The following is a 57,671-nucleotide window of genomic DNA, read 5'->3' as shown; positions in this document are numbered from 1 at the left end:
CTCGTACGGCCGGCCGGAGTGGGGGTGGTGGTCAAAGCGGCTCCTCGTGGAGTGGCTCCGGGGCGTGCGGTGGCGGAAGGGGCGCGGGTGCGGCGCGGCGCTCCTCGAGCCCGCCCGTGCGGCGCGCGGGGCGAGCGGCGGGGCTGACCGCCCGTCGGTGGGCGGAGGGACACGAACCCCTACCGCAACCAACCCCGGACCCCTCACCGGGTTACGGTCTGCCGCGCGATCCCCGGCCACCTGGGCCCGCGGGGTCGGTGCCGTCCGGCCTCAAAACGGCAGATCTCCGGATGATTGGCCAGGTCAGACGGCTTGTAGCCGAACCGTTGCCGTTCCGTCGGACGTCTCCCACAGCGAGCGCATAGTGTGTGGTGCCGTTCCCGAAGGCCGTGGGAACTCCGGCGGCTCCGCGTCGGGTCCGGGTGAGATCACGGCCGAAGCGCCACGTTCGTTCATTCCAGGGGGAGTCAGATCATGCGATCCATACGGCCGTCGTCCACCAGTCGCCGAGGGAGGAGGACGCGCCGCACACCCTCCCCCGTTCTGGCCGCCGTCGCGCTCGCCTCGGCACTCGCCCTCACCGCCACCGCCTGTGCGTCGGGGGACACCGGCGCGAGCGCCGACAGCGCCGCCACGGCCGGCTCCGACGACGGCAAGCTCAAGATCCCGGACGACATCGGGGACCGGCTCAAGGAGCACGGGATCGATATCGACAGGTGGCGGAACGGCGCCTGGAAGGACTGGGACAAGGACGACTGGCTGCGCGAGGCGCAGGACTACGTCAACCCGGTCATCGAGGGCCTGTGGGACCCGGACCGCATGCGGGACGCCGAGGAGCCCGACCAGGGTGTCGAGGAGAGCGACATCTCCGGTGACCAGGGGGTGACCGACCCCACGCCCCAGCCGGTGCAGGCGGCGGCCGTCCCGCCGTCGTACCACGCCAACGCCCCCACGGCGGGCAAGGTGTTCTTCGACTCCCCCGAGGGCACGATGGTCTGCTCGGCGACCGTGGTGCAGGACCCGGCCCACCCCGGCAAGTCCAACATGGTGTGGACGGCGGGCCACTGCGTGCACGCGGGCAAGAAGGGCGGCTGGTACCGCAACATCGCGTTCGTGCCCTCGTACAACGACTCGGGCAAGTCGGCGGCGGAACTCGAGAGTGCCACCAAGGAGGAGATCGCTCCGCACGGCGTCTGGTGGGGGGACTGGGCGCAGACCTCGGACCAGTGGATCGAGCAGGGCGGGTCCACGGGCGGTGACGGCGCCCCGTACGACTTCGCCGTCATCCACGTGACTCCGGAGAAGGGCGGCGACGGCAGGTCGCTGGAGGAGACGGTCGGTTCGGCGTTGCCGGTGGACTTCGACGCTCCCGCGGTGGCGGAGGTGGAGGAGGTGACGGCGATCGGTTATCCGGCCGCTCCGCCGTACGACGGTCAGACGCTGTACCGCTGCCAGGACCGCCCGGGCAGGCTGTCGCTCGACGCCTCGGACCCGACGATGTACCGGATCGGATGCAGCATGACCGCCGGTTCCTCGGGCGGCGGCTGGGTCGCGGCGGGTGCGGACGGCAAGCCCGCGCTGGTGTCCAACACCTCCATCGGCCCGGTGACGTCGGGCTGGCTGGCCGGCCCGCGACTGGGCGACGAGGCCAAGGGCGTGTACGACGCGGTCGGCGAGAAGTTCGCCGGACAGTGACCGGCGTACCCGGTCCCGTATGCCGCCGCGCGTCCGGGACCGGGCCGGCGGTGGCCGCACGCGCCACCGGCCGGGCAGCACCGTCCTGCGCGGCACGACATTCTTATCGCCACAACGGGGGTCACCGCACCATGCGTTCCACTCGTACGTCCGCTCCGCTCGGGCGCGGACGACGCCGCGTCCTCACCGCCACCGGGCTCGTCGCCGCCCTGGCGCTCACCGTGACCGCCTGCGGCGGTTCCGAGAAGGACAGGGCGAGCGACAAGCCCGACGCCACCGCCTCGCGGACCGCGGACGGCGACGGCGGCAGGGTCCGGATCCCGTCCGACATGGCGGACAGGCTCAAGGAGCACGGGATCGACGTCGGCGAGTGGAAGGACGGCGGCTGGGAGGACTGGGACGAGGACAAGTGGCTCAGTGAGGCCAAGGACTTCGTCAACCCGGTGATCGAGGGCCTGTGGAAGCCGGAGCGGATGCGCTCCGCCGAGGAGGCCGACAAGACCCTCTCCACCCAGGACGCTTCGGCGGCCCAGGGCGTCAGCGACCCGGAGCCGCCCCCGGTCCGGGCCCAGGCGGAGAAGACGCCGTACCACGAGAACGCGGCGCCGGTCGGGAAGGTCTTCTTCGACTCCCCCGAGGGCCCGAGCGTCTGCTCCGGCACCGTGATCAAGGACGTGAACCACCCGGGCAGGTCCAACCTGGTCTGGACGGCCGGGCACTGCGTGCACGCCGGCGGCAGCGGCGGCTGGTACCGCAACCTGGTCTTCGTCCCGGCCTACAACGACCTCGGCAAGTCCGAGGCCGACCTGGCCGACGCCGGCGCCTCCGAGATCGCCCCCTACGGCAACTGGTGGGCGGACTGGGCCTCGGCCTCGGGCGGCTGGATCCGGGGCGGCTCGGCGACGGGCGGCGACGGGGCGGCGTACGACTACGCCGTGCTGCACGTGAAGCCGGAGCAGGGCGGCAAGTCCCTGGAGGAGACGGTCGGCGCCGCGCTGGACGTGGACTTCTCCGCCCCGTCGGCGGCCGGGGCGGGTGAGATGGGCGCCTGGGGCTATCCGGCCGCACCGCCCTACAACGGCCTGCAGATGTTCAAGTGCCTGGATGCCCCGGGCCGGTTCTCGCTCAGCCCGAGCCTGCCGACGATGTACCGCATCGGCTGCACCATGACCGGCGGTTCGTCCGGTGGCGGCTGGTTCCGGGTGCGCGACGGCCGGACGGTGCTGGTCTCCAACACCTCGATCGGCCCGACCGACAACACCTGGCTCGCGGGCCCGCAGCTGGGCGAGGACGCCGAGGCGCTGTACCAGAACATGAGCAGGACCTACGGCGGCCGGTGATCCGCGCATGACGAAGGCCCGCCCCCTGCCGAGCAGGGGGCGGGCCTTCACGCCGCCGGGCGGATCAGCCGGCCGGGGCCGGAGCGTACGGCGTGAGTTCCGCCGCGAGCTCCTCGTGCACCCGGACCTTGAGCAGGGTGCCCTCCGGGGTGTGTTCCTCGGAGATCACCTCGCCCTCGTCGTGGGCGCGGGCGACCAGCTTGCCGCGGGTGTATGGCACGAGTGCCTCGATCTCCACCGACGGGCGGGGCAGCTCGTTGTCGATCAGCGCGAGCAGCTGTGCGATGCCCTGGCCGGTGCGGGCCGAGACCGCGATGGCGCGCTTCTCCACCCGCAGCAGCCGCTGGAGCGTCAGCGGGTCGGCCGCGTCGGCCTTGTTGATCACGACGATCTCGGGTACGCCGGTGGCGCCGACGTCCCTGATCACCTCGCGCACGGCGGCCAGCTGCTCCTCCGGGACCGGGTGCGAACCGTCCACCACGTGAAGGATCAGGTCGGCTTCCCCGACCTCCTCCATGGTGGAGCGGAACGCCTCGACCAGGTGGTGCGGCAGATGCCGGACGAATCCGACGGTGTCGGCCAGCGTGTACAGCCGTCCGCTCGGGGTCTCGGCCCGGCGCACGGTCGGGTCGAGGGTCGCGAACAGGGCGTTCTCGACCAGCACGCCCGCACCCGTGAGGCGGTTGAGCAGCGAGGACTTGCCCGCGTTGGTGTAACCCGCGATGGCCACGGACGGCACCTTGTGGCGCTTGCGCTCCTGGCGCTTGATCTCGCGGCCGGTCTTCATCTCCGCGATCTCGCGGCGCATCTTCGCCATCTTCTCGCGGATCCGGCGCCGGTCGGTCTCGATCTTCGTCTCACCGGGACCACGGGTGGCGAGGCCGCCGCCCTTGCCGCCGCCCATCTGCCGGGACAGCGACTGACCCCAGCCGCGCAGCCGCGGCAGCATGTACTGCATCTGCGCGAGGGCGACCTGCGCCTTGCCCTCCCTGGACTTGGCGTGCTGGGCGAAGATGTCCAGGATCAGCGCCGTACGGTCGATGACCTTGACCTTGACGACGTCCTCGAGGTGGATCAGCTGGCCCGGGCTGAGCTCACCGTCGCAGATGACGGTGTCCGCGCCCGTCTCGAGCACGATGTCGCGCAGCTCCTCGGCCTTGCCGGAGCCGATGTAGGTGGCCGCGTCGGGCTTGTCCCGGCGCTGGATCACGCCGTCGAGGACGAGGGCGCCGGCGGTCTCCGCGAGGGCGGCGAGCTCCGCCAGGGAGTTGTCCGCGTCCTGCACGGTTCCCGAGGTCCACACCCCGACGAGCACGACGCGTTCCAGGCGCAGCTGCCGGTACTCGACCTCGGTGACGTCCTCGAGTTCGGTGGAGAGGCCCGCGACACGGCGCAGGGCCGCCCGCTCGGAGCGGTCGAGCTGGTCGCCGTCCCGATGCGAGTCGACCTCGAGGCTCCAGGCGACGTCCTCTTCCATCAGGGCATCGGCCCGAAGACCCTCGGGGTAGGTGTACGCGAGGCGCTTGCTGTCCTGGGAAGGGGAAGAAGAGGAGGTCATTGGGTCCTTACGTTGTTGGAAGACCTTGTGCGGTGACGGACCGGGTCCGGGGGACCTTTCCGTCATCCGGTACAACGTCCGGGCGCACCGGGAGATTCCCGTGTCCCTCGTCGCGCGGTCCCGACGATGGTCGCACGGTGCGGCCCGTCCGGTCACCGTGTTATTCCCGGCTTCCGCCCGGTCGATGCACGGTCCCGCCCGGCAGGTACTCGGCCCGGTGTTCGCGCGTGCCCGGGCGCCAAGCGGCCGTCCCGGCGTACTCGCGCGTGGCCGGGCCAGGGGCGGCCGTCGCCGCCCGGGCCGTGGGTTTCCGGTCCGGGCGGCCCGGCATGGGCGGGGTCCTGTCGCCGTGGAGCCAGGGGTGCAGGAAGCCGGTCAGGTCGCGCCCGGCGATGCGGGAGGCCGGCCGGACGGAGCCGGAGGAGGGCGAGGTCGTACGACGTCACGTCGTACCCCGGGTCGCCCAGGCGGGGGAAGAGGCGGTCCCCGATGCCCAGCGGGACGGCCGGAGCACCCGCGGCGACGAGGCAGCCGGAGACGGCGCAGGCGAGCAGCGCCGTGGCGGTCCGCCGGTGGTCTGCCCGAACGCCCCCGCACGGGAGAGCCGGCCGGGGCCGGGCCGGGTGCGCGGCGTTCGGTGCTCGGGGAGGCGGCGGTGGGAGGTGAGCGGCATGCCTCACGGCTATCAGCGCGCGTACGCCGCGGCGACGGCGCGTTCCCGGCCCACCCAATCGGGTAATCACATCGGCACGCCTGGGTGGCGGGTGCCGACGCCCGGCACCCGCCGCCCAGGGCCCGACGACACCGGTGCGACCGGGTCAGACGCCCGGGACCTGCGGCTGGGCCCGGCTCACGTCGTACACACCGGCCACGTCGCGCATCGCGCGCATGAGGGTGGGCAGGTGGGCGGCGTCCGGCAGCTGCACGGTGTACGTGTGCCGCACCTGCTGCCGGTCCGGCGGCTCGACGGTCGCGGAGACGATCTCGGCGCCTTCGAGGGCCATGGCCTCGGTGAGATCCGCGAGCAGATGAGGTCGTACGAACGATTCCGCGACCAGCGTGACCCGGCACTCCGCGCCCTCGCCCCAGCGCACGCCGACCTCCGCGCGCCCCGCGCTCTTCATGCGCGCCACCGCGGCGCACCCGGCCCGGTGCACGGTGACCGCTCCCCCGCGCACGGCGAAGCCGGTCACCTCATCGGGCGGTACGGGAGTGCAGCAGCCGGCGAGCCGTACGGTCGCGCCGGCCCGGTCGGCCAGGACCTGGGCGGCGGTGGGGCGGCCGGACACCGCCTCCGGCGCGTCGGGTGCCTGTGGAGCGGCGGGCTCTTCGGCGAGGGGCCGGGAGGCCGTCGCCCCCGCTTCGTCCCCGGGCGCCCGGTCCTGCGCGGGGTGGGCGGTCAGCCAGCGCTGGATGGCGATCCGGGCCGTGGGGGTGCGGGCGTGCTCCAGCCACTCCCTGGAGGGTTCGGAGGCGGGGTCCTGGCCCATGAGGAGCTGGACGGTGTCGCCGTCCTTCAGGACGGTGCTCAGCGTCGCCAGACGGCCGTTGACCCTGGCCCCGATGCATGCGTGGGCGTCCTCGCCGTACTGCGCGTAGGCCGCGTCCACGCAGGTCGCCCCCTCGGGCAGGCCGAGTGCGCCGCCGTCGGGGCGGAAGACGGTGATCTCACGGTTCTGGGCGAGGTCCTCGCGCAGCGTGGACCAGAAGGTGTCGGAGTCGGGTGCGGCCCGCTGCCAGTCCAGCAGCCGGGAGAGCCAGCCGGGCCGGGTGGGGTCGACGCGCTCGCCGTCGCTCGCGGACTGCTCCTCCGGCGGGGCGGCGTAGGGGTTGCCGAGGGCGACGACTCCGGCCTCGGCGGCCCTGTGCATCTGGTGGGTGCGGATGAGGACTTCGACGACCTGTCCGTCCTCACGGGCCACGGCGGTGTGCAGCGACTGGTACAGGTTGAACTTCGGTACGGCGATGAAGTCCTTGAACTCCGAGACCACGGGCGTCAGACAGGTGTGCAGTTCGCCCAGGACGCCGTAGCAGTCGGCGTCCTCGTTCACCAGCACCAGCAGGCGGCCGAAGTCGACGCCGCGCAGTTGCCCGCGCTTGCGGGAGACCCGGTGAACGGAGACGAAGTGGCGCGGGCGGATGAGGACTTCGGCACTGATGTCGGCCTCGCGGAGCACCCTGCGCACCTCATCGGCGACCTCGGCGAGCGGGTCGTCCGCGCGGGCCGCGTTGCGGACGATCAGCTCCTGTGTCCGCTCGTACTCCTCGGGGTGCAGGATCGCGAAGACCAGGTCTTCCAGCTCCGTCTTGAGCGCCTGGACACCCAGTCGCTCGGCGAGCGGGATCAGGACGTCGCGGGTCACCCTGGCGATGCGTTCCTGCTTCTCCGGGCGCATGACGCCGAGGGTGCGCATGTTGTGCAGCCGGTCGGCCAGTTTGATCGACATCACCCGGACGTCGTTGCCGGTGGCCACGAGCATCTTGCGGAAGGTCTCGGGCTCGGCGGCGGCCCCGTAGTCGACCTTCTCCAGCTTGGTGACACCGTCGACGAGGTAGCGGACCTCCTCACCGAACTGCTCGCCCACCTGATCGAGCGTCACATCCGTGTCCTCAACCGTGTCGTGCAGGAGGGAGGCCGTCAACGTGGTGGTCTCGGCACCGAGTTCGGCGAGGATCAGGGTCACGGCCAGCGGATGGGTGATGTACGGCTCACCGCTCTTGCGCATCTGCCCGCGGTGGGAGGACTCGGCCAGCACGTAGGCCGCGCGCAGGGGTTCGAGCTCGGCGTCGGGATGGTGGGCGCGGTGGGCGTCCACCACGTGTCCGATGGCATCGGGGAGCCGGCCGCGGGCGGCGGGACCGAGCAACGCGGCACGGCCCAGTCGGCGCAGATCGAGCCGGGGGCGGGCCTTCCTGCGCGCCCCCACGGGGGTGACGTGACCCGATGTCACAGGGCCTGGGGTCGCAGGGTTCACGGCCTCCGCGTTCATGGGCACCTCCGGCTGCGTGGACCGGCGGACGGCGTGCCCCAGGGCGGACTCGGGCTCGGGAGACGGCGTTCGCCTCCCGTCCGGGCCGGTGCTTGATGCTACCGAGCCCGGCCCCACCGGGATCACCGCTCCGGCCGAGCGTGAAACGGATCACCCCTTCGAGCGATGATCGGTCGAGGGTCGCTTTCCCGCCACCAAGCCCGCCCTCCGCCGTGATGTGCAGGCCGAACACGGTCCCGGATCCCGCGGATCGCACCACCGGACGGGCCGGATTCGCAGGACACCCGGTCGTCACTCCGGTCCGCGCAGGGCGTTCTCCAGCCACTCGGCCTCGATCACGCCCTCGGCGACGATCACCGCGGGTCCGGTCATCTCGATCTCCCCGTCGGGCCGCTCGGTGATCAGCAGGGTGCCGCCGGGCACGTCCACGGTGTACGTCGCCGGGATGCCGGTGCCGCTCGGGTCGACGCCGTCCCGGCGGGCGGCGGCCACGGCGACCGCGCACGCGCCCGTGCCGCAGGAGCGGGTCTCACCGGCGCCGCGCTCGTGCACCCGCAGCGCCACGTGCCGTGGGCCGCGGTCGACGACGAACTCCACGTTCACGCCGTCCGGATAGGCGGCGGCCGGACCGACCGGGGGCGGGGCGTACAGATCGCCGGCGTGGGCGAGGTCGTCCACGAAGGCCACGGCGTGCGGGTTGCCCATGTTCACGTTCCGCGCGGGCCAGCTGCGCTCGCCGACGCTCACGGTGACGTCGCCCTCGGGGAGCAGCGCCTTGCCCATGCCCACGGTGATGTCACCCGTGGCGGAGGCGCCGCCGGACGCGGCCTTGGCGATGTGCACGGTCTTCACACCCCCGCGCGTGGCGACCGCGATGTCCCCCTCGGCCACATGCCCGGCGTGCTGGAGGTAGCGCGCGAACACGCGCACTCCATTGCCGCACATCTCCGCGATCGAGCCGTCGCCGTTGCGGTAGTCCATGAACCACTCGGCCTCGGCCGCCATGTCCAGGGCCTCGGGGTGTGCCGCGGAGCGCACCACGTGCAGCAGTCCGTCGCCGCCGATGCCCGCACGGCGGTCGCACAGGGCGGCGACGGCGGCCGGGGGGAGGTCGACGGCGTTCTCGGGGTCCGGGACGATCACGAAGTCGTTCTCCGTGCCGTGACCCTTGAGGAAGGCGATCCGCGTGCTCATTCCTCGATCGTACGGGGTGGCGGTGACGGCCTGTCGCCGACGGTGGACCGTCCTCACGCGCGGGGACGTCAGCGGAGCCGGGCGACCCGCCAGACCGCCAGGGCCACCACGGCGGCGACCAGCACGGCGTAGGCGCCCACCACACGCCAGTCGGGTCCGCGTCCGGATCCCCGGGCCGGCAGCCCGGGCCAGGTGTAGCCCACCCTGCGGGCGGCCGTCATGCCCCATCCGGCCGCGCAGGAGCAGATCAGCAGCCCCAGCATGGCGATCACCGCGCCGCTGTCGCCGAAGTCGAAGGCGAGCGGGAAGGCGAACATCAGGGAGCCGACCGCGGCCAGGCCGACGATGGGCGCGAGCTGCCAGATGCGCAGCCGGCGCTGCGGGCGCAGCTCGACCTCGACCTCGTCGCCGCCCGCGAACATCTCGTCCGGCCCGGGGCCGTCGTCGGTCACTCCGCCCTGCGTCTCATCCGGCCCGTCGGGGCTGAGACGGTCGGTCTCCTGCTCCGGTGCACCCCGCCCGGTGGTGAGGTGTTCGGTGCCGTGTGCGGTGTCACGAGGGCCGGCCTCCATCGCCACGCGCCCTCCCAACTAGGACTCCACTTGGTCGATCGAAGCTCGATGATGGCACGGCGCCACAGGACCGGATGACGGCCTGGGCGTCCCGATGCCAGGACGTGATCAGGCTGTAACCGGTCGTTCGACCAATGACAACGCGAGCTGCGGAAGTTCCGTCAGGTCCGCCGCGGCCCCACTCAACCAGTGCACCCGGGGATCGCGCCTGAACCACGAATCCTGACGGCGCGCGAAGCGCTTGGTGGCACGCACGGTCTCGGACCGCGCCTCCTCGAGGGTGCACGCACCGGCGAGAGCCGCGAGCACCTGCTGGTAGCCGAGCGCGCGCGAGGCCGTACGCCCCTCGCGCAACCCCTGCGCCTCCAGTGCGCGCACTTCGTCCACGAGACCGGCCTCCCACATCCGGTCGACCCGGCGGGCGATGCGCTCGTCCAGTTCGGGACGGGCCACGTCGACGCCGATCTGCAGGGTGTCGTAGACGGAGTCGTGGCCGGGGAGGCTGGCGGTGAAGGGCCGTCCGGTGATCTCGATGACCTCGAGCGCGCGGACGATGCGGCGGCCGTTGCTCGGCAGGATCGCCCGCGCGGCACCGGGGTCCGCCACGGCGAGGCGTGCGTGCAGCGCTCCCGGGCCGCGCAGGGTGAGTTCCGCCTCGAGCCGGGCCCTGACCTCGGGATCGGTGCCCGGGAAGTCCAGATGGTCCACGGCCCCGCGGACGTAGAGGCCGGAACCGCCGACCAGGACGGGCCAGCGCCCCTCGGCGAGCAGCGCGTCGATCCGCTCCCGGGCCAGCCGCTGGTACTCGGCGACGGACGCGGTGACGGTGACGTCCCAGACGTCCAGCAGGTGGTGCGGGACGCCTCCGCGCTCTTCGGGCGTCAGCTTGGCGGTGCCGATGTCCATCCCCCGGTAGAGCTGCATGGAGTCGGCGTTGACGACTTCACCGCCCAGCCGCTGGGCCAGAAAAACGCCCAGATCGGACTTTCCGGCCGCAGTGGGTCCGACGACGGCGATGACACGGGGGGCGTGGGGTGCGCTGCTCACCGATCCAGTCTCGCAAACCTCACACCCCCTCCTCGAACGGGTTATGTGACGCGACGGACGGCGAGTCGTTGCCCGTTGCGAGATCCCTGCCACCGCACCACAGGGACGGCGGGCCGGGTCACACGAACGGACACACCGCGCTACGCGGGATTTCGCCCGCACGAGTACTACATGGAGTTGATATGGGCGTTTTTGCACGGCTTTTCCGGAGGTCGCGGACCACGGAGGAGACCCGGACCGCCGGGGCCCGGGCCGACGGAACGGCAGGCGGGTCCGGTACCGGGGACGCGGCCGGACCGACGGAGCCGAAGGGGTCCGACGAGACGCCCCGGACCGCCGAGACGGCGGTGCGGGAGGCCGATGAGGTCACCGGCGGCGAGAGCATCGACATCCCCAAGCAGCAGCAGTCCTCCGGGGCGGCCGACAGCGAGGCCGGTGAGGGCGCCCGGACGTAGACGGCCGTGAGCGAAGGAAGGGGCGTGATGGGTCTCCTGGGCCATCCGAAGGCCGGACTCGGCCCGGCCAAGGGCTGGGTCCCCGGTCTCGCGCAGCGGCACGAGGACAGGATCCGGCACGGCCTGGACAGGGCCGCGCGGACCGTCGGCCAACGGACCGGGGGCACGTACGGCGACCGGATCCGGCCGGGTACGGACAGGGCCAAGGGTGGCGTGGACCGCTTCGCGCACGAGAACGACCCCGGTCCGGACGCGGGCGGCGCCGCCCCCACGCCGCCGGCCGGGCCACCGCCCGCTTCCTGAGCGGTGCACCGGCGGACGGCCGCGGAGCGCGGCGAGGGCTCCACGGCCGTCCGTCGTTCCGTCGGCCGCCCCGGCGGCGGGCGGCCGGCGGGAGGACCCGTGCCGGGCCGCCGGCACCTACGACCAGGTGGCCACGAGGTAGCCGACCCCGTACGGGGCGTCCTCGTAGAGGAGCGCGCCCTCCAGCGAGGGGTTCCCGGCGGCCGCGCCGGCGAGCACCTGCCAGGGGGCCCGGCCGGACGCCTTCAGCTCGCGTGCCAGTCCGGTGTCCAGCGCACGCAGGGCCCCCGTGTCGGCCGCGCCGAGGGCACGCGCGATCCCGGCGTCGAACGGTGCCGCGCGCTCGTCGAGGTAACCGGGCGCCTTGAGCGTGCGGCAGGCGCTGGCGTCGCCCATCACCAGCAGCGCCACCCGCTCCGCCCGTGCGGCGATGCGCTCTCCCTCTTCGACGCACCGCTCGGCCGCGAGGGCTGCCCCCACTCCCCGCCCTTCGAGGGGGGCGTCCGCCCAGCCGGTGCGCTCCAGCAGCCATGCGCCCACGGCCAGTCCGTAGGGGAGTTCCCGCCCGGCCGTCGCCCCCCTGTCCCGCCCCAGCCGTACGTCCAGGTCCACGCCGAAGCCGCGGAAGGACCCCGCCGTGCCCTCCGGGTAGGTCTCAAGGCCGGCGCCGTCCACCGGGCCGACGACCACGAGCAGGCCGGGCCGGGCGGCGGCGAGCACGCCCAGCGCGTCCCTGCAGGCGGCACGCGCGGTCTCCAGCTCGGGGGCGGCACCCACGGCGACCTCGGGGACGAGCAACGGGGGGCAGGGGCAGGCTGCGGCGGCGACAAGCATGATCGGCAGCGTAGCCCCGGCGGGGCGTCCGCCCCACCGGTGGACCCGTCGCCGGCCCTTCGGTGCGCCGGGCGGGATCCGCCGGTGTCAGTCGCAGCCGCAGCCGCTCGTCGCGACCGGGAGCGGCTCGGGAACGCCGATCCTCGGCAGCCCCAGCATCACGCCCGCGGGCTGCGGCGCCGCCTTCTCGGCGTTCCGCTTCTCCCAGGCGTCCCCCGCGCGGGTGCGGCGCACATCGAGCGCGGGCTCCTCGGCGAGCAGGTGGTGCGGGGCCGCGTAGGTGATTTCGACGGTGACCACGTCGCCGGGACGCACCTCCTGCTCCGGCTTGGTGAAGTGCACCAGACGGTTGTCGGGGGCCCGGCCGGAGAGACGGTGGGTGGTGTCGTCCTTGCGGCCCTCGCCCTCGGCGACCATCAGCTCCAGGGTGCGGCCGACCTGCTTCTTGTTCTCCTCCCAGGAGATCTCCTCCTGGAGGGCGACGAGCCGCTCGTAGCGCTCCTGAACGACCTTCTTGGGGATCTGGCCGTCCATCTCGGCGGCCGGTGTGCCCGGGCGCTTGGAGTACTGGAAGGTGAACGCCTGCGCGAAACGGGCCTCGCGCACCACGTGCAGCGTCTGCTCGAAGTCCTCCTCCGTCTCGCCGGGGAAGCCCACGATGATGTCCGTGCTGATCGCGGCGTGCGGGATGGCGGCGCGGACCTTCTCGATGATGCCGAGGTAGCGCTCCTGCCGGTAGGAGCGGCGCATCGCCTTCAGGACCGGGTCCGAACCGGACTGGAGCGGCATGTGCAGCTGCGGCATCACATTCGGCGTCTCGGCCATGGCGGCGATGACGTCGTCGGTGAAGTCGCGCGGGTGCGGGGAGGTGAAGCGGACGCGCTCCAGGCCGTCGATCCCGCCGCAGGCCCGCAGCAGCTTGCTGAACGCCTCACGGTCGCCGATGTCGGACCCGTAGGCGTTCACGTTCTGGCCGAGCAGCGTGATCTCGGAGACCCCCTCGGCGACCAGGGCCTCGATCTCGCCGAGGATGTCGCCGGGACGCCGGTCCTTCTCCTTGCCGCGCAGCGCGGGCACGATGCAGAACGTGCACGTGTTGTTGCAGCCGACGGAGATGGACACCCAGGCGGCGTAGGCGCTCTCACGGCGGGTCGGCAGCGTGGAGGGGAACGCCTCCAGCGACTCGGCGATCTCGATCTGGGCCTCCTCCTGGACGCGGGCACGCTCCAGGAGGACGGGCAGCTTGCCGATGTTGTGCGTGCCGAAGACGACGTCCACCCAGGGGGCCCGCTTCACGATGGTGTCGCGGTCCTTCTGCGCCAGGCAGCCGCCGACCGCGATCTGCATCCCGGGCCGGGCGGCCTTCTTCGGGGCGAGGTGGCCGAGGTTGCCGTACAGCTTGTTGTCGGCGTTCTCGCGCACGGCGCAGGTGTTGAAGACCACGACGTCGGCGTCGCCGTCGGAGCCCTCGGCCGCGCGGACGTACCCCGCGTCCTCCAGCAGCCCGGCCAATCGTTCGGAGTCGTGGACGTTCATCTGGCACCCGTAGGTGCGTACTTCGTAGGTGCGCGTGCCGCCCGCTGACTGGCTCCGGTCGATGCTGCTCATGTCCACAAGGGTAGGTGGTGGCGCGGACAGCCCTGTCCCACGGCGGCCGCACCGTGGACCAGGCCGGCGGGCGAGGGACTCGTGCCGCGACTCCATCGGCCGCCTCGGACACCCCCGCCGGCCCTCGCCCGGCCGCGATCTGTGAGCCCCGCCCTGGTCAGCGGGGCCCGCGGGCTGGCAGGATCGCGAGCATGTCCAACGCGCCGTCCCGGGTCGGCAGGCGGCGGGCCCTGCGGGGCGCGGCCGCCGCTTTCGTGGCGCTCGGACTGCTGCTGTGGTGGCTGACGCCCTGGAGCGAGGAGCCGCCCGGCGGGACGATCACACTGAGCACGGGTACCCGCGCGGGGGTCTACCAGAAGTACGGCGAGCTCCTGCGCAGCGCGCTCGGCAGGGACATGCCCGGCCTCGAGGTGCGGCTGACCACGAGTGACGGCTCGCAGGAGAACGTGCGGCGCGTGGCGACGGGCCAGGCCGACTTCGCGATCGCCGCGGCCGACGCCGTGGAGACGTACCGGCTCGACGACCGGCCGGGCGCCGACCGGCTGCGCGGGGTGGCGCGCCTGTACGACGACTACGTGCAGCTCGTGGTCGCGCCCGGCTCCGACATCCGCACCGTCGCGGACCTGCGGGGCAAGCGGGTCGCCATAGGCCCGCCCAAGTCCGGGGTCCGGCTCATCGCCAACCGGGTGCTCACGGCGGCCGGCATCGACCCGGAGGAGGACATCACGCCCTCCGCGGACGGCATCGACACCGGGCCGGAGCGGCTGGGACACGGTCTGGACGCGTTCTTCTGGTCGGGCGGACTGCCCACCGACGGTCTGAAGACGCTCTCCGAGGAATCGGCGCTGCGGTTCGTGCCGATCGACACCGGCCTCGTCACCGAACTGCACAAGCAGGGCGGCGCCACCCGCTACTACCGCGCCACCAACATGCCGGAGTCGGCCTACCCCGGCAGCCAGCTCGGCTCGGCCGTCCCGACGATGGCGGTGTCCAACCTCCTGATCACCCGGGCGGACGCGGATCCCCGGCTCACCGAGTGGCTGACCCGCATCGTGCTCAAGAGCCGGGACGGCATCGGGGCGCACGTCCACTCCGCCCAGCTCGTCGACGTGCGCACCGCGATCTACACCGACCCGCTCCGGCTGCACGAGGGCGCCCGCCGTCACTACCGGTCCGTCAAGCCCTGAGCCGTCACCTCACCCGCAGGAGCGTTCCTCGGCACCGTCACGGTCACCCTCAGTCCGTGCGGCTCGTGATGTTCGTACGCGATCGAGCCGCCGCCCGCCGCGAGCAGGGCCCGCGAGATGGACAGGCCGAGCCCCGAGCCCTTGATGTTCTGGTGCCGGCCGCTGCGCCAGAACCGGTCGCCGACGCGGGTCAGCTCCTCCTCGGTCAGGCCCGGACCGTTGTCGGTGACGACCACCGTGCAGGTGTCGCCGTTGGAGGCGACCGCGACCTCGACGCCCTCCCGCCCGGGCGTGAACTTCACCGCGTTGTCGATCACCGCGTCGAGGGCGCTGGACAGCGCGACCGGGTCGGCCCACGCGGTGGTCGGCGGGCAGTTCCCGGTCAGGCGGACGCCTTTGGCCTCGGCGGTGGGCGACCAGGCCGCGACCCGCTCGGCGGCCAGGGCACCGATGTCCGCGACCTGCAGGTCGGCCTCGCTGTGCTCGGCGAGCGCGAGGCCGAGCAGGTCGTCCAGGACCTGGGCCAGACGCCTGCCCTCGGCCTGGACGGAGGCGATCTCCTCGTTGCCCTCGGGCAGTTCCAGGGCGAGCAGCTCGATGCGCAGCAGCAGTGCCGAGAGCGGGTTGCGCAGCTGGTGCGAGGCGTCGGCGACGAAGGCGCGCTGCTGCTCCAGCACGCTCTGGACGTTGTCCGCCATCTCGTTGAACGACCGGGCGAGCCGTCTGAGCTCCGGCGGCCCGCCGGCGGCCGCGACCCGGGACTTCAGCCGGCCCGTGGCGATGTCGTGGGTGGTGGCGTCCAGGATCCGCACGGGTTTGAGCACCCAGCCGGTCAGCCGCAGTGCCGCGCCGACGGCGAGCAGCATCGCGGCGGCCTCGCCCGCGCCGATGACCAGCCAGCCCTGGAGGATGCGCGAGCGCATGGGCCCGGTGGGCGAGTCGGTGACGACGACGGCGACGACGTCACCGTCCCGGATGACCGGCGAGGCCACCACGAGGCTGTGCCGCTGCCAGGGCCAGACCTGCTCCGGGTCGTGGCTGCGGCGGCTGAGCAACGCCTCCTCGAACGCGTCGCGCACCTCCCCCGATCGGGGGAGGAACCAGTCCGCCGGTGCGTGTGCCATGGGCGAGTCGTTGCGGTAGAAGACGCCCGCGCGAATGCCGTAGACCCGGTGGTAGCTGCGGAGCTCGCTGCTGAGCGTCTCGCGGCGTTCGTTGATGTCCCCGTCGGCCGGGTCGACGGGCTCGGTGACGAACTGGGCAAGGGCCGCGAAGCGCGCCGTGTCGTCGATCCGGTCGACGACGACCTTCTGCTGCTGCGCGCCGGCCAGGCTCACCGCCAGCGGCACGCCCAGGGCGAGCAGCACGGCCGCCATCAGGACGATGAGCAGCGGAAGCAGACGTGTGTGCACCCGGCCCCGCTAGGCCGGGGGCGCGACGAGCCGGTAGCCGACTCCCCGAACGGTCTCGATGAGGGCGGGCATGCGCAGCTTGGCGCGCAAGGAGGCGACGTGCACCTCGAGGGTGCGTCCGGTCCCCTCCCAGCTGGTGCGCCACACCTCGCTGATGATCTGCTCGCGGCGGAAGACGACACCCGGGCGCTGGGCGAGCAGCGCGAGCAGGTCGAACTCCTTGCGGGTCAGCTGGACAACCGAGCCGTGCACGCTCACCTGGCGGGTCGGCAGCTCGATGCGGACCGGCCCGAGGCGCAGCCCGCTCTCCGTACCGCCGGTGGTGTCCTCGTGGACGGTGCGGCGGCTGACGGCGTGGATCCGGGCGAGGAGCTCCCCGGTGTCGTACGGCTTGACCACGTAGTCGTCGGCGCCGAGGTTGAGGCCGTGGATGCGCGAACGCACGTCGGACCGCGCGGTGACCATGATCACCGGCGTGCTGGTGCGCTTGCGGATCTTGCCGCAGACCTCGTAGCCGTCCTGGTCGGGCAGCCCCAGGTCGAGCAGGACGACACCGAAGCCGTTGCCCTCGGGAACCAGCGCCTGGAGTGCCTCCTCGCCGCTGCGCGCGTGGGTGACGTCGAACCCGTGGCGTGCCAGCACCGCCGACAGGGCGGCGGCGACGTGGTTGTCGTCCTCGACGAGGAGCAGTCTCACCGGGGCCCCTTCTCGTTCATCGGCCGTACGCTCTCCCTGTGTAGAAAAACGCGTGCACGCGCGCGTGCACCTTGCAGTGACGCCGATGGACGAGGACGGCGTCAAGAGGGTTCCGGTTGCGCTTTGGTACCGTTACCCGGCCGAAATACGCCCTGCTCACAAGTGCTACGACACGTGTCCGATTGCTATCGGATCGTGATCCTCAGATTCCCCTCAGATGTAATGACGCAGGTCCGGAGGATCACTACTGTCCTCCGAAACCGAGGAGGACGGAGCCTGAGAGCGATGACCGAAGTATCGGTGGCCAAGGAAGACGTGGCCGCAACCGGCGACCTGGTCGTCTTGAAGAGTGTCAACAAGCACTTCGGCGCGTTGCACGTACTCCAGGACATCGACCTGACGATCACCCGCGGCGAAGTCGTCGTGGTCATCGGGCCCTCCGGGTCCGGGAAGTCCACCCTGTGCCGCACCATCAACCGTCTGGAGACGATCGACTCCGGTTCGATCTCGATCGACGGCAAGCCCTTGCCCCACGAGGGCAAGGAGCTCGCCCGGCTGCGGGCCGACGTCGGAATGGTCTTCCAGTCCTTCAACCTCTTCGCGCACAAGACCGTGCTCGAGAACGTGATGCTGGGCCAGGTCAAGGTCCGCAAGAAGGACAAGAAGCAGGCCGAGGAGCGGGCCCGTACCCTGCTCGACCGGGTCGGCGTGGGCGCGCAGGCCGAGAAGTACCCCGCCCAGCTCTCCGGTGGCCAGCAGCAGCGTGTCGCCATCGCGCGGGCCCTGGCGATGGACCCCAAGGTCATGCTCTTCGACGAGCCGACATCGGCTCTCGACCCGGAGATGATCAACGAGGTTCTCGAGGTCATGCAGCAGCTCGCCCGCGACGGCATGACCATGATCGTCGTCACCCACGAGATGGGCTTCGCCCGTTCGGCCGCAAACCGAGTGGTGTTCATGGCGGACGGCCGCATCGTCGAAGAGGCTTCGCCGGATCAGTTCTTCAGCAACCCGCGCAGTGACCGCGCCAAGGACTTCCTGTCGAAGATCCTCCACCACTGACGGCGCGGTCCGCGCCCTGACGACGTGCGTCACCGGACACCGCCCCGGCCGCATCACTTCACCAGTCAAAGGATGTGCACCATGAAGCTCCGCAAGGTCACCGCCGCCTCGGCCGCCGTGTTCGCTCTCGCCCTGACCGCGACCGCCTGTGGCGGCGGCGACGGCGACGGCGGCTCCAACGACTCGGGGTCGGGGGGCGACAAGGACAAGATCACCATCGGCATCAAGTTCGACCAGCCGGGCCTGGGCCAGAAGACCCCGCAGGGCTACGCGGGCTTCGACGTGGACGTCGCCACGTACGTCGCCGAGAAGCTCGGCTACAGCGGGGACCAGATCGAGTGGAAGGAGTCGAAGAGCGCCGACCGCGAAACCATGCTGCAGCGCGGTGACGTCGACTTCATCGCCGCCACCTACTCGATCACCCCGGAGCGCCAGGAGAAGGTCGACTTCGCCGGCCCCTACCTGCTCGCCCACCAGGACGTGCTGATCCGTGCCGACGACACCAAGATCAAGTCGCCGGAGGACCTGAACAACGCCAAGCTCTGCTCGGTCACCGGCTCGACCTCGGCGCAGAACGTCAAGGACAAGCTGGCGCCCAAGGCCCAGTTGCAGCCGTACCCGACGTACTCCGCCTGCCTGCCCGGTCTGCAGAACGGCGCCGTCGACGCGCTGACCACCGACGACTCCATCCTCGCCGGTTACGCCGCCCAGTCCCAGTTCAAGGGCAAGTTCAAGCTCGGCGGCTTCAAGCTGACCAACGAGAACTACGGCATCGGCGTCAAGAAGGGCAGCGACCTCAAGGACAAGATCAACAAGGCCCTCGAGGAGATGGTGGCCGACAAGTCCTGGGACAAGGCCGTCAAGGACAACTTCGGCCCGGCCAACTACAAGAACGAGCCCGCGCCGAAGATCGGCGACATCAAGAGCTGAGGCAACGCCTGACAGGGTGCGCCGTCCCGGATGCGGGGCGGCGCACCGGGGTGGGCATCCCTACACGCGGAAGCGCGGGAGATCGTGTTCGACTTTCTTGAAGATTACGACCTGTTGGGGGCTTTCTGGACGACGGTGCAGCTCGCTGTGCTCTCCGCCGTCGGCTCCCTGATCTGGGGCACCCTGCTGGCCGCCATGCGGGTCGGCCCGGTGCCGTTGATGCGCGGCTTCGGGACCGCGTACGTGAACATCGTGCGGAACATCCCGCTGACCGTCATCATCCTTTTCACGTCGCTGGGTCTGAGCCAGACGCTGGGCGTCAATCTCGGCGCGGACGACTTCGAGACGATCAACTTCCGGCTCGCCGTCCTCGGTCTGATCCTCTACACCGCGGCCTTCGTGTGCGAGGCGCTGCGCTCCGGCATCAACACGGTGCCGGTCGGCCAGGCGGAGGCCGCCCGCGCGCTCGGCCTCAGCTTCAACCAGGTGCTGAGCCTGGTGGTACTGCCCCAGGCGTTCCGCTCGTCCGTCGGTCCGCTGGCGAACGTGCTCATCGCGCTCATCAAGAACACCACGGTGGCCGCCGCCATCGGGGTCGCGGAGACGGCCCTGCTGATGAAGGAGATGATCGAGAACGAGGCGCAGCTGCTGCTGATCTCCGCGGTCATCGCATTCGGTTTCGTGGTTCTGACGCTGCCGACCGGCCTGATCCTCGGCTGGGTGGGCAAGAAGGTGGCGGTGAAGCGATGAGCTCCGTTCTCTACGACGCCCAGGGCCCTCGCGCCAAGCGGCGGAACATCATCTTCACGGTGGTCTTCCTGGCCGCCCTCGCCGCCCTGTTGTGGTGGGTGTTCAGCACTCTCGACGACAAGGGCCAGCTGGAATGGTCCCTGTGGGAACCGTTCTTCACCGGCACCGAAGCCTGGTCCACGTACATCTGGCCGGGTCTGCAGAACACCTTGAAGGCGGCCGTGCTCGCGGTCCTCATCGCGATGCCGCTCGGCGCGGCCCTCGGCATCGCCCGGCTGTCCGACCACGCCTGGATCCGCGTCCCGGCCGGAACCGTGGTCGAGTTCTTCCGGGCCATCCCCGTCCTGGTCCTGATGATCTTCGGCCTCGCCCTGTTCGCCGAGTACACCGACGTCAGCTCCGACGACCGGCCTCTGTACGCGGTCGTCACGGGTCTGGTGCTCTACAACGCCTCCGTCCTCGCGGAGATCGTGCGCGCCGGCATCCTGTCCCTGCCCAAGGGCCAGTCCGAGGCGGCCATGGCGATCGGGCTGCGCAAGGGCCAGCTGATGCGGGCGATCCTGCTGCCGCAGGCGGTCACCGCGATGCTTCCGGCCATCGTCAGCCAGCTCGTCGTGATCGTGAAGGACACCGCCCTCGGCGGCGCCGTCCTCACCTTCCCCGAGCTGCTCGCCTCGGCCAACACGATGAGCGGCTACTACGGTGCCAACGTCATCGCCAGCTTCACGGTGGTGGCCGTCATCTTCATCGCGCTCAACTTCGCTCTGACGACCTTCGCCGGCTGGCTGGAGGCGCGGCTCAGGCGCAGCAAGAAGAGCACGGGCGCGGTCGTCGGCGCGCAGGAAGTGGACGACCTCAACGCGGCCGAGGTCGGGAGCACGTACAAGACCGGCGCGGAGAAGTGACGCGCGCCTGACGCACGAGACGACCGTGGCCCGCCGCATCCCGGCGGGCCACGGTCGTCTCGCGTGGCCGGCCGGCGCCGGTGACGCGGAAGCGCGGTGCGCACAGAGCTCGTGTGACGAGCCGTCACACGTGTGACGGGCCCGGGGCCATGTCATGATCGGCACAGACCTTGCGGTCACTTGACGCAAGCACCGGCAATAGGTTGCATACGTTCTGTGATCGTGCACCCTGCTCCATCTTCCTGTTCCTCCTCGTCCCTCCGGACGTCACTTCGAGCAGGGGGCGCCGCGCCGTGGACCCGGTGATCATCGTCGGAGCCGGCCCCGTCGGGCTGACGCTCGCACTGGCGTTGGCGCGTCAGGACGTGCCGTGCGTGGTCCTCGACGAGGGGCCGGGCAAGGACGAACCCCGTCCGGCCCGTACCGTCGTACTGCGCGAGGACACCACCGCGCTCATGGAGCGGCTGACCGGAGTACCCCTGGCACACGCCGGTTTCCGTTGGGCCGGATGGCGGTCGATGCGGCGCAGGCAGGTGATGTACGAGATCGCTTTCGACGACTCGGAGCCCGCCCCCCTGCACATCGCCCAGCACGTCCTGACCGACGCCCTGCGGGGGGCCCTCGCCGGCGAACGGCTCGCCGAGGTTGCCGTGGACAGCCGTCTGGACGCCCTGGAACAGGAACCCTCGGGCGTCACCGCCCACACCCGCGGTCCCAAGGGCACCTGGTGGCGGGGCAGTTACCTGGTGGGCTGCGACGGGCCGCGGTCGACCGTGCGCAAGCTCCAGGACATCCGCTTCCCCGGCCGCACGGCGGTGGAACGTCACGCCGTGGCCGCGCTGCGCACCGAGCTTCCCTGGTACGACGAGGCCCTGCTGCACCGGATGCCGCCGTGGCGTACGTCCGGGCCCTCGGCCGGGGAGATCACGGCACGGCCGCTCCCGGACGACGTGTGGCGCCTGGACTGGCTGCTGCCGCCGGGCAAGGACCTGGTCACCCCCGAGCTGCTGCTGACCCGTGTCCGGGAGACGCTGGCCGGCTGGACCGGCGGCCCCACCCCCCCGTACGAACTGCTGGACACCGGGGTCCACACCGTCCACCACCGGCTGGCCCGGCGCTGGCGGGCCGACCGGGTGTTCCTCGCCGGGGACGCCGCCCACCTGCTCGGCGCACTGGGCACGCACGGCCTGGACGAGGGGCTCCGCGACGCCGACAACCTGGCCTGGAAGCTCGCGCTGGCCTGGCATCACGGCCCGCACGAGGCACTGCTGGACAGCTACCAGACCGAGCGCCGCGCGATCGTCGCCTCCCGGCTGCGCGCCGCCGACCAGGCACTGCCGTTGGTGCGGGGCGGCGGCGGGCTGCGTTCCTACGTCCCCGGGTCGGCCCGGGGACACGATGCGCTGCTGGTGGACGGTCACCTGGGGCGGGGCGCGCTGGGCGCGCCGGGAACCCATGCCGACTCGCCGCTCGCGCCCGGCCGCCTCGAGGGCGAGGCGCCCCTCGCGACGTCCTCCGGCGCGCCGGTGACGGATGTGCGCGTCACGGCGGAGGACGGCACGTTCGTACGGCTGCGCAGCCGGCTGGGCCGGGGTGCGCTGCTGGTGGTGCTGATCGCACCGGGTACGGGGGTGTGGGAGCGCAGGCACTGGGTTTCCGCGGGGATCATGCCCCGGCTGGCGGCGGCGGTCTCGGCGCTGCCTCACCCGGCCGAGTTGCTGGTCGCCGAGAGCTACCCCGGGGCGGCGGCCCACACCGTGCTGCTGGTCCGTCCCGACGGTCACCTGGTCACGGCGCTGAGTGGGGTCCGCCCAGCGGATCTGTACGCGGCCGCGGAAGCGGTGGTCGGTGGTCCCGCGACGGCGGAAGCGGGCGCCGGGGACGAAACCGGGTCGGATGCCAGGGCGGACGCGGGGGCGGGGTCGCGCTGAGGAACGGAGGCGGGTTCGTGTCCGGGCCGGGAACGGCGGGCGCGGGCGGGTCCGCCGCCCGGTCCGGACGGGTCGCCGTCACCCTGCGGTCCGCATGGTGACGATGAGTTGAACCGGTGTGCGGCCTTGTGGTCTACTCCGGAACGTGACCGACACCTGTGTGCACCTGTGGCGGAGGGTCCACGTGGACCTCGTCCGCTACGCGGGCTGCGTGTGTCGCCCGTCCTGCTGATCCGGTTCGCCCTGCCTCTCGCGCGCCGCTCACAGCGGCCTCGTACGCCGCTGCCGCGCGCCTGAGCGAATCCCTTCCTCAGGACGGTGCACGTGTCTGTCTCCCCCACTGTCTCCTCTTCCGTCTCCTTCCCGATCCCGCCCGCCGTCTCCGTACCCACTCAGGCGGAGCTGCTGGACTTCGTGCGGAGTGCCGCTGCCGACGCCGGGCTGATCCGCTCGCTCCCCCTCGACCCGGAAGGCCGCACGTGGGTGCGGCTCGACGGGCCCGGTGGCAGCGAGGCCTGGCTGATCGGCTGGCCGCCGGGCACCGGTACCGGCTGGCACGACCACGCCGACTCCGTCGGCGCCTTCATGACCGCGTCGGGCGAGTTGAAGGAGAACTCGCTCGCCGCGCGGCTGCCCACCGAAGGCTGGAAGACCCTGGAACTCACCGATGGCGTGGACCGGGAACGCCGGCTGCCCGCAGGGCAGGGCCGCGCTTTCGGACGCCATCATGTCCATGAGGTGCTCAACGAGTCCCCGGACCGGCACGCGGTCTCCGTGCACGCCTATTATCCGCCGTTGCCGCGGATCCGCCGCTACAGCCGCAGCGGCGGGATTCTCCGGCTGGAACAGGTCGAACGCCCGGAGGACTGGCAGTGAGCGGGTCGCACGAACGGGCCGCCGGGCCCGTGGGGACCGGACCCGTAGGGACCGGACCCGTAGGGATCGACGAGTTGCTGGAGCGAGTGCGCGCGGGGTACGAGCGCGTCCGGCCCGGGGACGCGCACGAGGCCGCCCGCGCCGGCGAGGCACTGCTGGTGGACATCCGCTATGCGACCCTGCGGGAGCGGGACGGGCTCATCCCCGGCGCCCTGGTCGTCGAGCGCAACGAGCTGGAGTGGCGCCTTGACCCGCGGGGCGGCCACCGCCTTCCCGAGGCGACGGACCATGACCTGCGCGTCGTCGTGATCTGCAACGAAGGCTACGCCTCCAGCCTGGCGGCGGAGTCCCTCCATCGGCTGGGGCTGCACCGGGCCACCGATCTGGTGGGCGGTTTCCAGGCATGGCGGGCGGCGGGGCTGCCGGTGGTGCCCGCGCCCGCGTAGGCAAAGACAGGCCCGGGACGTCTCAGGATGCCCCGTCATCCCCCGTCGCCGAGGAACTCCGTGTCCTCGCCTTCCTCCTCCAGCGCCTGCCGGACCACGCGGAGGGCGAGGCCCTCGGGATAGCCCTTGCGGGCGAGCATGCCGGCGAGGCGGCGGATCCGCTTGTCGCGGTCGAGCCCGCGGGTGGCGCGCAGCTTGCGCGCGACCAGCTCGCGCGCGGTCGTCTCCTCCTGCTCGGAGTCGAGCCGGGAGACGGCCTCGTCGATCAGTGTGGGGTCGACCCCCTTGGTGCGCAGTTCCCGGGCGAGCGCACGCCGGGCGAGTCCCCGGCCGTGGTGCCGGGACTCCACCCAGGCGTCCGCGAAGGCGCTGTCGTTGATCAGTCCGACCTCCTCGAACCGGGACAGCACCTCCTCGGCGGCCTCGTCCGGGATCTCCCGCTTGCGAAGGGCGTCGGCGAGCTGTCTACGGGTGCGCGGGGTTCCGGTGAGCAGGCGCAGACAGATCGCCCGCGCCCGCTCGACCGGGTCCCCCGGGGGCTCTTCCTGCCCGGCCCTCGACGAGGTGGAGGCGCCCCCGTTCGCTGCGGCCGCCTCGCCGAAGTCCCGGCGTCTGCGCCCGCGCCCACCGCGCGACCCGCCGTCACGCGAGCCGCCCGCCCGTGCGCCCCCGTCACGCTGCTGCCGGCCACTGCCGGAGTCCGCGTCCCGGGGACCGTTCACGCCGGTGCTGTCGTACGCCGCGTCACCGTCCACGGCTGAGCCCTCACCGTCTGCGGTGTCCCTCCCCCGGGGGACACCGGACGCGGCGTACTCGTACTCGGCCCAGTCGGTTCGTCGGGTCACGGGTCAGCTCTTGGCCGCCGCGGCCTTGGACTTGGTGGCCTTGGCCGCCGGGGCGGGTACCGCGGCCGCCTCGGCCGGGGCGGTGGTGCCCGCCGCGTCCTCAGCCGGCTCGGCGGCCGGCTCCACGGGCCGCACGCCGACGCCCAGCTTCTCCTTGATCTTCCGCTCGATCTCGTTGGCGAGGTCGGGGTTGTCCTTCAGGAAGTTGCGCGCGTTCTCCTTGCCCTGGCCGAGCTGGTCGCCCTCGTACGTGTACCAGGCACCGGCCTTGCGGACGAAGCCGTGCTCCACGCCCATGTCGATCAGGCCGCCCTCGCGGCTGATGCCGTGGCCGTAGAGGATGTCGAACTCGGCCTGCTTGAAGGGGGGCGCGACCTTGTTCTTGACGACCTTGCAGCGGGTGCGGTTGCCGACCGCGTCCGTGCCGTCCTTCAGGGTCTCGATGCGCCGGATGTCGATGCGCACGGAGGCGTAGAACTTCAGGGCCCGGCCACCGGTCGTGGTCTCCGGGGAGCCGAACATGACGCCGATCTTCTCGCGGAGCTGGTTGATGAAGATGGCGGTGGTCTTGGACTGGTTGAGCGCGCTGGTGATCTTCCGCAGTGCCTGGCTCATCAGACGGGCCTGCAGACCGACGTGGCTGTCGCCCATCTCACCCTCGATCTCCGCGCGCGGCACGAGCGCGGCGACGGAGTCGATGACGATGAGGTCCAGGGCGCCGGAGCGGACCAGCATGTCCACGATCTCCAGGGCCTGCTCGCCGTTGTCCGGCTGGGACAGGATGAGGTTGTCGATGTCGACGCCGAGCTTCTTGGCGTACTCGGGGTCGAGGGCGTGCTCCGCGTCCACGAACGCGACCTGGCCGCCGGCCTTCTGCGCGTTGGCCACGGCGTGCAGGGTCAGGGTCGTCTTGCCGGAGGACTCCGGTCCGTAGATCTCCACCACGCGGCCGCGCGGCAGGCCGCCGACGCCGAGGGCCACGTCGAGCGCGGTCGAGCCGGTCGGAATCACCTCGATGGGCTCGTTCGTCCGGTCGCCCATGCGCATGACCGCGCCCTTGCCGAATTGCCGTTCAATCTGTGCGAGCGCGGCGTCGAGCGCCTTCTCGCGGTCGGTTCCTGCCATGGGTTCCACCCGATTTGCTTGTGTCGATCGCTTCACGTCAAAGACGCTAACGCCTGCCACTGACAACGCGTCCCGACGCACGTCCGGCTTGTGGATAACAGGGGTGCACTTCCGCCCGAACCGGGACGGAAAACCCACTGCCGAGCCTCACCCGCCCTCCCATGAGAATGGATGTTCGATTTACGTGTCAAGCCGTCACGGCCGCCGCCCGGGCGGGGCCGACTCGACTTGCCCACCGGGAAAGTCAGAGGTAACTTTCCCAACAGGAAAGCGAACCGGCCGTCGGGGGAGACGAGGACGTGAGCACACCGGTGGACGCCGAACAGGCCTGGCGGGATCTGCAACGGATACGAGTGCCGCAGGAGCGGGTGTACGACGAGATCGAGCGGGGCGCGTCCGGCGGTCCCGGGGCGGCTTACGCCACGGCCGCCGTCATGTGGGTCTTCGTCGCCTGCACGGGCCTGGACCTGCCCCGGTGGGGCGTCTGGCTGGCCCTCGTCGCCTACGTCGCGCTGCTGGGCGCGCTGGCCGTGGCCCACGGCCGCAGGACCCGGCTGCAACTGCACCGCTCCCGCTACACGTGGCGGACGTTCGCCGCCTTCGCCGCGGGGGCGCTGGTGACCGGCGGGACGAGCGTGCTCTCCGGGCACCTGCTCGACTCCCTGGAACCGGTGTATGCCGGTCCCCTCAGGGCCACGGCCACGACGACCGCGTTCCTGCTGTTCATCGGGCCGGCCAACCGCTGGGCGACGGGCTCGTTGCGCGGGCACGGCGCACGTACCGCCCCGGGAGGTGCGGTCCGTTGAGCACACCCGCGGGTTTCGACGAGCTGATCCATCCCGCCACCCGGCTGTCGGTGGTCTCGCTGCTCGCCACCACCGAATGGGCGGAGTTCGCGTTCATCCGCGACAGCCTCTCGCTCAGCGACTCCGCGCTCTCCAAACAGCTGCACACCCTGGAAGAAGCCGGATATCTGGAACTCCGCAAGGAGGGCGGCGGCCGAAGGCGGCGCACGAGGGTACGGCTGACGGAACGCGGTCGCGCCGCCTTCGACGGGCATGCGGCCGCGCTCCGCGCGATCGTCGAGGGCGCCCGGTCCGGGGCGGCGACCGGCCCGGCGGCGGACGAAGGGTCCGCGGCGCCGGCGGCCGGGGCGCACCAGCGGCACGTGGAGGCGGGACGATGACGCCGGCCGCGGCCGCCGCACCGCCCGCCGTCCGGGTACGCGATCTGACCATGCGGTACGGCGATGCCGATGTCCTCCACGGCATCGACCTGGACATCCACCGCGGCGAGGTCTTCGCCCTGCTGGGCCCCAACGGCGCGGGGAAGACCACCACCGTCGAGATCCTGGAGGGCTTCCGGAAGCGTTCCGCCGGGGAGGTCCGCGTCCTCGGCGCGGATCCGGAGCGGGGCGACGACGCCTGGCGCGGCCGGATCGGACTGGTCCTGCAGTCCTGGCGCGACCACCGCCGCTGGCGGGTCGCCGAGCTTCTGACGCACTTCTCGACGTACTACCCCGATCCGCGCGACCCGGCCGAACTGCTGGCCCTGACCGGACTGACCGGCCAGGCGGACCGGCGGGTGGACCGGCTGTCCGGCGGACAGCGACGGCGGCTGGACGTGGCGCTCGGCATCGTCGGCCGGCCCGAACTGCTCTTCCTGGACGAGCCGACCACCGGGTTCGACCCCCAGGCGCGGCGCGAGTTCCACGTCCTGGTCGAACGCCTGGCCCGCGACGAGGGCGTCACCGTCCTGCTGACCACCCACGACCTGGCTGAGGCCGAGCGGCTCGCCGACCGGATCGCCATGCTGGTCGGCGGCCGGATCCGGGCCTGCGGCACCCCGTCGGAACTGGCCCGGCGGGCCGCCGCACAGGCCGAGGTCCGCTGGACGGCCGACGACGGCACGCCCCGCCGCGAACGCACCTCGGACCCCTCACGACTGGTCTGGGAGCTGCACCAGGAAGCGGCCGGCCCGATCGCCGGCCTGGAGGTCCGCCGCCCGACGCTGGAGGACACCTACCTCCACATGGTGCGCCGGGAGGGCGCCGGCGCCGACGGAACCGTGACCGGGGAGGAACGAGCCGCATGAGGGACGCACCCATGGAGAACACGACGGGCGCGGCGGGCGGGGCGGGGGAACCACGCCGCGCCGCCGTTCCCCCCTGGCGGGCGGGACTCCGCCGCGGTGGCATCGAACTGCGGCACCTCCTGCGCGATCCCAAGGAGATGTCCGGCCATCTGACCAATGTGGTCGTCGCCCTGCTGGTCGCCGTCTACGTCGACGACGACGTACCCGGGACCGGCACCCCGATGGCCCATCTGGTGCTCGCGGGGCTGGCCGCCTATCTGCTGTTCCAGATCGGTCTGGTCAACGTCCCGCAGATACTCGTGACCGAGCGGGAGGAGGGCGTCCTGCTGCGGCTGCGCGCCACCCCCGGCGGGATACCCGCGTACCTCGTGGCCAAGTGCCTTCTCGTGGTCGTCCTGGCGGCCGCCACCCTGGCCCTGCTTCTCACGGCCACGGCGCTGCTGGCGGACGGGCCGCTGCCGCACGGGCCCGGCGGCTGGCTGACGCTGCTGTGGGTCACCACGCTCGGCCTGCTCGCCGTCGTGCCGCTGGGCGCGGCCCTGGGCGCCGTGCTGCCCAACCCGCGCGAAGCACTGGCGCTGATCGTCCTGCCCACCATGGGGCTGCTGATGATCTCCGGGACGGTGTTCCCGATCACCTCGCTGCCCGCGCCGGTTCAGCAGGTGGCCGCTGTCTTCCCGCTCAAGTGGACGGCACAGGGGCTGCGTTCGGCGCTGCTGCCGGACGCCGCGCGGAGCGCCGAACCGGCCGGTTCCTGGGAGCTGCCCATGGTCGCCCTGGTCCTGGCCGCCTGGGCGGTCCTCGGGTTCCTCCTGGCGGTCCCCCTCCTGCGTCGCGCCGCCCGACGCGAGTCCGGCTCCCGCCTGGCCGCGCGGCACCACAAGGCGGCACGGAGCGGGGCGGGCCCCGCATAGGCGGGCACGGCCCTGGAGCGAGGACGCCGGGCCCTAGGAGGCCCCGGCGTCCTCGCTCCGAGGGCTCGCCCCTCCGGTCCTGGGACGCACCACCACGCCCGGGCGGCGGGCCCACAGACGACGGGCACGGGTGAACGCGCCCGGTGTGCCGCCGGTGCCGCGGTGGCCGAGCACACGGGGGTCGTCCGTGACGTCGTACCGCTTCACGTACGCGCCGAGGAACGCCTGCAGGGTGGCGATCGCGGGGATGGCGATCAGCGCGCCGACGGCGCCGAGCAGGGCGGTGCCCGCGACGACCGAGCCGAAGGCGACCGCCGGGTGGATGTCGACGGTCCTGGAGGTCAGCTTGGGCTGCAGCACGTAGTTCTCGAACTGCTGGTAGAACACCACGAAGGCCAGCACCCACAGCGCGTACCAGGGGTCGACGGTGAAGGCGATCAGCATGGGCAGCGCGCCCGCGAGGTAGGTGCCGATGGTGGGGATGAACTGCGACACCAGGCCCACCCACACGGCGAGGACGGGCGCGTAGGGCACCTCGAGGATCTCCAGCAGGACGAAGTGCGCCAGGCCGGAGGTCAGTGCCATCAGCCCGCGCGAGTACAGGTAACCGCCCGTCTTGTCGACGGCGATCTCCCACGCGCGCAGCACCTCGGCCTGCCGCGCGGGCGGCAGCAGGGAGCAGACGGTGCGCCGCAGCCGCGGGCCGTCCGCGGCGAAGTAGAACGAGAACAGGCCGACGGTCAGCAGCTGGAAGAGGCCGCCGAGCACCTGCGCGGACACGCCGAGCACACCGGTGGCGCTGTTCTGGACGTAACTGCGCAGCCAGTCGGAGCGCAGCAGGCCCTCCTGGATGTCCACCCGCCGCAGCTCGGTCCTGAAGTGCACGTTGACCCAGTTGATCACTGAGTCGAGGTACTGCGGGAGGTCCTCGACGATGGTGATGATCTGTCCCGCCAGCATGGACCCGAGCAAGGTGACGAAACCCGCCGCCGCGACCAGCACGCCGAGGAAGACGAGGAAGGTGCCCAGGCCCCGGCGCACCCCGCGCGCGGCCATCCAGCTCACCGCGGGCTCGACGGCCAGCGCCAGGAAGAACGCGATGAGGATGTTGATCAGCAGGCCGGTGAGCTGGTGGAAGGCCCAGCTGCCCAGCTGGAACACGGCGATCAGCGCGAGCGCGAGCACCATGGCGCGCGGCAGCCAGCGCGGCATGCGGGCGCCCGGCCCGGCCGTGGACCGCGCCGGAGGCCCGACGGGCGGCGGCGCTCCGGGCGCGGTGGGTTGCGGGGCTGCCTGCCCGGTCTTGTCAGTGGGTGCCACGGGCCAAGTCTCGCCCACGTCCGCGGCGGCCGTACGCCTTCTCGCGATCTCTGTGACGATCAGCGCTTTTCCCTGGGCACGCCCATCACCGTGCAGACCGCTTGCCAGACGTCCTTGGCGTCCCAGCCGGACGCCAGCGCCTCGTGCACCGTGCGCCCGCCGAGCTCGGACATGACATGGTCGCGCGCGAAGGTGTCGGCACGGCCCGCGCCGAAGTGCTCCGTCATTCGCTCCCAGAAAACCGTCAACCGCATGCCCCCAGTATCCCGCCTGCGGGGGCGGCCCCGAGCCGGTGCGGGTGCGGGCCCCGCTTTCCGCCTGCGGTCGGGCCCATGTCCGGTCCCGGAGCCGTCCCCGTACCCCCGGCGTCCGGACGCGTCCCCGCGCGGTGTCGCCGGAACACGGCGCCCGCCTCATCCGCCCAGGGCGCGCACTCCCGCGGTCACGACGACGGCCGATGCGACGACGAGCAGGAAGGGGGCGCGCAGCATCAGGGCCACGGCGGCGGCCGCCAGTCCTGCCGCCCGGGCGTCCAGGACCGGTGTCCGGCCGTCGGAGAAGGCCTGCTGGGCCGTCAGGGCGGCGAGCAGGGCGACCGGCAGCAGCGCGGCGAGACGCCTGACCACGGGCCGCTCGAGGACTCCCGCGGGCACCAGCAGCCCCGCCAGTTTGACGGCGTAGCAGCCGACGGCGGTCACACCGATCGCGATCCAGACGGTCAACGGTCCTCCTCCGGCGCGTCACCGCGCGATGCGTTCCCGCGGCCCTGTCCCCACAGGACGGCCGGCGCCGCGAGCGCGGCCACCAGAACCGGCACGCCGGCCGGCAGGACGGGCAGCAGACCGAGACCGAGGAGGACGGCGAGCCCCGCGACGGTCCGCTCGGTGCCGGTGCGCAGCATCGGTGCGAGCAGTGCCAGGAAGACCGCGGGACCGGCCGCGTCCAGACCCCAGGCGCCGGTGTCCCCGATGGCCTCGGCGCCCAGCGCGCCGAGCAGCGTCGTCACGTTCCACAGGAGGTACAGGCTGAGCCCGGTCACCACGAACCCGATGCGTGCGCCGCGCCGGGTGGGCTGGGCGAGCGAGACGGCGGCCGTCTCGTCGATGACCCATTGGGCGGCGAACGGCCGCACCGCGCGGGGAAGCGCCAGCAACTGCGACAGGCGCAGCCCGTAGAACGCGTTGCGCATCCCCAGGAAGAACGCCCCCGCGGCGGCCGTGAAGGGGCCTCCCCCGGCCGCCAGCGCCCCCACCAGCGCGAACTGGGACGCGCCGGTGAACACCAGCAGGCTCAGCGCACAGGTCTGGAGCAGGGTGAGCCCGCTGCCGGCCGACGTCACGCCGAAGGCGAACCCGGAGAGTCCGACGGCGACCCCGACACCGAGGGCGTCCCGTACGACGGCGCCGTCCGGCTTTCCCGCCGCCTCGTCCCGTGTGTCCGCGCATGCTGCTGTCCGTTCTGCTGCCACTCCCCGGACGATACGGGCGGGCCGCCCCGCGCGTCTTGTACGTTCTTGCGCTCACGCTGGTAGGCGCCCGGGGGCACGCCGACGATCCGGCTGAAGTGCCGGTTCAGATGCGGCTGGTCGGTGAACCCGACGGCGACGGCGGCCTGTGACGGCGCCGTCCCCGCGTCCAGCAGCCGCCGAGCCCGGCGCACCCGCGCGTCGGTGAGCCAGGTGTGCGGCGGCATCCCGTAGGTGTCCCGGAAGGCGCGCAGCAGGGCGAAGGGGCTGGTGCCGAGTTCGCCGGCCAGCCGCTCGAGGGTCGGCGGCCCGGCCATCCGCTCCTCCAGCAGGGCACGCGCGCGTGCGGCGGTCCGGGCGCCCGCCGTGCGCACCTCGCGCCGTGGCGGCGTCCCGCCGTTCAGCCGCAGCAGCCGGGTCACCGCGACCCGCAGCAGGGTGTCGGCGGCGAGCGCGTTGCCCTCCTCGGTGGCCCGCAGCACCCGGTGCACCAGGCGGACGGTGTACGGGTCGTCGAGCACCGGCGTGACGAACCCCGGTGTGCCGCGCAGCGTGGTGGTCTCGGCGGCGATCGCGGCCACCACCTCCGCGGACGGGTACACCGCCCCGTACCGCCATCCCTCCGGCACGCCCGCCCGGCCGGTGTGCGGTGTGTCCGGGTTCACCAGGGCGAGCGCCCCGGCGCCCGCGTACTGGTCGCCGCCACCGTGGTGGAAGACCTCCACGCCCTCGGCGACGGCGGCGATCACGAAGTTCTCGTGGGTGTGCCGGACGAACGTCTTGCGTATGTACCGGGCACGCAGCAGATCGACACCGGGCAGTTCGTCGTACCGCCAGTGCCGCGCACGCTCCCCACGTGATGGCGCCATGCGGCCATTGTCCAGCGGCCTCCCCCGCCCCCGTCCGGAACACCCCGCGCCCGCCCGGCTCAGCCGCATTGTCAGTGGCCGGGTGCACGATGGACGCATGGTCGGCACTCCGCATCGAGCCCTCGACGGCTTCTCCCCCGCGACCCGCGGCTGGTTCACGGGGGCGTTCTCCGCGCCCACCGCCGCCCAGGCCGGCGCGTGGGGGGCCATCGGGGAGGGCTCGGACGTGCTGGTGGTCGCCCCCACCGGCTCCGGGAAGACCCTGGCCGCCTTCCTCGCGGCCCTGGACCAGCTGGCCTCCACGCCCCCGCCCGCCGATCCGAAGAAGCGCTGCCGCGTCCTGTACGTCTCGCCGCTGAAGGCCCTGGCGGTCGACGTCGAGCGCAACCTCCGCAGCCCGCTGACCGGGATCCGTCAGGAAGCCGTGCGTCTGGGCCTGCCCGAACCCGAGGTGAAGGTCGGCATCCGCTCCGGCGACACCCCGCCCGCCGAGCGCCGCGCCCTGGCCACCCGGCCGCCGGACATCCTGATCACCACTCCGGAGTCGCTCTTCCTGATGCTGACGTCCGCCACGCGCGAGGCGCTGACGGGCGTGGAGACGGTGATCCTGGACGAGGTGCACGCGGTCGCGGGCACCAAGCGCGGGGCGCACCTCGCGCTGTCCCTTGAGCGGCTGGACGAGCTGCTGCCCGGGCCGGCCCGTCGGATCGGCCTCTCGGCGACCGTGCGGCCGGTGGACGAGATCGCCCGGTTCCTGTCCCCGCGCCGCAAGGTGGAGACCGTCCAGCCGGAGTCGGGCAAGGAGTTCGACCTGTCCGTGGTGGTGCCGGTGGAGGACCTGGGCGAGCTGGGCGGTTCGCCGGTCGCCGACGGTTCCGAGGGCGCCGAACGCCCCTCGATCTGGCCGCACGTCGAGGAGCGGATCGCCGATCTGGTGCAGTCGCACCGCTCGACCATCGTGTTCGCGAACTCCCGCCGCCTCGCGGAGCGCCTGTGCAACCGGCTCAACGAGATCGCCTACGAGCGGGCCACCGGGGAGCCGTTCGACGAGCACCACTCCCCCGCCGAGCTCATGGGCGGTTCCGGAGCCGCGCAGGGTGCTCCCGCGGTCATCGCCCGCGCCCACCACGGTTCGGTCTCCAAGGAGCAGCGCGCCCTGGTCGAGGAGGACCTCAAGGCGGGGCGGCTCCCCGCGGTGGTCGCCACCTCCAGCCTGGAACTGGGCATCGACATGGGCGCCGTCGATCTGGTGATCCAGGTCGAGTCGCCGCCGTCCGTCGCCTCCGGGCTCCAGCGCGTGGGCCGCGCGGGCCACCAGGTGGGCGCGGTCTCCACGGGGGTCGTGTTCCCGAAGTACCGGGGCGACCTCGTCCAGGCGGCCGTGGTCACCGAGCGGATGCGCACCGGCGCCATCGAGTCGCTGCGGGTTCCCGCCAACCCCCTCGACGTCCTGGCCCAGCAGCTCGTCGCCATGACGGCGATGGACACCTGGCAGTTCGACGACCTGCTCGCCGTGGTCCGCCGCGCGGCGCCCTTCGCCGCACTGCCGGATTCCGCCTTCACGGCCGTCCTGGACATGCTCGCGGGCCGCTACCCGTCCGACGCCTTCGCGGAACTGCGCCCGCGCGTGGTGTGGGACCGGGTCACGGGCGAGATCACCGGCCGCCCGGGTGCCCAGCGCCTGGCCGTCACCTCCGGGGGCACCATCCCCGACCGCGGCCTCTTCGGGGTCTTCCTGGCCGGTGCCGACCCCAAGAAGGGCGGCGGACGGGTCGGCGAGCTCGACGAGGAGATGGTCTACGAGTCCCGCGTGGGCGACGTCTTCACGCTCGGCACCAGTTCCTGGCGCATCGAGGACATCACGCGCGACCGGGTCCTGGTCTCCCCCGCGCCGGGCGTGCCGGGCCGGCTGCCGTTCTGGAAGGGCGACCAGCTGGGCCGCCCGCTGGAGCTGGGCCGCGCGGTGGGTGCCTTCCTGCGCGAGGTCGGCTCGCTGTCCGGGGACGACGCCCGGCTGCGGCTCCTCGCGGCGGGACTGGACGCCTGGGCCGCCGACAACGTCCTGTCCTACCTCGACGAACAGCGCGAGGCCTGCGGTCACGTCCCCGACGACCGCACCATCGTCGTGGAGCGCTTCCGCGACGAGCTGGGCGACTGGCGGGTCGTCGTGCACTCACCGTTCGGCGCGCAGGTGCACGCGCCGTGGGCGCTCGCGCTCGGCGCCCGCCTCTCCGAGCGGTACGGCATGGACGCCCAGGTGATGCACGCCGACGACGGCATCGTGCTGCGTCTGCCGGACGCCGACCTGATGAGCCTGGACCTGCTCGACCAGGAACCGGCGGGGGCCGGCCGCGAGTACGACGCGGAGCGGGCCCCCGTGGGCGCGGCGGACGTCGTCTTCGACAGGGGCGAGGTCGACCAGGTGGTCACCGACCAGGTCGGCGGCTCGGCCCTGTTCGCCTCCCGGTTCCGCGAGTGCGCCGCCCGCGCGCTGCTGCTCCCGCGCCGCACCCCCGGCCGGCGCACCCCGCTGTGGCAGCAGCGTCAGCGCGCGTCCCAGCTGCTGCAGGTGGCGGGCGAGTTCGGCTCGTTCCCGATCGTCCTGGAGGCGGTCCGCGAATGCCTCCAGGACGTCTTCGACGTCCCCGGGCTCGTCGAGCTGATGGGCGACCTGGAGGCCCGCAAGGTGCGGCTCGTCGAGGTCACCACCCCCGAGCCGTCCCCCTTCGCCCGTTCCCTCCTCTTCGGCTACGTCGCCCAGTTCCTCTACGAGGGCGACTCACCGCTCGCCGAGCGCCGCGCCGCCGCCCTCTCGCTGGACTCGCGGCTGCTGGCCGAGCTGCTCGGCCAGGCGGAGCTGCGCGAACTGCTCGACGCCGAGGTGCTGACCGAACTGGAGCGCGAGCTGCAGTGGCGCACCGAGGACCGGCGGGTCAAGGACGCGGAGGGCGTGGCCGACCTGCTGCGCGTGCTCGGTCCGCTGACCGAGACCGAGCTGGCCGAGCGGGGCGCCGAACCGGACTGGGCACGGGACCTGGCCTCCGCGCGGCGCGCCATCCGCGTGCGGGTCGCCGGCGCCGACCACTGGGCGGCGATCGAGGACGCCGGACGGCTGCGCGACGCACTGGGCACGGCACTGCCGGTCGGCGTGCCGGAGGCGTTCACCGAGCCGGTCAAGGACCCCCTGGGCGACCTGCTCGCGCGGTACGCGCGCACCCACGGCCCGTTCACCTCGGCCACGGCGGCGGCCCGTTTCGGACTGGGTACCGCGGTCACCGAGGGCGCCCTCCAGCGGCTCTCCGCGGCGGGCCGGGTCGTCCAGGGCGAGTTCCATCCGGCCGGGATCGGACAGGAGTGGTGCGACGCGGCCGTGCTGCGCCGACTGCGCCGGCGCTCCCTGGCCGCCCTGCGGCACGAACTGGAGCCGGTGCCGCCCGCCGCGCTGGCCCAGTTCCTCCCCCAGTGGCAGCACATCGGCAAGGGGCACGCCCTGCGCGGCATCGACGGCCTGGTGCGCGCCGTCGAGCAGCTGCAGGGCGCCTCCGTGCCCGCCTCCGCCCTGGAGAAGCTGGTCCTGCCGTCCCGGGTGGCGAACTACGCCCCGGCCATGCTGGACGAGCTCACGGCGGCCGGGGAGGTGGTGTGGGCCGGCGCCGGTCCGCTTCCCGGGAAGGACGGCTGGGTCTCCCTCTACCTCGCGGACGCGGCCCCGCTGCTGCTGCCGCCGCCGCACCCGCTGGAGCCGACAGCGCTCCACCGGTCCGTCCTGGACGCCCTCTCGGGCGGTTACGGCCTCTTCTTCCGCCAGATCGCCGACCAGGTCCGCGCCACCACCCATCCGGAGGCGACCGACCCGCAGCTGGCCGACGCCCTGTGGGACCTCGCCTGGTCCGGGCGGCTGACCAACGACACGCTCACCCCGATGCGCTCCCTGCTGGGCTCGGGTCGCACCGCGGGCTCCACGGCCCACCGTGCGAAGCGCTCCGCCCCGCGCGGGCGCTACGGCTCGCTCACGGCAGCCGCCCGCGGCGCCTCCCGCACCGGACCGCCCACCGTCGCCGGCCGCTGGTCACTGCTTCCGGACCGGGAGCCCGATCCCACCGTCCGCGCCCACGCGCTGGGCCGCGCCCTGCTGGACCGGCACGGTGTGGTGACCCGGGGCGCCGTCTCCGCGGAGGGCGTCGAGGGCGGCTTCTCGGCCACGTACCGCGTCCTGTCCGCCTTCGAGGAGACGGGACAGGCCCGTCGCGGCTATGTGGTGGAGGGTTTGGGCGCCGCCCAGTTCGCGATGGACGGGGCGGTGGACCGCCTCCGCGCGGCGGCCAGCGCCCGCGAGCGGGGCGACGGCCTGCCGGCCCCGGGCACGCCCGTCCCCGACGCCGGTGTGCCCGATCCCTTCGGCGACCCGTCCGGCCCCTTCGCCGCCCGTGGTTTCGCCTCCCCCGCCGACGGCTCCCCCGAGAGCGCACAGGGGCACGGCGCCTTCCCAGGCGCGGACGGCACGCGGTACGCCCGCCCGGCGCCGGGCGACTACGTCTCCCCGCGCGACACGGCCCCGCAGGCACCCGCGCCCCGGCGAAACGGCGGACGTCCGCCCTACGCCCCCTTCACCGGCCGTCGTACCGGTGCGGACCGCGCCTCGCGGGCCGTCGTCCTCGCCGCCGCCGACCCGGCGAACGCCTACGGTGCCGCGCTGGGCTGGCCCGAGCCGCCGGCCGGCGCCGGGCACAAACCCGGCCGCAAGGCAGGCTCCCTGGTGGTCCTGGTCGACGGCGAGCTGACGCTCTACGTGGAGCGCGGCGGCAAGACGCTGCTGGCCTGGCCCGCCGGATCCGACGGCGAACCCGCCGACGACCCCCGGCTCCCGGCCGCCGCGAAAGCCCTCGCCGCGGCCGCCCGCGCGGGTTCGCTCGGCACGGTCACGGTGGAGCGCGTCAACGGCGCCCCGGCGCTGACGTCCCCCCTGGGCGCCCTCCTGGAGACAGCGGGCTTCGTCGCCACGCCCCGAGGCCTGCGCCTGCGCGCCTGACCCGGCACCGGCGCCCCGGCATCCCGTCGGGCCGGCCGCGCACCGGAACCGGCCGACGTGCAACCCTTGACGCATGCCCGAAGGAGACACGGTCTGGCAGGCCGCGCGACGGCTGCACGACGCCCTCGCGGGCGAGGTGCTGACCCGCAGCGACCTGCGGGTGCCCAGATTCGCCACCGCGGATCTCACCGGCCGCGCCGTGCTCGACGTCACCCCGCGCGGCAAGCATCTGCTGACCCGCGTCGAGGGCGGCCTGACGCTCCACTCGCATCTGCGGATGGACGGCTCCTGGCGGGTGTACGCGGACGGGCAGCGCTGGAACGGCGGCCCCGCCCACCAGATCCGCGCGATCCTCGGCACCGCCGACCGCACCGCCGTCGGCTATCGGCTCCCCGTCCTGGAACTGATGCGCACCGCCGACGAGGACCGCGCGGTCGGCCATCTCGGCCCCGACCTGCTCGGCCCCGACTGGGACCCCGACCTGGCGCTGGCCAACCTCGTGAAGGACCCGGCCCGCCCCCTCGGCGAGGCCCTGCTGGACCAGCGCAACCTCGCCGGGATCGGCAATGTCTTCAAGAGCGAGCTCTGCTTCCTGCTCGGCGTGACCCCCTGGCTCCCCGTGGGCGAACTCCCCGCCGACCGCGCCGCGCAACTGCCCGGGCTCGCCAGGGGGCTGCTCGAGTTCAACCGTGAACGCCCCGTCCGCAGCACGACGGGCCGCCGCGGCCAGGACCTGTTCGTCTACGGTCGCGCACGGCGCCCCTGCCTGCGCTGCCGCACCCCCGTCCGGCTCGCCGACCAGGGCGACGGCTCCCGTGAGCGCCCCACCTACTGGTGCCCCACCTGCCAACCGGGTCCGGCCCCCACCCGAGCCCACCGCGACTCCCCCCGCACCGCACGCTGACCCCGCACCGCCCCGGGCGCACGCCGGCACCGCCGACGCCCGTCACGTCCGGTCGCGCGGTCCCCCCGTACTCTCGTCCCCCGGCCCCCGCGCTGCCGCGGTGGCCTCCGGAGCGGAGACGGCGCCCGACCGCCAGGCCCGCCGCCACCGTCCCGCCGCCAGTGCCCCTTCCGCCCGGTCCTCGGGCATGCAGTGCACCGGCAACAGGCCGAGCCCCCACCCGCCGGCCGCGACCGCCCCCTCCAGTGCACCGGCCTCGGGCACCAGCAGCAGTCGCGCCACCGCCCACCACCACAGCGCGCCGAACCCCAGAACCGCCCCCCGGCGCACCGCCCGCCCCGTCGTCACGCCCCGCGCCTTCGGGCCGACGCCATGAGGCCGCCGTGCCCCACCGGCAGGGCGCACCGACGGCACACGGGCGCATCCGGCCCGCCGTGCCGCCGCGCCAGGGACTCCCGGCCCCCCGGGGACACGTCACCCGTTCTCGGCCTGGAACATCCAGTGCTGCTTCTCCAGGTCGGCCGTGATCGTGATGAGGATGTCCTGACTGACCGGGTCCGGGTCCGCGGTCGCGGTGACCCGCTCCCGCATGCGGGCGATCACCGCCCCCAGCGCGTCCACGAGCGCGGCCACGGCGGCCGTGTCGTCGACCCAGCCCTCGGGCGTCACCCCGATCCCGCTGCCGACGGCCACCGTGGCGGCCCGGCCGTCGGGCGAGACACCCAGCGCCGCGGCACGCTCCGCGACCGTGTCGGAGTGAGTGCGCGCCAGGGTGACGACCTCGTCGAGCTGGAGATGCACGGACCGAAAGCGCGGCCCGACCACGTTCCAGTGGATCTGCTTCGCGACCAGCGCGAGGTCCACCAGATCGACCAGGGCGCCCTGCAGCGCCTCGGACACGGTCATCAGGTTCGCGTCGGACAACGGGCTCTTCACGACGTACATCCGCACCTCCGTGGCTGACCCCCGCCTCGTTCCTCAACGATGACCGCCACGCGCCGCACCGGCAAACGCACATGGAACGCCCCACGCATGCGAAAACCCCGGCGGCACCCTCCCTCGTCCTGCGGAAGGGCCCCCACCGGGGCATCTCACACACCACCGCGCACCTGCGCGGAGCGCCGCGCTCAGGCGGCGACGACGTCCACCGCCTCGGCGGGCGCCTTGATGGTCACCCGTTCCGGTGGCACACCGGTCACCGAAACGGCACCCAGCATCGGACGAACCGGCGTGGGCACGGGCTGGCTGGGGGTCGCTGCAGCAGACTGGGCCAGCTCCGCGAGGGCGAGCTCGTCGCTCACTTCCCGCATGAGCTCGGACATCCGTACGTCCAGCGCGTCGCAGATGGCGGAGAGCAGCTCGGAGGAAGCCTCCTTCTGCCCCCGCTCCACCTCGGAGAGATAGCCGAGTGAGACTCGGGCGGACGAGGAGACTTCGCGCAGAGTACGGCCCTGGCGTTGGCGCTGCCGACGCAGCACGTCACCCAGCAGGCGACGGAGCAGAATCATCGGTGGCTCCCTCCTCGGACCGCGTAGCCGCATCCTTCTCGCCCCACCGTACCGCCTCGCGCTGCGGCCGTGCGGGGAGCGATGTCGTGTTCACTCAGGGCTGCAAACATCAAAACCCCCCGTTCCGTTCCGTATCCTGTGCCCGCTCATTCCCGGTCTGTCCGCCCGCCAGCTCTGCCAGGAGCAGTGCGAGTACGCTCCGTACACTCTCCATACGAATTTCCGCGCGGTCGCCGTTCAACCGCAGACGCTCCACTTTTCCGCCACCGGCAGAACCGGGACCCGCTCCGAGGGGACCGTCCACGGCCACGAAGACCGTGCCGACGGCCTGCCCGTCCTGCGGATCCGGACCGGCGACCCCCGTGGTCGCGATCCCCCAGTCGGCACCCAGCGCCTCGCGGACCCCGGCCGCCATCCCGGCCGCCACCTGCGCATCCACCGCTCCGCGCTGCGCCAGCAGAGTGGCGTCCACGCCGAGCAGACCGTGCTTCAGGTCGGTCGCGTACGCCGTCACCGAACCCCGGAAGACCTTGGAGGCCCCGGGGACCGAGGTGATCTCCGCCGCCACCAGACCACCGGTCAGCGACTCGGCGACGGCGAGGGTCGCACCGTTCACAGTGAGTAGTCGCACCACCTCAGTGGCCGTAGAACTCACGCTTCCGTCTCCTCCGACGCCGCCTCGCGCTCGGCGATTCCCATCCTGCGCAGCACAATGGCCTGTTTCACATAGTCGAGTCCGCTCAGCACGGTCAGAGCGACCGCCGCGGCCATCACCCACCACCGCAGCGTGGCCAGCCACCCCGTCAGCGCCAGCACGTACATGCCGACGGCCACGCCCTGCGTGAGGGTCTTCAGCTTGCCCCCGCGGCTGGCCGGGATCACGCCGTAGCGAATGACCAGGAAACGCAGGAGCGTGATGCCGAGTTCCCGGCCGAGGATGACGCCGGTGACCCACCACGGCAGATCGCCCAGCGCGGAGAGGCAGACCAGGGCCGCTCCCATGATCGCCTTGTCGGCGATGGGGTCGGCGATCTTCCCGAAGTCGGTGACGAGGTCGTACGTGCGCGCCAGATGACCGTCGAACAGGTCGGTGATCATGGCGATCGCGAAAGCCGCCCAGGCCAGCGAACGCCACGCCGGGTCGTGTCCGCCGTCGGTGAGCATCAGCGCGACGAACGCCGGCACGAGGAGCAGCCGCATCATGGTCAGCAGATTGGCGATGTTCCAGACGCTGGCCTGGTCGACGGCCGCGGCCGCGATCTTCCCGCCACGCGCCGGCTGTTTCGCACCGTCCTCGGTGCCGACGCCGTCGGCGCCGCCCCGCGACACGTCGGCCCGGACGGCCTCGTCCCCGGCCCGCCGGACGCCGCCCGGGCCACGGCCGGGCAGCCCGCGCCTGGCCGTACCGCCGGACGGTCCCGGGGCTTCGCCCCGGGCCTCACGCGCGGCCACACGGCCCAGCCCCGGAACAACGCCCCCGGGAGCGGCGCCGACCGCCCTCCGCGCGCCGGAGGGGCCTCCTGCCGCCGATGCCGGGACACCCGTCATCTGCCCGCCTCCTCACTACACGCGAGCGAACCCTCGAACAGCGGCTCGGCCACCAGATCGACACCCTCCGTGCCGACCACCTTCGCCTCGACCATACGGCCGACGCGCAACCCCTCGCCGCTCGTGAGCAACACCTGGCCGTCCGTCTCGGGGGCCTGGTGCGCCGCCCGGCCATGCACGCCCTCTCCCTCGTCCACGGCCTCGACCAGCACCCGCACGGTCTCGCCGACGCGCTCCTCGGCGCGCTGCGAGACGAGTTCCTCGGCCAGCCGGGACACGCGTGCCAGCCGCTCGGCGACGACGTCCTCGTCCAGCTTGCGGTCGTACGTCGCCGCCTCGGTGCCCTCCTCGTCGGAGTAGCCGAAGACACCGACGGCGTCCAGCCGGGCGTGGTTCAGGAACCGCTCCAGCTCGGCGAGGTCGGCCTCGGACTCGCCGGGGAAGCCGACGATGAAGTTGGAGCGCACACCGGCCTGGGGCGCCTTGCTGCGGATGGTGTCGAGCAGTTCCAGGAAGCGGTCGGTGTCGCCGAAGCGGCGCATCGCGCGCAGCACGTCGGGCGCGGAGTGCTGGAACGACAGGTCGAAGTAGGGGGCGACCTTCGGGGTGGAGGTCAGCACGTCGATCAGTCCGGGGCGCATCTCGGCCGGCTGCAGGTAACTGACGCGCACCCGCTCCAGGCCGTCGACCTCGGCCAGCTCGGGCAGCAGGGACTCCAGCAGGCGGATGTCGCCGAGGTCCTTGCCGTAGGAGGTGTTGTTCTCGGAGACCAGCATGATCTCCTTGACGCCCTGTTCGGCCAGCCACCGCGTCTCGTTCAGCACGTCGCCGGGCCGGCGCGAGATGAAGGAGCCGCGGAAGGACGGGATGGCGCAGAAGGAGCAGCGCCGGTCACAGCCGGAGGCGAGCTTCACCGAGGCGACCGGGGAGCCGTCCAGTCGGCGGCGCAGGGGCGCGCGGGGACCGGAGGCCGGCGCGAGGCCCTCGGGCAGATCCACCGGCCCGTGCCCGGGAAGCGCGACAGAGGCGGCGGAGTCCTGCCGCTCGGCCGGGCTGATCGGCAGCAGCTTGCGCCGGTCGCGCGGGGTGTGGGAGGCGTGGATGCCGCCGTTCAGGATGGTCTGGAGGCGGTCGGAGATGTCGGTGTAGTCGTCGAAGCCGAGCACGCCGTCGGCCTCGGGAAGGGCTTCGGCGAGCTCCTTGCCGTACCGCTCGGCCATGCAGCCCACCGCCACGACGGCCCGCGTTCTCCCGTGTCCCTTGAGGTCGTTGGCCTCCAGGAGGGCGTCGACCGAGTCCTTCTTGGCGGCCTCGACGAAGCCACAGGTGTTGACGACGGCGACGTCGGCTTCCTCGGCGTCCTCCACGAGCTGCCAGCCGTCCGCCTCCAAACGGCCTGCGAGCTCCTCCGAGTCCACCTCGTTACGGGCGCAGCCAAGGGTGACGAGAGCGACGGTACGGCGTTCAGACATGGGCTCAAGACTACTTCGTCCCGGCGACACCCCACGTCGACGGGGTTGGCCGATCACGGCCGGCCCCGTCGTCGGAGTGCCCCGGGCGGCGGCTCATCCGGCCTGCGGGTCGCCCTTGGTGTAGGTCAGACGCTCGACCGCGCCCGGCTGCCAGTCGTCCTCGATCTTCTTGCCGTTGACGAACAGGTCGATCGCGCCGGCGTCGCCGAGCACCAGATTGACCTTGGAGCTGTCCTGGAAGGTCTTGGACTCGCCCTGCTTGAGCAGCCCGTCGAAGAGCAGCCGGCCGTTGTGGTCCTTGGCGGAGATCCAGCTGCGTCCGTCCGCGGCGGTGACCCGGACGGTCACCTTGTCCTGCGGCGCGGCCGCGATGGCGCTGTCTGACGCCTCCGGCTCGGTGCCGGCGGGCTTCTTGGTCGTGGCGGTGGGCGAGGGGGTCGTGGTGGGCCCGGTGCCGTCGGCGACGTTCGCCTTGCCGCCCTCGTCGCCGCCCTTGACCATCGTGAACCCGACGAACCCGATCACGACGACGATCGCGGCGACCATGGCCGCGGTCCAGTTGGGGCCGCGTCGCTCCGGGCGGATGCGTTCCGCCTCGAACATGGGGGCGGCCGGGGTCGGGGCCGGACGGCCACCGCCGTGCTCGTCCTCGTACTGGGCGATCAGCGGGGCCGGATCGAGGTGCACGGCCTTGGCCAGGGTCCGGATGTGCCCGCGCGCGTAGACATCGCCACCGCAGGGGGCGAAGTCGTCCGCCTCGATGGCGTGCACGATGGCGATGCGGACCCGGGTGGCGGTACTGACGTCGTCGACGGTGAGCCCGGCGGCGATGCGCGCCTGCCGCAGCGCTCGGCCGATGGAGGGGCGGGCTTCCTCGGAAACGTCTTCGAAGGGACGCTCGTCTTCAGGGGAGTTGCCGATGGACACGGGGGCGCCTTTCGAGCGTGTAGCCGCCTGTGCTGGAGGTTCAGTCTAGGAGGGGTACGAGAGGGTGGGGCAACCGGGCGGTCGGACTTTGTACGCCATCGGAATGGCCCGACATCCCGATGGTCCGCCTACTGCTTGTCGTTTCCCTCAACTTGACGTGCGCCGGGGGGAAACGGTTGCTCAATGATCCCTTACGGGTGGGTCACGATCGGCCACCAGGGTGACCGGAGGCGACGACCGCGTCCCGTGCGCCTACCCTTCAGACTCCCCCCGGATCAGCGCGAGCACGCCATCCAGCTCATCGGGCTTCACAAGAACGTCACGAGCCTTCGAACCCTCGCTCGGTCCCACGATGTTGCGGGACTCCATCAGGTCCATCAGCCGGCCGGCCTTGGCGAAGCCGACGCGCAGCTTGCGCTGGAGCATGGACGTCGACCCGAACTGGGTGGAGACGACCAGCTCGGCCGCCTGGCACAGCAGGTCGAGGTCGTCGCCGATGTCCTCGTCGATCTCCTTCTTCTGCTTGGCCCCGACGACGACGTCGTCCCGGAAGACGGGCGCCATCTGGTCCTTGCAGTGCTGGACGACGTCCGCGACCTCCTCCTCGGTCACGAACGCGCCCTGCATACGGGTCGGTTTGTTCGCTCCCATCGGCAGGAACAGCCCGTCGCCCTTGCCGATCAGCTTCTCGGCGCCGGCCTGGTCGAGGATGACGCGGGAGTCCGCGAGCGAGGAGGTGGCGAACGCCAGCCGGGACGGCACGTTCGCCTTGATCAGACCGGTCACGACGTCGACCGACGGCCGCTGCGTGGCGAGCACCAGGTGGATACCGGCGGCCCGCGCGAGCTGCGTGATGCGCACGATGGCGTCCTCGACGTCGCGCGGGGCGACCATCATCAGGTCGGCCAGCTCGTCGACGATCACCAGCAGATACGGGTACGGCTGGAGTTCCCGCTCGCTGCCCTCGGGCGGCTTGGCCTTGCCCTCGCGCACCGCGCGGTTGAAGTCGTCGATGTGCCGGTAGCCGTAGGCGGCCAGGTCGTCGTAGCGCAGGTCCATCTCGCGCACGACCCACTGGAGCGCCTCGGCGGCCCGCTTGGGGTTGGTGATGATCGGCGTGATCAGGTGCGGGATGCCCTCGTACGCCGTCAGCTCCACGCGCTTGGGGTCGACCAGGATCATCCGGACGTCCTCCGGGGTCGCCCGCATCATGACCGACGTGATCAGGCAGTTGATGCAGGACGACTTGCCGGAGCCGGTGGCGCCGGCGACCAGCATGTGCGGCATCTTCGCCAGCGAGTCCATGACGTAGCCGCCCTCGACGTCCTTGCCGAAGGCGACCAGCATCGGGTCGTCGTCCTCGGCGGACTCCGCGAGCCGCAGCACGTCACCGAGGTTGACCATCTCCCGGTCGGTGTTCGGGATCTCGATGCCGACCGCGGACTTGCCGGGGATCGGGCTGATGATCCGCACGTCCGGGCTGGCGACGGCGTACGCGATGTTCTTGGTCAGCGCGGTCACCCGCTCGACCTTCACGGCCGGGCCGAGTTCTACGACATAGCGGGTGACGGTCGGGCCGCGGGTGAAGCCGGTGACGGCGGCGTCCACCTTGAACTCCGTGAAGACCTTCCGCAGCGCCTCGACGACGATGTCGTTGGCGGCGCTGCGCGCCTTGCCCGGGCCGCCGCGCCGCAGCAGGTCGAGGGAGGGCAGGGAGTAGGTGATGTCGCCGGAGAGCCGGAGCTGCTCCGCCCGGGCGGGCAGGTCGCGGGGCTCGCGCGGCGGCGCCTTCGTCATGTCCAGGACGCCCGCCGGCGGCCTCTGCGCCGTGGGCTCGTCCGCCTTCGGCTTCTCCTGCCGTGGCCTGGCGGCCGGGATCGGCGTCGGTGAGGCCGGCTCGCGGTCGCCGACGCTCACCCCCTGGGTCAGGTCGGCGACGACCGGCGAGGGCGGCATCCCGTGCAGCACGGCACCGTCGAGTGCGGCGGCCGCCGCGGCGGCCACGTCGACGGCGTCCATGGACCGGTCCCGGTCGGGCTTCGGCACCCCGGACCTGCGCGGCCGGCCCCGGCGCCCGGAGGGGGCCGCCTGCCCGGCGTCGCCGGGGGCGTCGGGGTCGTACTCCTCGGGGGCCCGGCGACGCCTGCGGCGGCTCGCGGGCAGCGCCTCGCGCCACTGCTCCTCGTAACGCTCGTCGTCCTCGACGAACTCCTCCGGCTCGGGTTCGCGGACGAGTCCGAGGCGTACGCCGAGCTGCCGCAGACGCTGCGGGACGGCGTTCACCGGGGTGGCCGTGACGACCAGGAGACCGAAGACCGTGAGCAGCACCAGCAGCGGTACGGCGAGGACGTCCGTCATCGTGGACGACAGCGGCGTGGCCGCGGCCCAGCCGATGAGACCGCCCGCGTCCCTTATGGACTGCATGCCGTCGCTGCGGGCGGGCGAGCCGCAGCCGATGTGGATCTGCCCGAGGACGCCGATGACGAGCGCGGACAGGCCGATGACGATCCGCCCGTTGGCCTCCGGCTTCTCCGGGTGGCGGATGAACCGTACGGCGATGACGGTGACCAGGATCGGAACCAGCAGGTCGAGCCGGCCGAAGGCTCCGGTGACCAGGATTTCCACGAGGTCGCCGACGGGGCCCTTCAGGTCGGCCCAGGTTCCCGCGGCGACGATCAGCGCGATGCCGAGCAGCAGCAGCGCGACACCGTCCTTGCGGTGCGCGGGGTCGAGGTTCCTGGCGCCCTGCCCCACGCCGCGGAAGACGGCGCCGACGGCGTGCGCGAGGCCCAGCCACAGGGCGCGTACGAGCCGGTAGACGCCGCTGGTCGGGCTCGCTGCCGGTGCGGGCGCCGGCCTCTTCGCCGGAACCCTCCGGGCGGATGCCTTCTTCGCCGGGGCCTTCTTGGCAACGGCCTTCCTCGCCGGAGCCTTCGCGGAAGCGGCCGCCTTCTTCGCGGGCGGCTTCTTGGCTGCGGAGGGACGTGAGGCCATGGGTGCGAGGTTACCGGTGGAGACGGCAGGGGACACGCGTGACGGGCGCTTCACCCGTTCGTGTCGCCCTCACCGAGACGCGAAGTTGACACCGGCAGACGCGGAGAAGGCGGAGTGACGCGCCCTCAGGCCCGGTCCCCTCACGGAACCGGGCAACTCCGCTGCCCTCGGTGTCAGTTCTGCGACGGCACGGACGACGCACTGCCGGCCCCCGGCTCCAGGGCGTCCAGCGCCCGCCGCAACCCCGTCAGCTTGCGCTCCAGATGGGCCGCGGTGGCCACCGCGGCCGCGTCCGTCGACTCGTCGTTGAGCTGCTTGGTGAGTGCCTCGGCCTGCTCCTCGACGGCCGCGAGCCGCGCCGAGAGTTCGGCGAGCAGCCCCGCCGACTCCTTCGGCTCGTCGGCGTCCTTCTCGCCGCCCTCCAACTGCAGCCGCAGCAGCGACGCCTGCTCCCGCAGTTGGCAGTTCTTCATGTACAGCTCGACGAAGACCGAGACCTTCGCGCGCAGCACCCACGGGTCGAACGGCTTGGAGATGTAGTCGACCGCGCCCGCCGCGTACCCACGGAAGGTGTGGTGCGGGCCGTGGTTGATCGCGGTGAGGAAGATGATCGGGATGTCCCGGGTCCGCTCCCGCCGCTTGATGTGTGCCGCGGTCTCGAAACCGTCCATCCCCGGCATCTGGACGTCCAGCAGGATGACCGCGAAGTCGTCCGTGAGCAGTGCTTTGAGTGCTTCTTCCCCCGACGATGCCCGCACCAGCGTCTGATCGAGCGCCGAGAGGATCGCCTCGAGCGCCAGCAGATTCTCCGGCCGGTCATCGACCAGGAGGATCTTGGCCTTCTGCACCATGGCCCGCCCTCCTCGCCCCGGCGTGGGGCCTCCCCTGTCCGCAGGACCTGGGGAGGCACCGGTGGGTACCGCCCCAGGGGACGGCTCCCTTGCGCCGCCCGTCCTCGTGCCGGTCATCGTAGCCGCACCCCGCCCGTCACCACACCCTGTCACCGTGATGTCACTGTGCACGTAGCAGAAACGCGGCGGGAGACCAGAAGGTTCCCCGAATCCCGCACTTCTACACGACTTCGCGCACACCACCTGAGCAACTTCGTGCGAACGCGGAAGCTTCCGGTCATGGTGGCGCCCTCCTCGGACGTCGTCCTCACTCCCCCCGCATCCACTGTTCCATCACCGACAGCAGGTGATCGGGGTCGACCGGCTTGGTCACGTAGTCGGAGGCGCCCGACTCGATCGCCTTCTCGCGGTCGCCCTTCATCGCCTTCGCGGTGAGCGCGATGATCGGGAGCCCGGCGAACTGCGGCATCCGACGGATCGCCGTGGTCGTCGCGTACCCGTCCATCTCGGGCATCATGATGTCCATCAGCACGACCGCCACGTCGTCGTGCTGCTCCAGGACCTCGATGCCCTCGCGGCCGTTCTCCGCGTACAGCACGGACAGGCCGTGCTGCTCCAGGACGCTGGTGAGCGCGAAGACGTTGCGGATGTCGTCGTCGACGATCAGCACCTTCTGCCCGCCGAAGCGGATACCGCGGCGCGACCGCCGGGGCGCCGGTTCCGGCTGTTCCACGTCCGGCCACTGCTCCGGCTCGGAAACCGGCCGCTGCTCGGGCGTCACCCTGCGGCGGCGCCGGAACAGCGCGGCCGGACCGTTCTGCGTCTCCCGGTACGACGTCACTTCCGCCGGCGGCTCGACCTCCGCCGCGGACAGCTCGGCCGAGGCCACCAGGTCACCGGCCTCCAGCGCCGGCATGGGCTGCTGGTAGCCGTGCGGCGGCAGCTCGCTCGGGTGCATCGGCAGGTACAGCGTGAAGGTCGAGCCGCGGCCCGGCTCGCTCTGCGCGTGGATCTCGCCGCCGAGCAGCTGCGCGATCTCCCGCGAGATCGACAGTCCCAGACCCGTACCGCCGTACTTGCGGCTGGTGGTGCCGTCGGCCTGCTTGAACGCCTCGAAGATCACCCGCATCTTGCTGGCCGCGATGCCGATGCCCGTGTCGCTCACCGAGAACGCGATCAGGCCCGCGTCCGGATCGGTCAGCGAACCGGCCTCCAGCAACTGCTCCCGGATGGCCTGCGGCACGTCGTCCCGGGCCGGCCGGATGACCAGCTCGACCGATCCGGAGTCGGTGAACTTCACCGCGTTGGACAGCAGGTTGCGCAGCACCTGGAGCAGCCGCTGCTCGTCGGTGTGCAGGGTGGCCGGCAGCTCCGGGGAGACCCGTACGGACAGGTCCAGGCCCTTCTCCGCGGTCAGCGGCCGGAAGGTGGCCTCCACGTAGTCCACGAGCTGGACCAGCGCGATCCGCGTCGGGGAGACGTCCATCTTGCCCGCCTCGACCTTCGACAGGTCCAGGATGTCGTTGATGAGCTGGAGCAGGTCCGACCCGGCGCCGTGGATGGTCTCGGCGAACTCGACCTGCTTGGGCGAGAGGTTCCCCTCCGCGTTGTCGGCGAGCAACTTGGCCAGGATGAGCAGGGAGTTGAGCGGCGTACGCAGCTCGTGCGACATGTTGGCCAGGAACTCGCTCTTGTACCGCATGGAGACCGCGAGCTGCTCGGCACGCTCCTCCAGGACCTGCCGCGCCTCCTCGATCTCGGTGTTCTTCACCTCGATGTCGCGGTTCTGGCGGGCCAGCAGCTCGGCCTTCTCCTCCAGTTCGGCGTTGGACGCCTGGAGAGCCTTCTGCCGCTGCTCCAGCTCCGCCGAGCGCTCGCGCAGCTGCTCGGTCAGTTCCTGGGACTGCGCCAGCAGCCGCTCCGTCTTGGTGTTCACCGAGATGGTGTTGACGCTCGTCGCGATCATCTCGGCGATCTGGTTGAGGAAGTCCTTCTGGATGTGCGTGAACGGCGTGAACGAGGCCAGCTCGATGACGCCGAGCACCTTCCCCTCGAACAGCACCGGCAGCACGATCACCTGCGCCGGCGGTGCCTCCCCGAGCCCCGAGGAGATCTTCAGATAGCCGCTGGGCGCGTTCCCCACGAGGATCGTGCGCTTCTCCGCGGCGGCCGTCCCGATGAGCCCCTCACCGGGCCGGAACGAGGTCGGCATCGACCCCATGGAGTAGCCGTACGAGCCGAGCATGCGCAGCTCGAACTGGTCGTCGTCCGAGGCGCTCAGGTCCTCGCCGTCGACCAGCGGCATCGCGAGGAAGAACGCGCCGTGCTGCGCGGAGACCACCGGGGTCAGCTCACTCATGATCAGCGAGGCCACGTCCTCCAGGTCCCGGCGGCCCTGCATCAGCGCGGAGATACGGGCGAGGTTGCCCTTGAGCCAGTCCTGCTCCTTGTTGGCGATCGTGGTGTCGCGCAGGTTGGCGATCATCTTGTTGATGTAGTCCTGGAGTTCCTGGATCTCCCCGGACGCGTCCACGTCGATCTTCAGGTTCAGGTCGCCGCGCGTCACGGCGGTCGCCACGCGCGCGATGGCACGCACCTGCCGGGTCAGGTTGCCGGCCATCTCGTTCACGGACTCGGTCAGGTCCCGCCAGGTGCCGTCGACGTCGCGCACCCGCGCCTGGCCGCCCAGGGCGCCCTCGGTGCCCACCTCGCGGGCCACCCGCGTGACCTCCTCGGCGAAGGAGGACAGCTGGTCCACCATCGTGTTGATGGTGGTCTTCAGCTCGAGGATCTCCCCGCGCGCATCGATGTCGATCTTCTTCGTCAGGTCGCCCTTGGCGATGGCCGTCGTCACCATGGCGATGTTGCGCACCTGACCGGTCAGGTTGGACGCCATCTGGTTCACCGACTCGGTGAGGTCCTTCCACGTACCGGCCACACCGGGCACGTGCGCCTGACCACCGAGGATGCCGTCCGTGCCCACCTCGCGGGCCACCTTGGTGACCTGCTCGGCGAACGCGCTCAGCGTCTTCACCATGGTGTTGATGGTGTCGGCGAGCTGCGCCACCTCGCCGCGCGCCTCGATGCTGACCTGACGCGTCAGGTCGCCGTTGGCGACGGCCGCGGAGACCTGGGAGATGTTCCGCACCTGAGTGGTCAGGTTCTTGGCCATCAGGTTGACGTTGTCGCTCAGGTCCTTCCAGATGCCCGTGACCCCGGGCACGTGCGCCTGACCGCCCAGGATGCCCTCGGTACCCACCTCGCGGGCCACCCGCGTGACCTGCTCGGCGAACGACGACAGTTGGTCCACCATCGTGTTGACGGTGGTGACCAGCTCGAGGATCTCGCCCTTGGCGTCGACGGTGATCTTCTTCGACAGGTCGCCCTTGGCGACCGCGGTGGTGACCTCGGCGATGTTGCGCACCTGGAGGGTCAGGTTGTTCGCCATGCCGTTCACGGACTGCGTGAGGTCCTTCCAGGTGCCGGAGACGCCCTGCACCTCGGCCTGACCACCGAGGATGCCCTCCGTACCCACCTCGCGGGCCACCCGCGTGACCTCCTGGGCGAACGACGACAGCTGGTCCACCATCGTGTTCAGCGTGTTCTTGAGCTCGAGGATCTCCCCGCGCGCGTCCACCGTGATCTTCTGCGACAGGTCACCACGGGCCACCGCGGTCGCCACCTGGGCGATGTTGCGGACCTGCGCGGTGAGGTTGCCGGCCATGCCGTTCACGGAGTCGGTCAGGTCCCGCCACACACCGGCGACCCCGGGCACCTGCGCCTGACCGCCCAGCCGGCCCTCGGTGCCCACCTCGCGCGCGACCCGGGTGACCTGGTCGGCGAAGGAGGACAACTGGTCCACCATCGTGTTGATGGTGTTCTTCAGCTCCAGGATCTCCCCGCGCGCGTCGACGTCGATCTTCTGCGACAGGTCTCCCCGTGCGACGGCCGTCGTGACCTGCGCGATGTTGCGCACCTGACCGGTCAGGTTGGACGCCATCGAGTTGACGGAGTCGGTGAGCTCCTTCCAGGTGCCCGACACGCCGTCCACACGCGCCTGACCGCCCAGCCGGCCCTCCGTCCCCACGTCCCGGGCCATCCGCGTGACCTGGTCGGCGAAGCTCGACAGCTGGTCCACCATCGTGTTCACGGTGTTCTTCAGCTGGAGCATCTCGCCGGAGACGTCCACGGTGACCTTCTGCGACAGGTCGCCGTTGGCGACCGCCGTCGTCACCTGGGCGATGTTCCTCACCTGTCCGGTGAGGTTGCGGAACGCCGTGTTGACGGAGTCCGTCAGGTCCTTCCACGTCCCCGCCGCACCCGGCACCTGCGCCTGACCGCCCAGCTCACCCTCGACACCGATCTCCCGCGCCACGCGCGTGACCTCGGCACCGAAGGCGGACAGCTGGTCGACCATCGTGTTGACGGTGTTCTTCAGCTCCAGCATCTCGCCGGCCACGTCCACCGTGACCTTCTGCGACAGGTCGCCGTTGGCGACCGCCGTCGTCACCGCCGCGATGTCCCTCACCTGAGTGGTCAGGTTCCGGAACACCGTGTTGACGGAGTCCGTCAGGTCCTTCCACGTCCCCGCCGCACCCGGCACGTTCGCCTGACCGCCCAGCCGGCCCTCGGCCCCGACCTCGTTGGCGACCCGCGTGACCTCGTCGGCGAAGATCCGCAGCGTCTCGGTCATCTGGTTGATCGTCTCGGCGAGCTGCGCCACCTCACCGCGCGCCGGCACCGTCACCTTCCGCGACAGATCACCGTTGGCGACGGCGGTCGTCACCTCGGCGATCCCGCGCACCTGTGCCGTGAGGTTCCCGGCCATGGTGTTGACGGAGTCGGTGAGCTCCTTCCACACGCCGTCCACCCCGGGTACCTGCGCCTGACCGCCCAGGGCGCCCTCGGTACCCACCTCACGGGCGACGCGTGTCACCTCCGAGGAGAACGCGGAGAGCTGGTCCACCATCGTGTTGACGGTGTTCTTCAGCTCGAGCATCTCGCCCTCGACGTGCACGGTGACCTTGCGCGACAGGTCACCGCTCGCGACGGCCGTCGTCACCAGCGCGATGTCGCGCACCTGCGCGGTCAGCCGCTCCGCCATGGTGTTGACGGAGTCCGTCAGGTCCTTCCAGGAGCCCGACATCCCGCGCACCTGGGCCTGGCCGCCCAGCTTGCCCTCGGTCCCCACCTCGCTGGCCACGCGCGTGACCTCGTCGGTGAACGTCGACAACTGGTCGACCAGGTTGTTGACGGTCCGCCCGACCTTCAGGAACTCCCCCCGCAGCGGGTGCCCCGACCCGTCCGGCGCCTGCGTGCGCAACTCCATACGCGGCGACAGGTCGCCCTCGGCCACCGCCGACAGCACCCGGCTCACCTCGGAGACGGGCCGTACCAGGTCGTCCACCAACGCGTTCGAGTGGTCGATCGCGGTCGCCCAGGAGCCCTCGGAGGCCCCCGTCTCCAGCCGCTCCGTGAGTTTTCCCTCACGCCCGACCATGCGGCGCACCCGCGCCAGCTCACCCGTCAGATGGAGATTGCGGTCGCCCACCTCGTTGAAGACGGCCGCGATCTCCGCCATCACGCCGTCGCCGGTCACCGTCAGCCGTTTGCGGAAGTTTCCGTCCCGCATCGCCACCAGGGCCACCAGCAGCCGGTTCAGGGCCGCCGTGTCGACCGTCGTGGTCCCGCCCCGCGCCCTTCCCGGCTTACTCAGGGACTGTCCGCCTTTCGCGCGCGTCTTCGTGCCCCGCGTCGCTGCGCCAGACTCCACTGTGTCCCTCCCGCAGGGGTCGACCGTTACCGCCGTGCCCGGGCCCACCACCAGGGGCGACCCGTTACCACCGCGTTCTTCCTGTTACTACCGCGATGTCCTGCCCGACGTTCAAGGCACCGCCAGGGGGCTGCTGCCCACCGGACGCGGGAGGCACACGGCCCGCTCGGACCTTCACGACGAGCCTGCCCAGTGTTTCACCCCCGCCGAACCAGGCCGTAACAGTTCGGCAGCTTCGCACATCGTCCGCACACCCGCCGGATGACGACCACCTCGGACGGAAACACAGCGGACCGGCATCCTCTCGGATCGTGAAGGTAAGTAACCTTGCATCCGGCTGTCCAGCCACGCCGGTCCGTCCGGCCTGGGCGGTGGCACGGAGACGAGCGGGCATCGGAGGGCGGCCGCAGACATGACCACCGGACTGATCCCGGGGGAGCAGCCCCCGGACCCACGGCCGGCCGAAGGCCTGCCGCCGCAGCGGCGCGAGCCGGCCGGCCAGGGAGCCATGCCCGTCGAGAACCGGTCGAGGAGTTCTGTGATCACCGCGCGCGCGGCCGCCAGCTTCGAGCCCCTGGGGCGATCTGTCGCGAGCGCCCGCTCGTTCGTCCGTGACACGCTCCAGGGCTGGGGTTTCGCCGACATCGTCGACGACGCCGTGGTTCTCACCAGCGAACTGGTGACCAACGCCGTCGTCCACGCCGGCACCGCGGCCGACCTGCTCTGTCTGCGCAGCGACGTGGGCGTGCGCATCGAGGTGGCCGACCGGTATCCCGAACGTGAGATCCCCCTGCAGGGCTCGCCCGTCGAGATGGGCAGCCCCGACCGCGAGGGGGGCCGCGGACTCCAGCTGTGCGCGGCCCTGGCCGGCCACTGGGGCGTGGACTACACGCCCACCCACAAGACCGTCTGGTTCCAGCTCGACCTTCCCCAACGCCCGGTCGGCGCCCGCTCCGCCGGCCCCGCCCTGCCGGCCCACCTCCTCCCGCTCGCCGACACCCGGGTCCGTGTGGCCGTCGTCCAGATCGACCGGTCCGACTCCATCGCCGCCTGGAACGAGGACGCGGAGGAGCTCTTCGGCTACACCGCCGAGCAGGTCACCGGCAAACCCCTGACCGACCTCGCGGCCTGGCCGCACACCCCCGGCACCGGCACCGGCATCGCCGACGCCCTCCGGCTCTCCCGCTGGGAGGGCAGCTACGGCATCCGGGGCGCCGGCGGCCGGGTGATCCCGGTGTACGCCTCCCACCTGCGGGTCCGTGACACCGACGGGGATCCGTCAACCGTCTGCCTCCTCGTGCGGGACCACGAACGGGCGGTTCTGCAGACCCCGCTGCGCGGTCCGGCATCCGACACCGGCGCCTCCGACGGCCAGAGCACGGACCCCTTCGAGGTGTTCATCGGCTCTCCCGCGCCCGACGATCTCGACGGTCTCCTCCAGCGCACGGTGGAGCGCGCCCGCGACATGCTCGACGGCGATTCCGCCTTCCTGCTCCTGGCGACCGACGACGAGACGGAACTGGAGGTCCGCGCCTCCACCGGCCTGCCCTCGGCCCGCCAGCGCTTCGCCCGTGTCCCCGTCGAGGCGGGCCCCGGCCGCTACGGCTCCGCCCGTATGCCGGCCGTCCACGAGGACCTCACCGTCGTCCCCGGCGCGGTCCCCCTCCTCAACAGCACGGGCATGCGCTCGGTCGTCACCGTCCCGCTGAAGGTCGAGGGGCGGCTCACCGGCTCCCTCGGCGTCGCCGCCGAGGCACCGAACAGGTACTCCAACGAAGAGGCCCTGCGCCTGCAGTTCGCGGCCGACCGCATCGCCCTCGCGGTCGAGTCGGCCCGCCTGGGCGAGTTGGAGCGGCTGCGCCGCGGCTCGCTCAGTTTCCTCGTCGAGGCTTCCGACCTGCTGGCCGGCACCCTGGACCGGGACCAGACCCTGGCCCTGATGGCCCAGATGACGGTCCCCACCCTCGCCACCTGGTGCGCCGTCTACACGATCGCCGACCAGGCCTCCGACCCCTATCTGTCGTACGTGCTGCACGAGGACGAGGAGCTGATCGACGGCATCAAGTCCCTGCTGTCGAAGATTCCCCCGCCCGATCCGGTTCCCACTCCCGGGGCCCGCATCTGGTCGCTTCCCGCGGAGGTCGCCCACCAGGCGGCGCTGCGGACGTCCATGCGCAGCCTCGGTCTGAGCGGCGGTCCGAGCCGTCAGGTCACTCCCGGCATCGGCCCGACCCTCGCCACCGCCTCGGCGGTCGGCGGAGAAACCGTTGTCCTCCCCCTGGTCGCCCGCAACCGGGTCATCGGCATGCTGACGCTCGGCAAGCCGACCGACGAGCACTTCCGTCAGGAGATCCTGGAACTCGCCGAGGATCTGTCCCGGCGGGCGGCCCTGGCCCTGGACAACGCCCGCCTGTACTCCGAGCGCACGGCCATCAGCCAGGCCCTCCAGCGCAGTCTCCTGCCGCCCGAGCTGCCGCTGATCGACGGCGTCGAGGTCGAGGTCATCTACCGCGCGGCCGGCGAGGGCAACGAGGTCGGCGGCGACTTCTACGACCTCTTCCCGATCAGCGACGGCGCCTACGGCTTCGCCATCGGCGATGTCTGCGGTACGGGCCCGAACGCGGCGGCCGTCACCGGCCTCGCCCGGCACGCGCTGCGGCTGCTGGCCCGTGAGGGTCTGAGCGGCCCGGCGGTCCTGGAGCGCCTGAACTCCGCGATCCTCGACGAGGGCGCCCGCAGCCGCTTCCTCACGCTGCTCTACGGCGAGCTGCGCCCGCAAGAGGACGGCAGCGCCGAACTCAAGGTGGTCTGCGCCGGCCACCCGCTGCCGCTCCGCCTGCGCCAGGACGGCACGGTCGAAGCGGCCGCCGAGCCCCAGCCGCTCCTCGGGGTCCTGGAGGATCTCGAGCTGTACGAGCAGACGGTCACGCTCGATCCCGGCGATGTCCTCCTGTGCGTCACCGACGGCGTCACCGAACGACGTGAAGGCAGCAGGATGCTGGGGGACGACGGTCTCGCCGACGTCCTGACGACCTGCACGGGCCTGACGGCCGGCGCGGTCGCGGCCCGCATCATGCGCGCCGTGGAACGCTTCGCCACCGACGCGCCGTCCGACGACATGGCCATCCTGGCCATGCGCGTTCCCGGTCTGCACAAGGACTAGAAGGCACCGGGACCAGGGCATGCGAAAGGCCCCGCCCGATGGGGCGGGGCCTTTCTTTCGGAGCCCCCAAACGGAATCGAACCGTTGACCTTCTCCTTACCATGGAGACGCTCTACCGACTGAGCTATAGGGGCCTGTCGCCTTTTCGGGGTTTCCCCCGCGGCAACGGAATAGATCATACCCCGAACGAACCCGTGCTCCCAACCACGCTCAGACGGCCGGCTGCAGGAGCCCGCCGAGCGCATTGCACGCGGACGCGATCCGCTGCATGTCCCGCTTGGTCAGGGAGGCGTCGACGGGAAGCGAGAGAGTCTCGTCGGCTGCCCGCTCCGTCTCGGGCAGGGACACGCACCGCCGGAACTCGGGCAGCCGGTGCACGGGGGTCTTCACCGGGACCCGGCACTCAACGCCCTTGGCGCGTACGGCCCGTGCGAAGGCGTCCCGATCGGGCCGACCGTTCCCCGGCACCCGCACCACGTACTGCTGGTAGGTGTGCCCGACTCCGCCCTCGGGCGTCCGCACGCCCCTCAGCTTGGCGTCGAGGAACGCCGCCCGCTCCCGGCGTTGGGCTATCTCGTCGTACGGCGCCTCGGACTCGCCGTGTTCCAGCACCAGCAGCCCGTGCCGCCGGCCGACAGCGTGCAACCGTCCGACGTCGGCGGGCCTGCCGAAGCGGTGGACGACGACGAGGGCCGCCGTCCGCCGGGTCACGGCCGCCTCCACCGCGGTCGGCTCCAGGCAGTACGACGCCGGGTCTATGTCGGCGAACACCGGCAGCGCGCCGGCCATCGCCACGGCTTCGGCTACCTCCACGTTGCCGTAGGCCGGTACGACGACCTCGTCGCCCACTCCGACACCAGCGGCCCTGAGTAGTGCAGCAGTACCCATGGGATGGATGCTCGTGGCGCAACGTGAACTTCAAGTGACGGGCAGCAAAAAAGGGTTGGACCCGGAACCGAAGTTCGGGGTCCAACCCTTTGAAGTATTGTTCGGCGGCGTCCTACTCTCCCACAGGGTCCCCCCTGCAGTACCATCGGCGCTGTAAGGCTTAGCTTCCGGGTTCGGAATGTAACCGGGCG

At 72.0% G+C, this 57,671-nt stretch carries 48 protein-coding genes, 1 tRNA gene, 1 rRNA gene and 1 pseudogene (1 of these 51 running past the window's edge); 20 read left to right on the top strand and 31 right to left on the bottom strand.

The features are described from left to right. Positions 1-35, bottom strand: the 5' portion of a protein-coding gene (locus ACF07S_RS28840; protein WP_391975533.1) for an IucA/IucC family protein. The gene continues 1,927 nt to the left of window position 1, outside the view; 35 of the gene's 1,962 nt are visible here — the first part of the coding sequence; the start codon lies at positions 33-35; its stop codon lies off the left edge, out of view. A gap of 439 nt (positions 36-474) precedes the next feature. Between ACF07S_RS28840 and ACF07S_RS28835 the strand changes: the two genes are divergently transcribed. Together ACF07S_RS28835 and ACF07S_RS28830 are read left to right on the top strand one after the other, a co-directional pair. Continuing rightward, the gene (locus ACF07S_RS28835) at positions 475-1,695 is read left to right on the top strand and encodes a trypsin-like serine peptidase (protein ID WP_391975532.1); all 1,221 of its coding nucleotides are present in this window, start codon (positions 475-477) and stop codon (positions 1,693-1,695) included. 131 nt (positions 1,696-1,826) lie between these two features. Continuing rightward, positions 1,827-3,035: a hypothetical protein gene (locus ACF07S_RS28830; RefSeq protein WP_391975531.1), complete on the top strand. Its 1,209-nt coding sequence runs from the start codon at positions 1,827-1,829 to the stop codon at positions 3,033-3,035. 64 nt (positions 3,036-3,099) lie between these two features. Here ACF07S_RS28830 and hflX read toward each other — a convergent pair whose 3' ends face one another. From hflX to miaA, 6 genes and pseudogenes are all read right to left on the bottom strand, one after another. Then, positions 3,100-4,593: a GTPase HflX gene (hflX, locus tag ACF07S_RS28825; RefSeq protein ID WP_391966248.1), complete on the bottom strand. Its 1,494-nt coding sequence runs from the start codon at positions 4,591-4,593 to the stop codon at positions 3,100-3,102. A gap of 425 nt (positions 4,594-5,018) precedes the next feature. Further along, positions 5,019-5,273: pseudogene (locus tag ACF07S_RS28820) on the bottom strand (M1 family peptidase); the annotation flags it as partial. Between the two features lie 138 nt (positions 5,274-5,411). Continuing rightward, entirely contained in the window at positions 5,412-7,583 is a 2,172-nt protein-coding gene (locus ACF07S_RS28815) for a RelA/SpoT family protein (protein WP_391966249.1), read from the bottom strand. A 291-nt stretch (positions 7,584-7,874) separates the two neighbouring features. Beyond that, positions 7,875-8,777 (bottom strand): diaminopimelate epimerase, encoded by a 903-nt coding sequence (dapF, locus tag ACF07S_RS28810; RefSeq protein ID WP_391966250.1) that lies wholly within the window; start codon positions 8,775-8,777, stop codon positions 7,875-7,877. A gap of 68 nt (positions 8,778-8,845) precedes the next feature. Next, positions 8,846-9,349 carry a hypothetical protein gene (locus ACF07S_RS28805; protein ID WP_391975578.1) on the bottom strand — a complete coding sequence of 168 codons (504 nt, stop codon included), beginning with the start codon at positions 9,347-9,349 and terminating at the stop codon, positions 8,846-8,848. A gap of 108 nt (positions 9,350-9,457) precedes the next feature. Further along, positions 9,458-10,396 (bottom strand): tRNA (adenosine(37)-N6)-dimethylallyltransferase MiaA, encoded by a 939-nt coding sequence (gene miaA / locus ACF07S_RS28800; protein WP_391966251.1) that lies wholly within the window; start codon positions 10,394-10,396, stop codon positions 9,458-9,460. Positions 10,397-10,578: 182 nt separating this feature from the next. On the opposite strand from miaA, the gene ACF07S_RS28795 reads away from it, so the two are divergent. Together ACF07S_RS28795 and ACF07S_RS28790 are read left to right on the top strand one after the other, a co-directional pair. Next, positions 10,579-10,851: a hypothetical protein gene (locus ACF07S_RS28795; protein ID WP_391966252.1), complete on the top strand. Its 273-nt coding sequence runs from the start codon at positions 10,579-10,581 to the stop codon at positions 10,849-10,851. 27 nt (positions 10,852-10,878) lie between these two features. After that, positions 10,879-11,154, top strand: a complete 276-nt coding sequence (locus ACF07S_RS28790; protein WP_391966253.1) for an antitoxin — start codon at positions 10,879-10,881, stop codon at positions 11,152-11,154. 117 nt (positions 11,155-11,271) lie between these two features. Here the strand turns inward: ACF07S_RS28790 and ACF07S_RS28785 are convergent, their stop codons facing one another. Both ACF07S_RS28785 and miaB read right to left on the bottom strand, forming a co-directional pair. Next, complete coding sequence (locus tag ACF07S_RS28785) at positions 11,272-11,988, bottom strand: class III extradiol dioxygenase subunit B-like domain-containing protein (protein ID WP_391975530.1); 717 nt, start codon at positions 11,986-11,988, stop codon at positions 11,272-11,274. Between the two features lie 87 nt (positions 11,989-12,075). Then, positions 12,076-13,596, bottom strand: a complete 1,521-nt coding sequence (gene miaB / locus ACF07S_RS28780; protein WP_391975529.1) for a tRNA (N6-isopentenyl adenosine(37)-C2)-methylthiotransferase MiaB — start codon at positions 13,594-13,596, stop codon at positions 12,076-12,078. 191 nt (positions 13,597-13,787) lie between these two features. Here miaB and ACF07S_RS28775 point away from each other — a divergent pair, with 191 nt between their 5' ends. After that, positions 13,788-14,783: a TAXI family TRAP transporter solute-binding subunit gene (locus ACF07S_RS28775; protein WP_391966256.1), complete on the top strand. Its 996-nt coding sequence runs from the start codon at positions 13,788-13,790 to the stop codon at positions 14,781-14,783. Here ACF07S_RS28775 and ACF07S_RS28770 read toward each other — a convergent pair. Both ACF07S_RS28770 and ACF07S_RS28765 read right to left on the bottom strand, forming a co-directional pair. Further along, entirely contained in the window at positions 14,762-16,195 is a 1,434-nt protein-coding gene (locus ACF07S_RS28770; RefSeq protein WP_391966257.1) for a sensor histidine kinase, read from the bottom strand. The two genes, ACF07S_RS28775 and ACF07S_RS28770, sit on opposite strands and share 22 nt — an antisense overlap. Before the next feature lie 9 nt (positions 16,196-16,204). Beyond that, positions 16,205-16,891: a response regulator transcription factor gene (locus tag ACF07S_RS28765; protein WP_391966258.1), complete on the bottom strand. Its 687-nt coding sequence runs from the start codon at positions 16,889-16,891 to the stop codon at positions 16,205-16,207. Positions 16,892-17,176: 285 nt separating this feature from the next. Here ACF07S_RS28765 and ACF07S_RS28760 point away from each other — a divergent pair, with 285 nt between their 5' ends. The 8 genes from ACF07S_RS28760 (at position 17,177) to ACF07S_RS28725 (ending at position 23,791) form a co-directional block, all read left to right on the top strand. Continuing rightward, on the top strand, positions 17,177-17,953 hold the full coding sequence (locus ACF07S_RS28760; protein WP_391966259.1) for an amino acid ABC transporter ATP-binding protein: 777 nt from the start codon (positions 17,177-17,179) through the stop codon (positions 17,951-17,953). An 81-nt stretch (positions 17,954-18,034) separates the two neighbouring features. After that, positions 18,035-18,883, top strand: coding sequence for a glutamate ABC transporter substrate-binding protein (locus ACF07S_RS28755; RefSeq protein WP_391975528.1), 849 nt, complete (start codon positions 18,035-18,037; stop codon positions 18,881-18,883). 84 nt (positions 18,884-18,967) lie between these two features. After that, positions 18,968-19,633, top strand: a complete 666-nt coding sequence (locus ACF07S_RS28750; RefSeq protein ID WP_391966261.1) for an amino acid ABC transporter permease — start codon at positions 18,968-18,970, stop codon at positions 19,631-19,633. Then, a complete protein-coding gene (locus tag ACF07S_RS28745) occupies positions 19,630-20,538 on the top strand; it encodes an amino acid ABC transporter permease (RefSeq protein WP_391966262.1) in 909 nt (302 codons plus the stop codon). Before ACF07S_RS28750 ends, ACF07S_RS28745 begins: the two co-directional genes overlap by 4 nt. 293 nt (positions 20,539-20,831) lie before the next feature. Further along, complete coding sequence (locus ACF07S_RS28740) at positions 20,832-22,469, top strand: FAD-dependent monooxygenase (RefSeq protein WP_391975527.1); 1,638 nt, start codon at positions 20,832-20,834, stop codon at positions 22,467-22,469. A 118-nt stretch (positions 22,470-22,587) separates the two neighbouring features. Next, positions 22,588-22,701, top strand: coding sequence for a putative leader peptide (locus tag ACF07S_RS28735; RefSeq protein WP_391975526.1), 114 nt, complete (start codon positions 22,588-22,590; stop codon positions 22,699-22,701). A 92-nt stretch (positions 22,702-22,793) separates the two neighbouring features. Further along, positions 22,794-23,345 carry a cysteine dioxygenase gene (locus ACF07S_RS28730; protein WP_391975525.1) on the top strand — a complete coding sequence of 184 codons (552 nt, stop codon included), beginning with the start codon at positions 22,794-22,796 and terminating at the stop codon, positions 23,343-23,345. A gap of 29 nt (positions 23,346-23,374) precedes the next feature. Further along, complete coding sequence (locus ACF07S_RS28725; protein WP_391975577.1) at positions 23,375-23,791, top strand: rhodanese-like domain-containing protein; 417 nt, start codon at positions 23,375-23,377, stop codon at positions 23,789-23,791. Between the two features lie 35 nt (positions 23,792-23,826). Here the strand turns inward: ACF07S_RS28725 and recX are convergent, their stop codons facing one another. Both recX and recA read right to left on the bottom strand, forming a co-directional pair. Next, entirely contained in the window at positions 23,827-24,636 is an 810-nt protein-coding gene (recX, locus tag ACF07S_RS28720; protein WP_391975524.1) for a recombination regulator RecX, read from the bottom strand. A 3-nt stretch (positions 24,637-24,639) separates the two neighbouring features. Further along, a complete protein-coding gene (gene recA, locus ACF07S_RS28715) occupies positions 24,640-25,761 on the bottom strand; it encodes a recombinase RecA (RefSeq protein WP_391966267.1) in 1,122 nt (373 codons plus the stop codon). A gap of 299 nt (positions 25,762-26,060) precedes the next feature. Here recA and ACF07S_RS28710 point away from each other — a divergent pair, with 299 nt between their 5' ends. Genes ACF07S_RS28710 through ACF07S_RS28695 form a run of 4 tightly spaced genes read left to right on the top strand, consistent with a single transcriptional unit; the run spans position 26,061 to position 28,769 of the window. Next, a complete protein-coding gene (locus ACF07S_RS28710) occupies positions 26,061-26,567 on the top strand; it encodes a hypothetical protein (protein ID WP_391966268.1) in 507 nt (168 codons plus the stop codon). Beyond that, positions 26,564-26,947, top strand: coding sequence for a transcriptional regulator (locus ACF07S_RS28705; protein ID WP_391966269.1), 384 nt, complete (start codon positions 26,564-26,566; stop codon positions 26,945-26,947). The genes ACF07S_RS28710 and ACF07S_RS28705 overlap by 4 nt, the downstream gene beginning before the upstream one ends. Continuing rightward, the gene (locus ACF07S_RS28700) at positions 26,944-27,855 is read left to right on the top strand and encodes an ABC transporter ATP-binding protein (protein ID WP_391966270.1); all 912 of its coding nucleotides are present in this window, start codon (positions 26,944-26,946) and stop codon (positions 27,853-27,855) included. Before ACF07S_RS28705 ends, ACF07S_RS28700 begins: the two co-directional genes overlap by 4 nt. After that, positions 27,852-28,769: an ABC transporter permease gene (locus tag ACF07S_RS28695; protein ID WP_391966271.1), complete on the top strand. Its 918-nt coding sequence runs from the start codon at positions 27,852-27,854 to the stop codon at positions 28,767-28,769. Before ACF07S_RS28700 ends, ACF07S_RS28695 begins: the two co-directional genes overlap by 4 nt. Positions 28,770-28,802: 33 nt before the next feature. Here ACF07S_RS28695 and ACF07S_RS28690 read toward each other — a convergent pair whose 3' ends face one another. The 5 genes from ACF07S_RS28690 to ACF07S_RS28670 all read right to left on the bottom strand — a co-directional run bounded on the left by ACF07S_RS28690 (position 28,803) and on the right by ACF07S_RS28670 (position 32,423). Next, a complete protein-coding gene (locus tag ACF07S_RS28690; protein WP_391975523.1) occupies positions 28,803-30,089 on the bottom strand; it encodes an AI-2E family transporter in 1,287 nt (428 codons plus the stop codon). 59 nt (positions 30,090-30,148) lie between these two features. Continuing rightward, positions 30,149-30,343 carry a DUF3046 domain-containing protein gene (locus ACF07S_RS28685; RefSeq protein ID WP_391966273.1) on the bottom strand — a complete coding sequence of 65 codons (195 nt, stop codon included), beginning with the start codon at positions 30,341-30,343 and terminating at the stop codon, positions 30,149-30,151. A 159-nt stretch (positions 30,344-30,502) separates the two neighbouring features. Then, positions 30,503-30,811, bottom strand: coding sequence for an AzlD domain-containing protein (locus ACF07S_RS28680; protein ID WP_391975522.1), 309 nt, complete (start codon positions 30,809-30,811; stop codon positions 30,503-30,505). Then, positions 30,808-31,428: an AzlC family ABC transporter permease gene (locus ACF07S_RS28675; RefSeq protein WP_391975521.1), complete on the bottom strand. Its 621-nt coding sequence runs from the start codon at positions 31,426-31,428 to the stop codon at positions 30,808-30,810. The genes ACF07S_RS28680 and ACF07S_RS28675 overlap by 4 nt, the downstream gene beginning before the upstream one ends. Further along, complete coding sequence (locus ACF07S_RS28670) at positions 31,425-32,423, bottom strand: AraC family transcriptional regulator (RefSeq protein WP_391966276.1); 999 nt, start codon at positions 32,421-32,423, stop codon at positions 31,425-31,427. The genes ACF07S_RS28675 and ACF07S_RS28670 overlap by 4 nt, the downstream gene beginning before the upstream one ends. 97 nt (positions 32,424-32,520) lie before the next feature. Between ACF07S_RS28670 and ACF07S_RS28665 the strand changes: the two genes are divergently transcribed. Further along, positions 32,521-37,452 carry an ATP-dependent helicase gene (locus ACF07S_RS28665; protein ID WP_391975520.1) on the top strand — a complete coding sequence of 1,644 codons (4,932 nt, stop codon included), beginning with the start codon at positions 32,521-32,523 and terminating at the stop codon, positions 37,450-37,452. A 73-nt stretch (positions 37,453-37,525) separates the two neighbouring features. Beyond that, positions 37,526-38,356: an Fpg/Nei family DNA glycosylase gene (locus ACF07S_RS28660; protein WP_391966278.1), complete on the top strand. Its 831-nt coding sequence runs from the start codon at positions 37,526-37,528 to the stop codon at positions 38,354-38,356. 42 nt (positions 38,357-38,398) lie between these two features. Here ACF07S_RS28660 and ACF07S_RS28655 read toward each other — a convergent pair whose 3' ends face one another. From ACF07S_RS28655 to ACF07S_RS28610, 10 genes are all read right to left on the bottom strand, one after another. Next, on the bottom strand, positions 38,399-38,704 hold the full coding sequence (locus ACF07S_RS28655; protein WP_391966279.1) for a hypothetical protein: 306 nt from the start codon (positions 38,702-38,704) through the stop codon (positions 38,399-38,401). Between the two features lie 126 nt (positions 38,705-38,830). Continuing rightward, a complete protein-coding gene (locus ACF07S_RS28650; RefSeq protein ID WP_391966280.1) occupies positions 38,831-39,301 on the bottom strand; it encodes a Dps family protein in 471 nt (156 codons plus the stop codon). 182 nt (positions 39,302-39,483) lie between these two features. Continuing rightward, the gene (locus ACF07S_RS28645; RefSeq protein WP_391966281.1) at positions 39,484-39,864 is read right to left on the bottom strand and encodes a helix-turn-helix domain-containing protein; all 381 of its coding nucleotides are present in this window, start codon (positions 39,862-39,864) and stop codon (positions 39,484-39,486) included. Positions 39,865-39,973: 109 nt separating this feature from the next. Beyond that, complete coding sequence (locus ACF07S_RS28640; RefSeq protein WP_391966282.1) at positions 39,974-40,519, bottom strand: CinA family protein; 546 nt, start codon at positions 40,517-40,519, stop codon at positions 39,974-39,976. Then, entirely contained in the window at positions 40,516-41,412 is an 897-nt protein-coding gene (gene pgsA / locus ACF07S_RS28635) for a CDP-diacylglycerol--glycerol-3-phosphate 3-phosphatidyltransferase (protein WP_391966283.1), read from the bottom strand. The genes ACF07S_RS28640 and pgsA overlap by 4 nt, the downstream gene beginning before the upstream one ends. Further along, complete coding sequence (rimO, locus tag ACF07S_RS28630; protein ID WP_391966284.1) at positions 41,409-42,884, bottom strand: 30S ribosomal protein S12 methylthiotransferase RimO; 1,476 nt, start codon at positions 42,882-42,884, stop codon at positions 41,409-41,411. The genes pgsA and rimO overlap by 4 nt, the downstream gene beginning before the upstream one ends. 93 nt (positions 42,885-42,977) lie before the next feature. Further along, complete coding sequence (locus ACF07S_RS28625; RefSeq protein ID WP_391975519.1) at positions 42,978-43,811, bottom strand: helix-turn-helix domain-containing protein; 834 nt, start codon at positions 43,809-43,811, stop codon at positions 42,978-42,980. A gap of 252 nt (positions 43,812-44,063) precedes the next feature. After that, positions 44,064-46,805, bottom strand: coding sequence for a DNA translocase FtsK (locus ACF07S_RS28620; RefSeq protein WP_391975518.1), 2,742 nt, complete (start codon positions 46,803-46,805; stop codon positions 44,064-44,066). A 173-nt stretch (positions 46,806-46,978) separates the two neighbouring features. After that, entirely contained in the window at positions 46,979-47,656 is a 678-nt protein-coding gene (locus tag ACF07S_RS28615) for a two-component system response regulator (RefSeq protein ID WP_391966287.1), read from the bottom strand. Between the two features lie 307 nt (positions 47,657-47,963). Then, on the bottom strand, positions 47,964-53,429 hold the full coding sequence (locus ACF07S_RS28610) for a HAMP domain-containing protein (RefSeq protein WP_391975517.1): 5,466 nt from the start codon (positions 53,427-53,429) through the stop codon (positions 47,964-47,966). Between the two features lie 412 nt (positions 53,430-53,841). Here ACF07S_RS28610 and ACF07S_RS28605 point away from each other — a divergent pair, with 412 nt between their 5' ends. After that, positions 53,842-56,592, top strand: coding sequence for a SpoIIE family protein phosphatase (locus ACF07S_RS28605; RefSeq protein ID WP_391975516.1), 2,751 nt, complete (start codon positions 53,842-53,844; stop codon positions 56,590-56,592). A gap of 61 nt (positions 56,593-56,653) precedes the next feature. On the opposite strand, the gene ACF07S_RS28600 is transcribed toward ACF07S_RS28605, so the two are convergent. The 3 genes from ACF07S_RS28600 to rrf all read right to left on the bottom strand — a co-directional run. Then, positions 56,654-56,726, bottom strand: a tRNA-Thr gene (locus ACF07S_RS28600). Between the two features lie 76 nt (positions 56,727-56,802). Continuing rightward, positions 56,803-57,480, bottom strand: coding sequence for a DegT/DnrJ/EryC1/StrS family aminotransferase (locus ACF07S_RS28595; RefSeq protein WP_391975515.1), 678 nt, complete (start codon positions 57,478-57,480; stop codon positions 56,803-56,805). Positions 57,481-57,579: 99 nt separating this feature from the next. Further along, positions 57,580-57,671 (bottom strand): 5S ribosomal RNA (gene rrf, locus ACF07S_RS28590); the annotation flags it as partial.

Origin of the sequence: Streptomyces sp. NPDC016640, assembly GCF_043076215.1 — a bacterium.
Lineage (GTDB): Bacteria > Actinomycetota > Actinomycetes > Streptomycetales > Streptomycetaceae > Streptomyces.
Note: the sequence above shows the minus strand (reverse complement) of the source record. Positions and strands in the feature narration are given on the sequence as shown.

What these genes read in the sequence shown, in the direction of transcription:
- ACF07S_RS28685 (WP_391966273.1), bottom strand. Translation starts at nt 30,343, where the DNA reads ATGCGGTTGACGGTTTTCTGGGAGCGAATGACGGAGCACTTCGGCGCG.
- ACF07S_RS28745 (WP_391966262.1), top strand. Translation starts at nt 19,630, where the DNA reads ATGAGCTCCGTTCTCTACGACGCCCAGGGCCCTCGCGCCAAGCGGCGG.
- ACF07S_RS28830 (WP_391975531.1), top strand. Translation starts at nt 1,827, where the DNA reads ATGCGTTCCACTCGTACGTCCGCTCCGCTCGGGCGCGGACGACGCCGC.
- ACF07S_RS28660 (WP_391966278.1), top strand. Translation starts at nt 37,526, where the DNA reads ATGCCCGAAGGAGACACGGTCTGGCAGGCCGCGCGACGGCTGCACGAC.
- ACF07S_RS28595 (WP_391975515.1), bottom strand. Translation starts at nt 57,480, where the DNA reads ATGGGTACTGCTGCACTACTCAGGGCCGCTGGTGTCGGAGTGGGCGAC.
- ACF07S_RS28650 (WP_391966280.1), bottom strand. Translation starts at nt 39,301, where the DNA reads ATGTACGTCGTGAAGAGCCCGTTGTCCGACGCGAACCTGATGACCGTG.
- ACF07S_RS28795 (WP_391966252.1), top strand. Translation starts at nt 10,579, where the DNA reads ATGGGCGTTTTTGCACGGCTTTTCCGGAGGTCGCGGACCACGGAGGAG.
- ACF07S_RS28670 (WP_391966276.1), bottom strand. Translation starts at nt 32,423, where the DNA reads ATGGCGCCATCACGTGGGGAGCGTGCGCGGCACTGGCGGTACGACGAA.
- ACF07S_RS28785 (WP_391975530.1), bottom strand. Translation starts at nt 11,988, where the DNA reads ATGCTTGTCGCCGCCGCAGCCTGCCCCTGCCCCCCGTTGCTCGTCCCC.
- dapF (WP_391966250.1), bottom strand. Translation starts at nt 8,777, where the DNA reads ATGAGCACGCGGATCGCCTTCCTCAAGGGTCACGGCACGGAGAACGAC.
- ACF07S_RS28805 (WP_391975578.1), bottom strand. Translation starts at nt 9,349, where the DNA reads ATGGAGGCCGGCCCTCGTGACACCGCACACGGCACCGAACACCTCACC.
- ACF07S_RS28645 (WP_391966281.1), bottom strand. Translation starts at nt 39,864, where the DNA reads ATGATTCTGCTCCGTCGCCTGCTGGGTGACGTGCTGCGTCGGCAGCGC.
- ACF07S_RS28615 (WP_391966287.1), bottom strand. Translation starts at nt 47,656, where the DNA reads ATGGTGCAGAAGGCCAAGATCCTCCTGGTCGATGACCGGCCGGAGAAT.
- rimO (WP_391966284.1), bottom strand. Translation starts at nt 42,884, where the DNA reads ATGTCTGAACGCCGTACCGTCGCTCTCGTCACCCTTGGCTGCGCCCGT.
- ACF07S_RS28775 (WP_391966256.1), top strand. Translation starts at nt 13,788, where the DNA reads ATGTCCAACGCGCCGTCCCGGGTCGGCAGGCGGCGGGCCCTGCGGGGC.
- ACF07S_RS28605 (WP_391975516.1), top strand. Translation starts at nt 53,842, where the DNA reads ATGACCACCGGACTGATCCCGGGGGAGCAGCCCCCGGACCCACGGCCG.
- miaB (WP_391975529.1), bottom strand. Translation starts at nt 13,596, where the DNA reads ATGAGCAGCATCGACCGGAGCCAGTCAGCGGGCGGCACGCGCACCTAC.
- hflX (WP_391966248.1), bottom strand. Translation starts at nt 4,593, where the DNA reads ATGACCTCCTCTTCTTCCCCTTCCCAGGACAGCAAGCGCCTCGCGTAC.
- ACF07S_RS28835 (WP_391975532.1), top strand. Translation starts at nt 475, where the DNA reads ATGCGATCCATACGGCCGTCGTCCACCAGTCGCCGAGGGAGGAGGACG.
- ACF07S_RS28620 (WP_391975518.1), bottom strand. Translation starts at nt 46,805, where the DNA reads ATGGCCTCACGTCCCTCCGCAGCCAAGAAGCCGCCCGCGAAGAAGGCG.
- ACF07S_RS28760 (WP_391966259.1), top strand. Translation starts at nt 17,177, where the DNA reads ATGACCGAAGTATCGGTGGCCAAGGAAGACGTGGCCGCAACCGGCGAC.
- ACF07S_RS28695 (WP_391966271.1), top strand. Translation starts at nt 27,852, where the DNA reads ATGAGGGACGCACCCATGGAGAACACGACGGGCGCGGCGGGCGGGGCG.
- recA (WP_391966267.1), bottom strand. Translation starts at nt 25,761, where the DNA reads ATGGCAGGAACCGACCGCGAGAAGGCGCTCGACGCCGCGCTCGCACAG.
- ACF07S_RS28815 (WP_391966249.1), bottom strand. Translation starts at nt 7,583, where the DNA reads ATGAACGCGGAGGCCGTGAACCCTGCGACCCCAGGCCCTGTGACATCG.
- ACF07S_RS28790 (WP_391966253.1), top strand. Translation starts at nt 10,879, where the DNA reads ATGGGTCTCCTGGGCCATCCGAAGGCCGGACTCGGCCCGGCCAAGGGC.
- ACF07S_RS28665 (WP_391975520.1), top strand. Translation starts at nt 32,521, where the DNA reads ATGGTCGGCACTCCGCATCGAGCCCTCGACGGCTTCTCCCCCGCGACC.
- pgsA (WP_391966283.1), bottom strand. Translation starts at nt 41,412, where the DNA reads ATGACGGGTGTCCCGGCATCGGCGGCAGGAGGCCCCTCCGGCGCGCGG.
- ACF07S_RS28700 (WP_391966270.1), top strand. Translation starts at nt 26,944, where the DNA reads ATGACGCCGGCCGCGGCCGCCGCACCGCCCGCCGTCCGGGTACGCGAT.
- ACF07S_RS28755 (WP_391975528.1), top strand. Translation starts at nt 18,035, where the DNA reads ATGAAGCTCCGCAAGGTCACCGCCGCCTCGGCCGCCGTGTTCGCTCTC.